At 41.4% G+C, this 57671-nt stretch carries 47 protein-coding genes and 1 tRNA gene (2 of these 48 only partly in view); 26 read left to right on the forward strand and 22 right to left on the reverse strand.

Going from position 1 to position 57671, the window contains the following annotated elements; all coding sequences use genetic code 11:
• Together ACFSR6_RS08195 and ACFSR6_RS08200 are read right to left on the reverse strand one after the other, a co-directional pair.
• On the reverse strand, positions 1–998 hold the start of the coding sequence (locus ACFSR6_RS08195; RefSeq protein WP_379077449.1) for a multicopper oxidase domain-containing protein. It extends 1288 nt beyond the left edge of the window; 998 of the gene's 2286 nt are visible here — the first part of the coding sequence; the start codon lies at positions 996–998; its stop codon lies beyond the left edge, outside the window.
• Between the two features lie 14 nt (positions 999–1012).
• A complete protein-coding gene (locus ACFSR6_RS08200) occupies positions 1013–1489 on the reverse strand; it encodes a DUF3347 domain-containing protein (protein WP_379077451.1) in 477 nt (158 codons plus the stop codon).
• Positions 1490–2246: 757 nt separating this feature from the next.
• On the opposite strand from ACFSR6_RS08200, the gene nth reads away from it, so the two are divergent.
• Together nth and recA are read left to right on the forward strand one after the other, a co-directional pair.
• Positions 2247–2912 carry an endonuclease III gene (nth, locus tag ACFSR6_RS08205; RefSeq protein ID WP_343524017.1) on the forward strand — a complete coding sequence of 222 codons (666 nt, stop codon included), beginning with the start codon at positions 2247–2249 and terminating at the stop codon, positions 2910–2912.
• Positions 2913–3047: 135 nt separating this feature from the next.
• Positions 3048–4061, forward strand: coding sequence for a recombinase RecA (gene recA, locus ACFSR6_RS08210; protein WP_183761591.1), 1014 nt, complete (start codon positions 3048–3050; stop codon positions 4059–4061).
• A 179-nt stretch (positions 4062–4240) separates the two neighbouring features.
• On the opposite strand, the gene ACFSR6_RS08215 is transcribed toward recA, so the two are convergent.
• The 3 genes from ACFSR6_RS08215 to tsaD all read right to left on the reverse strand — a co-directional run bounded on the left by ACFSR6_RS08215 (position 4241) and on the right by tsaD (position 8336).
• A complete protein-coding gene (locus ACFSR6_RS08215; protein WP_379077455.1) occupies positions 4241–6595 on the reverse strand; it encodes a TonB-dependent receptor in 2355 nt (784 codons plus the stop codon).
• Positions 6596–6668: 73 nt separating this feature from the next.
• A complete protein-coding gene (locus ACFSR6_RS08220; RefSeq protein ID WP_183761585.1) occupies positions 6669–6866 on the reverse strand; it encodes a hypothetical protein in 198 nt (65 codons plus the stop codon).
• A 468-nt stretch (positions 6867–7334) separates the two neighbouring features.
• Complete coding sequence (gene tsaD / locus ACFSR6_RS08225) at positions 7335–8336, reverse strand: tRNA (adenosine(37)-N6)-threonylcarbamoyltransferase complex transferase subunit TsaD (protein ID WP_379077458.1); 1002 nt, start codon at positions 8334–8336, stop codon at positions 7335–7337.
• Positions 8337–8488: 152 nt separating this feature from the next.
• Between tsaD and ACFSR6_RS08230 the strand changes: the two genes are divergently transcribed.
• Both ACFSR6_RS08230 and ACFSR6_RS08235 read left to right on the forward strand, forming a co-directional pair.
• Positions 8489–12841 (forward strand): translocation/assembly module TamB domain-containing protein, encoded by a 4353-nt coding sequence (locus ACFSR6_RS08230; protein WP_379077461.1) that lies wholly within the window; start codon positions 8489–8491, stop codon positions 12839–12841.
• Positions 12842–13193: 352 nt separating this feature from the next.
• Positions 13194–13412 carry a hypothetical protein gene (locus tag ACFSR6_RS08235; protein WP_379077464.1) on the forward strand — a complete coding sequence of 73 codons (219 nt, stop codon included), beginning with the start codon at positions 13194–13196 and terminating at the stop codon, positions 13410–13412.
• On the opposite strand, the gene ACFSR6_RS08240 is transcribed toward ACFSR6_RS08235, so the two are convergent.
• The 3 genes from ACFSR6_RS08240 to ACFSR6_RS08250 all read right to left on the reverse strand — a co-directional run bounded on the left by ACFSR6_RS08240 (position 13409) and on the right by ACFSR6_RS08250 (position 16597).
• A complete protein-coding gene (locus tag ACFSR6_RS08240) occupies positions 13409–14620 on the reverse strand; it encodes a bifunctional 3,4-dihydroxy-2-butanone-4-phosphate synthase/GTP cyclohydrolase II (protein WP_379077467.1) in 1212 nt (403 codons plus the stop codon). The genes ACFSR6_RS08235 and ACFSR6_RS08240 overlap by 4 nt on opposite strands.
• Before the next feature lie 141 nt (positions 14621–14761).
• Positions 14762–16186, reverse strand: coding sequence for an LptF/LptG family permease (locus ACFSR6_RS08245; RefSeq protein ID WP_379077470.1), 1425 nt, complete (start codon positions 16184–16186; stop codon positions 14762–14764).
• Between the two features lie 30 nt (positions 16187–16216).
• Positions 16217–16597, reverse strand: coding sequence for an START-like domain-containing protein (locus ACFSR6_RS08250; protein ID WP_183761572.1), 381 nt, complete (start codon positions 16595–16597; stop codon positions 16217–16219).
• Positions 16598–17604: 1007 nt separating this feature from the next.
• Here ACFSR6_RS08250 and ACFSR6_RS08255 point away from each other — a divergent pair.
• Together ACFSR6_RS08255 and ACFSR6_RS08260 are read left to right on the forward strand one after the other, a co-directional pair.
• A tRNA-Met gene (locus tag ACFSR6_RS08255) sits at positions 17605–17678 on the forward strand.
• Between the two features lie 125 nt (positions 17679–17803).
• Complete coding sequence (locus ACFSR6_RS08260) at positions 17804–19141, forward strand: hypothetical protein (RefSeq protein WP_379077473.1); 1338 nt, start codon at positions 17804–17806, stop codon at positions 19139–19141.
• Positions 19142–19686: 545 nt separating this feature from the next.
• Here the strand turns inward: ACFSR6_RS08260 and ACFSR6_RS08265 are convergent.
• Both ACFSR6_RS08265 and ACFSR6_RS08270 read right to left on the reverse strand, forming a co-directional pair.
• Positions 19687–20490 (reverse strand): helix-turn-helix domain-containing protein, encoded by an 804-nt coding sequence (locus ACFSR6_RS08265; protein ID WP_379077476.1) that lies wholly within the window; start codon positions 20488–20490, stop codon positions 19687–19689.
• The gene (locus tag ACFSR6_RS08270; protein ID WP_379077478.1) at positions 20490–21461 is read right to left on the reverse strand and encodes an aldo/keto reductase; all 972 of its coding nucleotides are present in this window, start codon (positions 21459–21461) and stop codon (positions 20490–20492) included. The genes ACFSR6_RS08265 and ACFSR6_RS08270 overlap by 1 nt, the downstream gene beginning before the upstream one ends.
• 430 nt (positions 21462–21891) lie before the next feature.
• On the opposite strand from ACFSR6_RS08270, the gene ACFSR6_RS08275 reads away from it, so the two are divergent.
• The 8 genes from ACFSR6_RS08275 (at position 21892) to ACFSR6_RS08310 (ending at position 29823) form a co-directional block, all read left to right on the forward strand.
• Positions 21892–22455, forward strand: a complete 564-nt coding sequence (locus ACFSR6_RS08275; protein WP_379077481.1) for a Crp/Fnr family transcriptional regulator — start codon at positions 21892–21894, stop codon at positions 22453–22455.
• A 106-nt stretch (positions 22456–22561) separates the two neighbouring features.
• The gene (locus tag ACFSR6_RS08280; RefSeq protein ID WP_379077484.1) at positions 22562–23242 is read left to right on the forward strand and encodes a type 1 glutamine amidotransferase domain-containing protein; all 681 of its coding nucleotides are present in this window, start codon (positions 22562–22564) and stop codon (positions 23240–23242) included.
• Between the two features lie 3 nt (positions 23243–23245).
• A complete protein-coding gene (locus ACFSR6_RS08285) occupies positions 23246–23545 on the forward strand; it encodes a putative quinol monooxygenase (RefSeq protein ID WP_379077487.1) in 300 nt (99 codons plus the stop codon).
• 339 nt (positions 23546–23884) lie between these two features.
• Positions 23885–24553, forward strand: a complete 669-nt coding sequence (locus ACFSR6_RS08290) for an HhH-GPD family protein (RefSeq protein WP_379077490.1) — start codon at positions 23885–23887, stop codon at positions 24551–24553.
• A 25-nt stretch (positions 24554–24578) separates the two neighbouring features.
• The gene (locus ACFSR6_RS08295) at positions 24579–25805 is read left to right on the forward strand and encodes a DNA cytosine methyltransferase (RefSeq protein WP_379077493.1); all 1227 of its coding nucleotides are present in this window, start codon (positions 24579–24581) and stop codon (positions 25803–25805) included.
• Positions 25805–28438: an ATP-binding protein gene (locus ACFSR6_RS08300; protein ID WP_379077496.1), complete on the forward strand. Its 2634-nt coding sequence runs from the start codon at positions 25805–25807 to the stop codon at positions 28436–28438. The genes ACFSR6_RS08295 and ACFSR6_RS08300 overlap by 1 nt, the downstream gene beginning before the upstream one ends.
• Positions 28439–29164 (forward strand): hypothetical protein, encoded by a 726-nt coding sequence (locus ACFSR6_RS08305; RefSeq protein WP_379077498.1) that lies wholly within the window; start codon positions 28439–28441, stop codon positions 29162–29164.
• Entirely contained in the window at positions 29164–29823 is a 660-nt protein-coding gene (locus ACFSR6_RS08310; protein ID WP_379077501.1) for a hypothetical protein, read from the forward strand. The genes ACFSR6_RS08305 and ACFSR6_RS08310 overlap by 1 nt, the downstream gene beginning before the upstream one ends.
• Positions 29824–30007: 184 nt before the next feature.
• On the opposite strand, the gene ACFSR6_RS08315 is transcribed toward ACFSR6_RS08310, so the two are convergent.
• Genes ACFSR6_RS08315 through ACFSR6_RS08335 form a run of 5 tightly spaced genes read right to left on the reverse strand, consistent with a single transcriptional unit; the run spans position 30008 to position 37086 of the window.
• Entirely contained in the window at positions 30008–31585 is a 1578-nt protein-coding gene (locus ACFSR6_RS08315) for a malate:quinone oxidoreductase (protein WP_379077504.1), read from the reverse strand.
• A 31-nt stretch (positions 31586–31616) separates the two neighbouring features.
• Positions 31617–32843 carry a cation:dicarboxylate symporter family transporter gene (locus ACFSR6_RS08320; protein ID WP_379077507.1) on the reverse strand — a complete coding sequence of 409 codons (1227 nt, stop codon included), beginning with the start codon at positions 32841–32843 and terminating at the stop codon, positions 31617–31619.
• Between the two features lie 8 nt (positions 32844–32851).
• Positions 32852–34444, reverse strand: a complete 1593-nt coding sequence (gene pckA, locus ACFSR6_RS08325) for a phosphoenolpyruvate carboxykinase (ATP) (protein WP_379077509.1) — start codon at positions 34442–34444, stop codon at positions 32852–32854.
• 11 nt (positions 34445–34455) lie between these two features.
• Positions 34456–35760, reverse strand: a complete 1305-nt coding sequence (locus tag ACFSR6_RS08330; protein ID WP_183761494.1) for a cation:dicarboxylate symporter family transporter — start codon at positions 35758–35760, stop codon at positions 34456–34458.
• A gap of 12 nt (positions 35761–35772) precedes the next feature.
• Positions 35773–37086, reverse strand: coding sequence for a hypothetical protein (locus ACFSR6_RS08335; protein ID WP_379077512.1), 1314 nt, complete (start codon positions 37084–37086; stop codon positions 35773–35775).
• A gap of 268 nt (positions 37087–37354) precedes the next feature.
• Between ACFSR6_RS08335 and ACFSR6_RS08340 the strand changes: the two genes are divergently transcribed.
• Positions 37355–38377 (forward strand): sensor histidine kinase, encoded by a 1023-nt coding sequence (locus tag ACFSR6_RS08340; protein WP_379077514.1) that lies wholly within the window; start codon positions 37355–37357, stop codon positions 38375–38377.
• Positions 38374–39051, forward strand: coding sequence for a LytR/AlgR family response regulator transcription factor (locus ACFSR6_RS08345; protein WP_379077516.1), 678 nt, complete (start codon positions 38374–38376; stop codon positions 39049–39051). Before ACFSR6_RS08340 ends, ACFSR6_RS08345 begins: the two co-directional genes overlap by 4 nt.
• A gap of 67 nt (positions 39052–39118) precedes the next feature.
• On the opposite strand, the gene ACFSR6_RS08350 is transcribed toward ACFSR6_RS08345, so the two are convergent.
• Positions 39119–40417 carry an erythromycin esterase family protein gene (locus ACFSR6_RS08350; RefSeq protein WP_379077519.1) on the reverse strand — a complete coding sequence of 433 codons (1299 nt, stop codon included), beginning with the start codon at positions 40415–40417 and terminating at the stop codon, positions 39119–39121.
• 171 nt (positions 40418–40588) lie between these two features.
• On the opposite strand from ACFSR6_RS08350, the gene ACFSR6_RS08355 reads away from it, so the two are divergent.
• Positions 40589–41644, forward strand: a complete 1056-nt coding sequence (locus ACFSR6_RS08355) for a sensor histidine kinase (RefSeq protein ID WP_379077522.1) — start codon at positions 40589–40591, stop codon at positions 41642–41644.
• A complete protein-coding gene (locus tag ACFSR6_RS08360; RefSeq protein ID WP_379077525.1) occupies positions 41641–42318 on the forward strand; it encodes a LytR/AlgR family response regulator transcription factor in 678 nt (225 codons plus the stop codon). The genes ACFSR6_RS08355 and ACFSR6_RS08360 overlap by 4 nt, the downstream gene beginning before the upstream one ends.
• 105 nt (positions 42319–42423) lie before the next feature.
• Here ACFSR6_RS08360 and ACFSR6_RS08365 read toward each other — a convergent pair whose 3' ends face one another.
• The 6 genes from ACFSR6_RS08365 to ACFSR6_RS08390 form a co-directional block, all read right to left on the reverse strand.
• Entirely contained in the window at positions 42424–43509 is a 1086-nt protein-coding gene (locus ACFSR6_RS08365) for an alpha/beta hydrolase (RefSeq protein ID WP_379077528.1), read from the reverse strand.
• Positions 43509–45509: a TlpA family protein disulfide reductase gene (locus ACFSR6_RS08370; RefSeq protein ID WP_379077530.1), complete on the reverse strand. Its 2001-nt coding sequence runs from the start codon at positions 45507–45509 to the stop codon at positions 43509–43511. Before ACFSR6_RS08370 ends, ACFSR6_RS08365 begins: the two co-directional genes overlap by 1 nt.
• Before the next feature lie 64 nt (positions 45510–45573).
• On the reverse strand, positions 45574–46971 hold the full coding sequence (locus ACFSR6_RS08375; RefSeq protein ID WP_379077533.1) for a RagB/SusD family nutrient uptake outer membrane protein: 1398 nt from the start codon (positions 46969–46971) through the stop codon (positions 45574–45576).
• A 10-nt stretch (positions 46972–46981) separates the two neighbouring features.
• Entirely contained in the window at positions 46982–50569 is a 3588-nt protein-coding gene (locus ACFSR6_RS08380) for a SusC/RagA family TonB-linked outer membrane protein (RefSeq protein WP_379077536.1), read from the reverse strand.
• A gap of 37 nt (positions 50570–50606) precedes the next feature.
• The gene (locus ACFSR6_RS08385) at positions 50607–51626 is read right to left on the reverse strand and encodes a FecR family protein (RefSeq protein WP_379077539.1); all 1020 of its coding nucleotides are present in this window, start codon (positions 51624–51626) and stop codon (positions 50607–50609) included.
• An 84-nt stretch (positions 51627–51710) separates the two neighbouring features.
• A complete protein-coding gene (locus ACFSR6_RS08390) occupies positions 51711–52304 on the reverse strand; it encodes an RNA polymerase sigma factor (protein WP_379077542.1) in 594 nt (197 codons plus the stop codon).
• A 238-nt stretch (positions 52305–52542) separates the two neighbouring features.
• On the opposite strand from ACFSR6_RS08390, the gene ACFSR6_RS08395 reads away from it, so the two are divergent.
• From ACFSR6_RS08395 to ACFSR6_RS08430, 8 genes are all read left to right on the forward strand, one after another.
• Positions 52543–53325 carry an SDR family oxidoreductase gene (locus ACFSR6_RS08395; RefSeq protein WP_379077545.1) on the forward strand — a complete coding sequence of 261 codons (783 nt, stop codon included), beginning with the start codon at positions 52543–52545 and terminating at the stop codon, positions 53323–53325.
• Positions 53326–53335: 10 nt separating this feature from the next.
• Positions 53336–53776, forward strand: a complete 441-nt coding sequence (locus tag ACFSR6_RS08400; protein ID WP_379077548.1) for a DUF2147 domain-containing protein — start codon at positions 53336–53338, stop codon at positions 53774–53776.
• A gap of 11 nt (positions 53777–53787) precedes the next feature.
• Positions 53788–53985 carry a hypothetical protein gene (locus tag ACFSR6_RS08405; protein ID WP_379077551.1) on the forward strand — a complete coding sequence of 66 codons (198 nt, stop codon included), beginning with the start codon at positions 53788–53790 and terminating at the stop codon, positions 53983–53985.
• Positions 53986–53988: 3 nt separating this feature from the next.
• Positions 53989–54345, forward strand: coding sequence for a hypothetical protein (locus ACFSR6_RS08410; protein ID WP_379077553.1), 357 nt, complete (start codon positions 53989–53991; stop codon positions 54343–54345).
• A gap of 8 nt (positions 54346–54353) precedes the next feature.
• Positions 54354–55262, forward strand: a complete 909-nt coding sequence (locus ACFSR6_RS08415; protein ID WP_379077556.1) for a helix-turn-helix domain-containing protein — start codon at positions 54354–54356, stop codon at positions 55260–55262.
• Positions 55263–55403: 141 nt separating this feature from the next.
• Complete coding sequence (locus ACFSR6_RS08420) at positions 55404–56258, forward strand: AraC family transcriptional regulator (protein ID WP_379077558.1); 855 nt, start codon at positions 55404–55406, stop codon at positions 56256–56258.
• Between the two features lie 60 nt (positions 56259–56318).
• Positions 56319–57149, forward strand: coding sequence for an NAD-dependent epimerase/dehydratase family protein (locus ACFSR6_RS08425; protein WP_379077561.1), 831 nt, complete (start codon positions 56319–56321; stop codon positions 57147–57149).
• A gap of 143 nt (positions 57150–57292) precedes the next feature.
• Positions 57293–57671, forward strand: the 5' portion of a protein-coding gene (locus ACFSR6_RS08430; RefSeq protein WP_379077564.1) for a Crp/Fnr family transcriptional regulator. The gene runs 191 nt beyond the window's last position; only the first 379 of its 570 coding nucleotides appear in the window; it begins with the start codon at positions 57293–57295; the stop codon falls past the right edge of the window.

Consider the following 57671-nt stretch of genomic DNA (forward strand, 5'->3'; position numbering starts at 1 on the left):
GGTGTTACCAAAAATTCGTAACTTTTATTTTCAGGCACGGTTACCACTACATCATAGGTTTCGGAAGCGGCAATAATAAGCCTGTCTACTTCTACGGGCACTACATCGTTACCATCGTTGGCCACTACCGTTATTTTCCCACCGGCATAAGTGAGCCAGAAATAGGTAGAAGCCCCACCGTTAGCAATGCGCAACCGTACCTTATCGCCTGCCTTAAGGGTATTTGGTACCTGGTATTGGTTCTTTCCGTTTACCAAAAATGCTTCGTAATACACATCACTTACATCCATGGCGTTCATCCGCTTCAGTTCGTTGGTGAGCTTGGTTTTAAAATGTCCGCTTTTTATGGCTTCAGCATAACTTTGCGTGGTACCCTTTTTTATCGCGAACCAATCATTGGCATTGTGCAATCGCCTGTCAACTTCATGGGGCATCATATTGGTCCATTCACTTAAAACTACCGGAACCGTAGGTATGGCAGGCTCCTTTCTTTTATTTAAGATCATGGCACCGTACATCCCAATCTGCTCCTGCAGGCCTGAATGGCTGTGGTACCAATGGGTACCGTTCTGTATAATTGGAAAACGGTAAACATGGGTTGTATTGGGTTCGATGGGCATCTGGGTTAAATAGGGAACTCCATCATACCGGTTAGGCAAAAACAGCCCGTGCCAATGCAACGAGGTCGACTCTTTTAGCTTATTGTGCACATGTATTTCTGCAGTATCGCCCTCAGTAAAGGTCAACGTTGGCATAGGTATCTGCCCGTTAACTGCAATGGCTCGTTTAGGTTTACCGCCAAAGGTTACCGTGGTATCTGCAACATACAAATCATAACGCACTACCCTTGGCAGCTTGTTATTATCAAACGTTTCCGGGTTGTTTGCCTGTGGAGATACTTTTTTTGGGGCAGCGGCTTTTACCTCCTGATGCTGATGTTGAGCAGAAGCAGAACCACTGAGTAAAATACCAAGACAACAAACTAAAATAAATTTCATTTTTGGTTTGTGCTTTATTTAAGTACCTCGGTTACCTTGCCACAAGTTAACATTTTATTCCCATAATACGGGTTTTTTATCCCCTCGCTATCGCTTAACCAATAGCTTTTTTTCATCGGACAATACGCGTAATACACCGGTTTATCATTCAGTTTTACCGCTTTTACCAAAGCATAAAAATCCGTCGATAAAGAAGTAAAATGATCTCTTTGATGTTCGATGTCTTTACTCTCCGCAATATGCTCGGCATCAAATAATATTTTATCACGCAGTGCTTTCGAAGCATTGGTTTTCCCGTTGGCTTTTATTGCATTAATAAATGCGGTAGCTTTGGTGCCAGCCACACTTGCGTTGCTGCTAACTAAGGCATCTTTAACTTCATAATAAGCCTGTAGCGGGCTAACTGCTGCTGCTTTTTCCTGGGCTGATAAACCACCAGCCATCATTAGTACAATAACCTGGATTGTACATAATTTAAATAAGATTTTCATTTTGTGTTTAAATTTTAAACAAAGCTAGCGGTATGGCCCTTCCGGATGTTACACGTTTACCGAAAATGTTTACATAATTATGTGTTTCATGATCGGGTCAAAGGCTGGACATTAAGCCATTAGCAGTTAAATGGATTAAAACAATTATAAAGGTATTTCTATACTAGCAGTTACTTACCATATCTTTTTTTGTTTTTGGAAACGGACGTCCAGTAATTCTTCGGGAGCAGCAGTCCCGTTATCCGCTTTATCCCGATAGAAACCTGTGAAACAAGCAAGCACACCAAAGTATAACATAAACACATGCTTAAATCGGGATACACGCTCCTACCGGGTTTATTTAACAAAGGTTACTGCAAAAACGGCGAAACTCTTTAGTAATATCCCACGCTCATCCAATATCTATCTGGTCGGCTTTAGAAACAAGGGATTATGCCGCCTGCAAACCCTAAAAATGAAATACTGTATTACCCACCTAGCCCTGGTTGCAGCGTTATCTTGCAGCAACGAGGTATCCCGAACTTTCGGGAAAGCGTAAAAGCGGAAAACAGGAAAAAACCTTAATCTTAGCACCAAATTGCGCTCCCAATCCTGAACTGATTAATGTCTTTACCTTACCCGTCAAATCTGGCCATGGCTAAAAGGTCCCTATATAATTCATAGCGACAAATTACAGTTTATCTTCTGGTTCTTCCGTTCTACATGCTCTTCTTCCAATTTGGCAGTTACATTTTCCATCTTTAACCTATATTTGCATATGCTTAAAAAAGAACGCTACAAACTTTTTGTAGAACATTTTTCGGCCAAGCAACCTGATGCAGAAACCGAGTTACATTATAATAACCCTTATCAGCTTTTAGTGGCAGTGATCCTCTCTGCCCAGTGTACCGACAAAAGGGTAAACATGGTAACTCCCGCCCTTTTTCAGCGCTTTCCCAATGCTAAAGCGCTGGCAGAAGCTACTCCCGATATTGTTTTCGATTATATCAAAAGCATCAGTTATCCCAACAATAAGGCAAAGCACCTGGTGGGCATGGCCAATATCCTACTTAACGAATTTAATAATGTGGTACCTTCGGGGATTGACGATTTACAGAAAATGCCTGGTGTTGGACGCAAAACAGCCAATGTAATTGCCTCTGTAATTTACAATGCTCCGGCTATGGCGGTTGATACCCATGTTTTCCGCGTGGCCAACCGTTTGGGTTTAACCAATGGCAAAACTCCCCTGGCAGTTGAAAAGGATTTGGTTAAAAACCTTCCCGAACACGACATCCACATTGCACACCACTGGCTTATTCTGCACGGGCGTTACGTTTGTGTAGCCCGTAACCCGAAATGCGATGTTTGTGAAATTACCTACATGTGCAGGTATTTCGAACGTTTAACCGCCCAAAACGAAAGAGACAAGCTAAAAGCTTAAAAAAATATTTTCATTTTACTATTGACATTAGCTAAAAAACATTTAACTTAGCTAAATATATTAGTATTTTAAATATCAACATTTAAGTATATTAGCCGATAATCGATTATATTTACGAAATCAATAAAAAAAGAAATGAGCACTGCAAATCCAGATAAATTAAAAGCCCTGCAACTTACTTTAGATAAACTAGAAAAATCTTATGGTAAAGGCACCATCATGAAACTTGGCGATACTGCCGTTGAGCCTATAGATTTTATTTCTACCGGATCAATCAGTTTGGATATTGCTTTAGGCATTGGCGGTATTCCAAAAGGGCGTATCATCGAAATTTATGGTCCGGAATCTTCCGGTAAAACAACTTTGGCAACACACATTATTGCCGAAGCACAGAAAAAAGGCGGCATTGCAGCATTTATAGATGCAGAGCATGCTTTCGATCAGTTTTATGCAAAGAAACTGGGTGTAGATACCGACAACCTTTTAATCTCCCAGCCAGATAATGGCGAGCAGGCTTTGGAAATTGCTGATAACCTGATCCGCTCTGGCGCGATAGACGTAATCGTAATTGACTCTGTTGCGGCTTTGGTTCCTAAGAGTGAAATTGAAGGCGAAATGGGCGACAGTAAAATGGGTTTACATGCCCGTTTAATGAGTCAGGCATTACGTAAATTAACCGGTACCATTTCAAAAACCGGATGTTGCTGTATTTTCATTAACCAGTTGCGCGATAAAATAGGGGTAATGTTTGGTAACCCGGAAACCACTACCGGTGGTAATGCCCTTAAATTTTATGCTTCAGTACGTTTAGATATCCGCCGTATTTCACAGATTAAAGACTCAGACGAAGTTTCCGGTAACCGCGTTAAAGTAAAAATTGTTAAAAATAAAGTGGCCCCTCCTTTCCGTATCGCAGAATTTGATGTGATGTTTGGCGAAGGTATTTCTAAAAACGGAGAGATTATCGACCTGGGTGTTGATTTTGGCATCATCAAAAAAGCGGGTTCGTGGTTCTCTTACGGAGATACCAAACTTGGTCAGGGCAGAGATGCTGTAAAACAATTGTTGAGCGATAATCCTGAACTTGCCGAAGAACTGGAAATTAAAATTAAAACCGAAGTAACAGGCGAGCATCTGGCAGAAAAATAAACCGGATCAACTAAATCTGAAGATAAATAAGAGGCTGTATCATAACTATAAAACTGTCATCCTGAGCTTGTCGAAAGACCTTATCTAAATACTTTAAAGCCGTTTCGACAGGCTCAACGTGACAGACTATAGGTGAAATTACAAATATGGTACAGCATCTTTCTATTTTAAAACCTTCGCTAATAACTAACCGAAATACCAAAGTTTACCGAAGTACCTCTTCCTTTCGAATAAAAACCTGGCTGCATAAACCATTGCGCCCTTGCCGGAAAGTAATCCTGGTTAAAAATATTGTCGATACCTAAAGTAAGCCTGGTATTCTTTTTAACCTGGTAAATCCCGGCGAAGCTGAATAAATGATAAGCTTTTACTGCACCTTCGTTTCCATTATATACACCATTGGCGTTTTTCAGGAAGCGGTCGCGTGAATTGATGCCCGTATAATTCAGGGTTAAATCCAATACTTTTAACGGGCTATAGGTAACCGATGCCGTAACCTTCGGGGCCGAAATGCGGCGTCCGTTAAGGTAAAGATCTACCGCGTCGTTAAATTTACCGTTTTTATCAATATCACGTTTTCCTTCTGTATAGCTATAACTGGCCGATAAACTTAAAACATCTATCAAACGGTAATCTGCAGCAACTTCAAAACCATAAATTTTTTCCGGATTTCTGGCCGTATTAAACAAACCGGTAGCAGGATCATAAACCACTTCGATTCCCAGTTTTGAGGTACTGATATAAGCAGAAGCAGATAAGGTTAACCCCGCAATCCTGCTTTCGAATCCTGCCTCATAATTATTAACTTTTACGGCATCTGTATTAATCTTGTCGATACTGTTTACTTTTGCATCACGTAAGGCAAGGCCAATATCCATCACTGAAAAGCCTTGAGAGAAACTCACAAAAGGACTAAAAATACTAAACTGATTATACCTTAGGCCGGCATTAAAAAGATAGGTACTGTATTTTAAATTTCCTCCGGTTACATCAAAAGACGGGGTAATGGTCGTATTGTTTGCTCCGGTAGTTCTTAAGGTACGGTAATCATCAACCGCTATATTTACATTCTCGTAACGCAAACCGGTTTTAAATACAAGCTTGCTTAAAATATTAAAATCTGCCTGTGCAAAAGGTGCCGTATTGGTCATATCCATTGTTGGTACCCATACCCTGCCATCAACCAGCGGCTGCGAAGTTTTATCTTTCATAAAATCTGCACCATAGGCCAGGCTTATTTTCAAAAAATCGCGGTTCAGGATTGGTGTTTCAAAAAATAAACGTGCTCCCTTTTTATCATTTTTGGCAAGCGACTGGCCATCACCTCCATCAAAACGCCCTAACGATACATAGAATACATCTTTACGGGTTTCGTAATAAACATCTGCATTTAAACTCGACCGGAGAAAAGTACTATCTATTTTATACGACAGATTTAAATTGTGATTATAATCAACCCCGGTCGGAATGCCGAGTGGTTTTCCCAATACCCCTGTTGCTTTTTGTCCCGTTGCCACATTACCGTTTACCAAAGTAAAATTACTGTTCTGCAAACTGCTGTAAGTATTATAAGTAAGCTGTATCCGCTGATTTTTGGCAGGTACATAACCTAATTTGGCAAATGCATTGTACGTATCTGTTTCGCCTAAGCTATAGTTAGGGCCAACAACATCGCCCTTTGCATCTTTATATTCTCCGGTCTGCTCGTACATTCCGCTCACTACATAATCAAACTGCCCCAGCTTCCCATAAAACATCTGGTTAATTCTTCCTCCTTCGGAGTTTTTAACCTTCACCAGCGATCCGTTTAAATTGATCTGGGTTTTACCGGCGAATTTTGCAGCAGTATCTGGAACCATGGTGATGTAATTTACCAATCCGCCGGCAGCCCCATTGCCATAAATAGCAGTTGCCCCTTTTACCACTTCAATGCGTTCGAGTACCGAGGGATCAATTGATCTCAGGTCTACCTCCGCATTTCTTAAGGGCGAAGATTGTGAAACCCCATCTATCATCACCAGCATCGGGCGGCCGCGCAAGTTCTGTCCAACATTATTACCGGTTTGGGCGGTTGGTGCAAAACCGGGAACCTGATTGGCCAAAACGGTGCTTAAATCGGGCGTAATGGCCATTTCTCTCTCCAGCTTTTTCTTATTTACAATACTTACCGAAGTGGTAATATTTTTAATGTCTTCAGCTTTTCTTGAAGTAGAGATCACCACCTCATCGAGGGTATTGGTAACAGCTTCCAATGTGATATTGATGGTTGTATCGTTTTTTACCGATGGGATATGCTGTGTAAATGTTTTGTAGCCCACCGCGTTTACACTGATGTTAAAAGACACACCGCTCTTGATGTACAAAGAATAATAACCTTTGCTGTCCGCCTGGACTTTCTGGCCAAACATGGATATGCTGGTGTAGGGGATTTCGCTTCTTTGGTCTTTAACATGCCCTTCTATCTTAACATTTTGTGCGTGCACGATAAGAAAATTACAGGCAAGGGCAGTAATAATCAGTATAAGTTTTTTCATCTATCTTAAATTTTGGCAAAGATAGAAAAACAAACACTAAATAGAATAAGTCTAAATAAAAAATAAAAACAGCCTAATTCTGGCTAAAAACAGCATCGAAGTCTTTGGTAACGTATACAATCACCAGGAGAGCAGCAATAACCAGGGCCCCTAAAATGATTACACCCCAACTTCCTTTAAGCTTGTCTTTATCTTTTCTGATTAACCAGTAAATGATAGCGATAAGCGGTACCGCACAAACAATCCAAAATATTAATGATGCTCCAGTCATATATATAAGTTCAATTTAAAATAATTCTCATTGCCAGTTTTCAATTGGCTGTTTACAGTTTTTTACCGCCGAAGTGCAAAAAACAAAGATCCCGAAATAAATTCAGGATGACGCTCACTAAGTGGTAACAGGCTAACAAGTTCAGGCCATTAATCATAAATTATCGACCAATGAACCAATCACCAGTGAACTAATGACCAATGAACTAATCACCAATTAACTAATGAACCAATCACCAATTAGCCAATGGCTAATGTACTAATCACCAATTAACCAATGAACCAATCACCAGTGAACTAATCACCAATTAGCCAATGACCAATGAACCAATGCCTAATGAACCAATGACCAATGAACTAATCACCAACTAACTAATGAACCAATGACCAATGTACCAATCACCAATTAACCAATGACCAATGAACTAATGACTAGTGAACTAATGACCAATGAACCAACATAACCTCCCTAAAATTCCATCCGCGCCATTGGCGAAACATCCTGTCCTACAAAATCTTTTTTCAAAAACTTATGGTATCCCGCAATGGCAATCATCCCTGCATTATCGGTACAATACTGAAAAGCCGGGATATAAATGTTCCAGCCCAGTTCATCTGCAGCCTGTTGTAATCCATTTCTTAAACCTGAGTTTGCAGAAACACCACCGGCAATCGCAATTTCTTTAATTCCGTATTGTTTGGCAGCTTTCTTCAATTTGTTCATCAAAATCTGCACAATACTATATTGAACCGATGCACAGATATCATCTAAATTTTCGGCTATAAAATCAGGATTTTCTTTTTCCTGCTTCCTGATAAAATACAGGATAGAAGTTTTAAAACCACTAAAACTAAAATTCAGATCGGCAATTTGAGGTTCAGCAAATTTAAAGGCCAAAGGATTTCCATGCTGTGCATGTTTATCAACAAGTGGTCCGCCGGGATAAGGCAATGCCAGTAATTTAGCGGTTTTATCAAAAGCTTCGCCTGCTGCATCATCCAATGTTTCGCCAACAATCTCCATGTCAAAATAATCTTTCACCAGCACGATCTGTGTATGGCCACCCGAAACGGTAAGGCACAAAAACGGGAAACTGGGTTTAGGATCATCAATAAAATGCGCCAAAATATGCGCATGCATATGATTTACAGAAATTAGAGGTACATTTAAAGCTAATGCGAAAGATTTTGCAAACGAAACGCCGACCAGCAAAGAGCCTAAAAGACCAGGGCCACGTGTAAAAGCTACGGCATTAATGTCCTGTTTTGTAACTTTGGCATTAATTAAAGCTTGCTGTACGGCAGGTACAATATTTTGTTGGTGTACCCTCGAAGCTAATTCAGGTATAACACCACCATAATTTTGATGAATTGTTTGGTTTGCAATAACATTGGCAGTAATTTTGCCGTTGTTACAAATAGCAACGGATGTGTCATCGCAAGAAGATTCGATAGCAAGTATAACAGACAAATTATTAATATTTAAGCTGCAAAATTATTAAAAAACTATTTAAAATACTCCTTTGGGTAATCGCATCAATCATCCTGCTGTTTGCGCTTCTTATTTTTTCGTTGCAGTTTAAGCCTGTTCAAACTTATTTTGCGCAGAAAGCTGCTACATATTTGTCTAAAGAGCTTAAAACTACCATATCAATTAAGAGTCTCTACATAAAGCCTTTTAAATCTATTGTACTCGAAGACTTATTGGTTTTAGATTTACAAAAAGACACTTTACTGAGCACGCCACAGTTTATGGTCGATATTAATCATTTATCCATTGATAAAAAGATTATCGATATCAGTACCGTTCAAATTAACAATGGCCAATTTTTCCTAAAGGATTTCAAAGATAAGTCTTCTAACCTCGATTTCATCATCAACTATTTCGATTCAGGTAAACCTAAAGTAAAGAAAAAGAAAAGCAAGCCTTTTGATGTGGGAATTGGCCGTATAATTTTAAACCGGTTCGCTTTCCGGTATATCAACTATGCCGCAAAAGATACCAGCCAGGGTAAAACGGTAAACTTTGAGAACGTAGGCATTAAGGAGTTAAGCGGTATTTTTGAAGGACTCGACACCAAAAATCATTTGGTTAAAACCAATATCAAAAACCTGACTTTTAGAGAGCATAGCGGGTTTTACCTGAAAAACTTAACGGCCCAAACCACTATAGACAGTAATGCCATAGAGCTCAAAAACCTCTTGCTCGAAACCAATCAGAGCCGTTTAACCGATTACTACCAGATGCGGTTCAACAGCTTTAAAGATTTTAACCATTATGTAGATAATGTGCGAATGAAAGCTATTTTTAAAGATAGCCACATCACCTCAAGGGATATTGCATTTTTTGCCCCTGAAATAAGCACCATGAAACTCGACCTGGATGTTGATGGCCAGATTACGGGTTTGGTTAATAACCTTAAAGCCAAAAAATTATCTTTAAAAACCGGTAAAGCCACACATATTAAAGGCGATTTTATTTTAAAGGGGCTGCCGAAATGGAAAGAAACCTTTATGGACCTGAATATAGAGATGGCAGGAACCAACAAAACCGATCTTGCAGAGGTATTGGCGGGGATTACCAACAGCAAAAAGGAGATGGTTCCTAAAATTGTGAGCAAATTTGGCAACATTAACTTTAACGGGAGCTTTACAGGGTTTCAGAACGATTTTATTGCTTATGGTGAATTTAAAACCAAACTTGGCCGCATCGTTTCGGATGTGAACATGAAAATCGATAAAAAGGATGTCCCATCTTACACCGGAAATGTAAAAACCTACGATTTTAACATCGGAAACCTGATTGACGAAAAGAGCTTGGGCCGCATCAGTTCTTCTTTGTACGTAAAAGGCCGTGGAACAGCACTAAAAGACCTGACCGAAAAAATAAATGGCGATGTAGATTATATAGACTTTAACCATTACCGTTACCACAATGTGAAGATTGACGGAACTTTCGACAAAAAATACTTTGATGGCAAACTGAGCATTAACGACCGTAATGTAAAACTAATTTTCGATGGCGGGGTTAACCTCAACCCGAAACTACCGGTATTCAACTTTAATGCAACCATTTCCAAAGCAAGGCTAAAGGCTTTAAAACTGATGAAAGATTCGCTCATGGTTGATGCCAAGTTTAACACCAACTTTTCGGGCACCAACCTCAACAATATATCCGGCAAATTATTGATCCAGGAAATCAGTTTAAAGAATCCTAAAGGCACTTACAGTGTCGATTCGGTTCAGCTCACCGCCAATGGTACGGGTACCAACAGGGTGCTCGATATCCGTTCGGATATTTTAGACGCCAGCATTAAGGGCGAATACGACCTTAGTTCTATTGTTTCTTACTATAAAGCGATTGCCAAAACCTATATCCCCTCTTTACGGGCTGATATCATCAAATACAAAAACCAGATTTTTGAGTTTAACCTGAAGGTCAAAAAATTCGAGCCGCTTGCACAGCTTTTTGCCCCCGGCTTGGTACTGGAAGAGGGCGCTACGCTAACCGGTAATTTCGATTCGCGCAACAATACGGCAACGTTAAACGGTTTCGTAAAAAAATTAAAATACGACGGTATTATCATCAATAATATCATCCTCGACGAAAACACCACTACGCAGCAACTTCAGCTGATTGTAACCTCCGACAGGGTACAGATCAACGACAGTTTGTTCATTAAAGATGTAAACATTTCCAACATCCTCCGGAACGACAGCCTGGCTTTTAACGTAAAGATGTCGAACGCCGATGAAGATAATCAGCTCGATTTAAACGGTTTGGTAGAGTTTACCAAAAACCAGGATACCACCGCGCGTCTCAGTGTATTGCCATCCATCTTAAAAATAAACAGCGAAGAATGGCGTATACAGGAAAAAGTGCGCATCGTGCTGAATAATGGCAAAACAGAAATCAGCAATTTCGATTTAACAAACGGAAAGCAGCAGGTTATTATTGATGGATTAATTTCGGAAGACCCTAAAGATTTAATCAGCATTGGCTTTAAAGATTTTAACCTGAAAACCCTTAACCCTTTTACCAAAGGCTTTGGTGTTAAACTGGGCGGAAACCTGAATGGTACCACCGATCTGTATGGCATATTAAAAGCACCAAGGGTAACCAACGATTTAAAGATCGATTCGCTTAATTTTAACGACATCTACATCGGGGCCTTAACCGATACCTCATCGTACAACAATGAGAGCAAAAAAATCAACGTATTTACACGGATCATGGCCGACGATTCGGAGACTTTTAAACTCACCGGAAACCTCGATCTTAAAGAGAAAGAAATAGACCTCGGACTGAAAATGAACGAGAGCAAACTGACCATCCTCGAGCCTTTTGTTAAACAGCTGGTATCGAATTTAAAGGGGAACATCTCTGCCGATTTAACGGTAAAAGGAAAATTCGATAAACCGGAAATTAACGGAAGCGTAGCCCTGGATAAGGGGCAGCTGATGGTAAACTACCTTAAAACCACCTATGTGATTACCGATAAGGTAGAAGTGAACAACAGTGTGATCAAGCTTGATGATTTTACGCTGAACGACCTGGAAGGGCATGAAGGAACGGCACGCGGCAGTGTTGATTTAAACGACATCAACTACCCTACACTGGATGTAAAAATCAATGCCAACAGTTTAATGGCCTTAAATACGACCGCGAAAGACAATTCGATCTATTACGGGCGTGCATATGGTACAGGTGTATTTACATTTACCGGCCCAACCAATAAGATGAAGATTGATATTAAGGCAAAAACAGAAAAAGGGACTGTTTTCAACCTGCCTTTAAACAGCTCTGAAACGATATCAGATAAAGATTTTATCAATTTCGTGAGCCGCGATTCGACCGTTGTAGTGAAGAAAAAAACCAATTTCGACGGTATTACACTTACTTTTAAACTGACGATCGATCCGAATACCACCGCCAATATTTACACCACACTGGGTAATTTAAGTGGTAAGGGTAATGCTGACCTGAACCTGAACATTAATAGTTTCGGCGATTTCGAGATGTCTGGCGATTACATTATTGAAACCGGAAGTTTCGACTTTACGGCCCAGGAAGTCATCAACAAAAAATTCGAGATCAGGCAAGGGGGAACCATCCGCTGGACGGGCAACCCTACCGCAGCACAGATTAACTTAAAGGCAGTGTATGCCTTAAGGGCAAGTTTAAACGATCTTTACAAAGCGGCCAACCGCGATGCCAGCAGTAATGCCAACCAAAGGGTAAATACCGAGGTAGAAATGGGTTTAACGGGTTTACTGTTAAAGCCTGATATTAAACTCGATATTAATTTCCCTGCACAACCTTCTATTAAAGAAGAACTGCAAACCTATTTCAGCGATCAGAACAACCTGAACTTACAGGCCTTCAGTTTAATCATCAGGAGAAGTTTTGCACCTGGCAACGGTGGCGAATCTATCGGTAACCAGCTAAGCTCTACTGCAACCAGTACCGCTACCGAATTGGTATTTAACCAGTTCAACAACGTACTCTCTTCATTAAACTTAAACTTCGTAGATCTGAACGTACGTTCGCTAAGCGAAGCCAATGCCTCGTTTAAGTTCTTTAACGACCGTTTAATTATTAATGCCGGTATTGTAGACAGAAATAGTGTAAATGATTTTACCGTTATCGATTTCTCTAAAGACAATGTAGGCAGAGAGGTGGAGGCACTTTTCTTAATTAAAAAAGACGGAAGCTTAACGGTAAAGGCAGCAAATAAGCCACCTACACAACAAAGCATATTCTTAAACAGTGGTATTAGCCCAACGGCCAACGTCACTTCTTTTGGCTTGGTTTATACCCAGCAATTTGATACATTTAAGGAGTTTATTCAGAAAATTTCAGGCGCTTACCGCCGCAACCTGAAAAGAAAACAAAGCCAGACTCCTGTTAAAACGAACAAATCGATCAATAAGGAAGCAATTATCAATCAGAGCAAGGGGAACCAGCGGAGGTAGAATTGGTTCATTAGTTCATTGGTTGATTAGTTCATTAGTTCATTGCCCAGGATTAATTGGTTAACTGTAACTTAAGAGCCAACGATTTCATTACCCAACAAATTGAGGATGGTAAAATGCATTGATGAAGATTCTTTACAGTGTTACCATTGACAGATCCTATAGAAGAATCGTCTTTTCGACTGGAGCATGCCGATTTTTCATCGGTAGCGAAATGGAGAAATCTATAGAGACAGATTTAGCTTCGCTGAGCACTCCGTGGTTCTCGACCGCGTTGCACTCCGCTCGAAATGACGACTCGCGAGAGGGCTGTCAATCATATTGATTTTTATATTATAAATTATCCCTCAGGATGACAAAACAGCTTTCTACACTCCATTACACTCCGGTTGAAAGGACAATGGTGCGGGGGGATGACCTGGTGAAATCAACTCCTGATTCACGGCTTAAGCCTTTAACAACTAAAAAAGCCAATATCGAACCTGCGTTCAATACTGGCTTTCTTCTTTTTATGATCGGGTTATTTAGACGCTGGCTTGGAAAAATGCCGAACGCCAAACGCCTCATCTAGCCCTTCATGATTGAATGGCCCATTTTATCTCTTTTGGTCGCTAAATAACGTTCGTTATGGATGTTACTTGCAATTTCGATCGGAATGTTTTCTACCACCTCCAGGCCATAACCTATTAAACCGGCTCTTTTGGTTGGATTATTACTCATCAGGCGCATTTTAGTAACCCCTTCTGATCGCAGAATCTGCGCACCTACGCCATAATCGCGTTCGTCCCCTTTAAAGCCCAATTTAATATTCGCTTCTACGGTGTCGAAACCGGCATCCTGTAAGTTATACGAACGCAATTTATTAATCAGCCCAATGCCCCTGCCTTCCTGGTTCATGTATACGACGATGCCTTTACCTTCTTTTTCAATCATTTCCAGCGCCTTGTGCAACTGCGGACCGCAATCGCAACGGCATGATCCAAAGATATCGCCCGTTACACAAGAGCTGTGTACACGTACCAAAATCGGTTCATTGAGATTCCATTCACCTTTAGAAATGGCCAGGTGCGTGGCATTGTTATCCAGCTGTGTATAAGCCGTCATTTTAAAATCGCCCCAGGCAGTAGGCAAATCAATCGTAACCTCTTGTTTAATCAGGCTATCCATGGTTAAACGGTAAGCGATTAAATCTTCAATTGATATAATTTTTAGCTGATGCTGTTCGGCAATTTTAAAGAGATCCGGAAGCCTGGCCATTTCGCCATCTTCTTTTAAAATCTCTACCAATAAACCTGCCGGTTTCATTCCGGCCAAACGGGCCAGGTCTACCGCAGCTTCAGTATGGCCAGCGCGCCTGATCACACCACCATCTTTGGCAATTAAAGGGAAAATATGGCCGGGCCTGCCCAACTCTTCGGGGTCAGTTTTAGGATCTACCAAAGCCAGCATGGTTTTAGAACGGTCGCTTGCTGAGATCCCCGTGGTACAGCCATGGCCCACAAGATCTACCGAAACGGTAAAATTGGTTTCGTAAGCTGCTGTATTCTTGCCCACCATCAGGTTTAAGTTTAATTCTTTACAACGCTCTTCTGTTAAGGGCGCACAGATTAAACCACGTCCGTAAGTGGCCATAAAGTTGATGATCTCGGGGGTTGCATTTTCGGCAGCCGTCAGGAAATCACCTTCGTTCTCTCTATTCTCGTCATCTACAACAATAATCACTTTACCAGCTTTTATATCTGCGATGGCTTCTTCTATTGTGTTTAATTTCGTTTGCATTTTATATAGCATTATCGGGTCATGTTTGCGTATGGTGCTGTAAAAGCACTTTATTCTGCAAGCATAAACCACTACAAATGTACAACCTTATCACGCATTATTCAGATCGAAATATCATTTGTAAGTAAAGGAAAAAGGGGCCTATTTTCGCTTCTTTTTAAACACTTTAACGATTAGCTCCTTGTAATAATTTACATCAAACAGAGCCGAATCTACAGTGGCTTTATAGGTTAAAAAGGCCGCCAATGGCGACAAAACAATTACGGCGATCCACATGCCGAATATCGGGTTCAGGTTTCCTTCGCGTGCTGATTTTTCGGCCACGGTGGTAATAATATGGTACACCAGGAAGAAACAGATGGCCACCACCACAGGTAAACCCATCCCCCCTTTCCTGATAATAGCCCCCAGTGGCGCACCGATAAAGAAAAGCAGTATGCAGGAGGCGGCCAATGTAAACTTGCGTTGATATTCTACCGTTGTAAAAATAATTTCGCCCATTAAATCGGTTTGGCGCGGAACCCAGTTGGGTACGTGCTGCATAATATTGGCCACTGTGTTGCTGGCATTATCAAGCGCCTGTTTACGCGATCCGTTTGGAATACTTTTCAGGATTACATCATTAATTTGTTTCGGTACCGCTTTTACTTTGGTATACCCTTTAACGGTATTAAACTGTTTAAAATTACTGGTGAAAGTGGCAATGGTCCTGATATTTAAACTATCGAGCTGCTTATTCAGCGAATCGCGTTTTTTTACTATCCCTTTTAAGTTGAGCATCGGGGTACTGTTCCCAAATGCATTTGGGTCGGTAGTGCTCGGATCGAAAGACGACATATCAAAACGCGGCCAGGTTTCTTTAAAACGGTTCCTGGTAAAAATCTGCCTTGGGTTGTACATCCCATTTTTTGAAGATTGCTCTTCGTACTGGATCCCGTTTTTAAGGTTAAGCTGCAGGAATTTACCATCGGAGGTTTTACTCATTTTACCCTCTTTGGCCAGAATAATTTTTGGAATGCCGTTGTTCTCCCGGTGATCGTAAATCATGATATTGTGCAGGGTACCATCTTCCTCTTTAGAATCTACACGGATGGCATAACCCGGTATATCATTATTAAAAACACCTGGTTTGATTAAAAAGGAGAGTTTTTTGTTCCTGATGTCATACAGCAGCGAGCCAAATTTCAGGTTGGCTTTGGGCAGCATGTAATTGGCAAAAAAGAAAGAGGCAAAGGTAAGCATCAGAATCACCACAAATAAAGGGCGCATGGCTTTCTGTAAAGAAATTCCAGCCGATTTAATGGCCACAAGCTCATAATTTTCGCCAAGTGTACCAAAAGTCATGATGGAAGAAAGTAACACCGATAATGGAAGCGCCATTGATACGTTGGCGGCCGAGGCGTAGTACATCAGCTCCAAAATGGTGTACCACTCGAAACCCTTTCCGATTAAATCATCAATCCATTTAAAGAGGAAAAACATCAACAGAATAAACATCATAACAAAAAATGTTGCTATGAATGGCTTCACAAATGCTTTTATTAACAGAAGATGTATTTTTTTCACCCAGCAAAGGTAAACAATACGGAGATAATATTATGCACCCAATACGCTAATCAGGTAATCGATCTGGTTATCCCAGATCTGTTTTTTCTCCGCCAGAAGTTCATCGGTAGTAAAATCAGTAATCGAGAGGGCAACATCATTGGTTAATTCGTCCTGAACAATTTCCATCTCAAAATAACATTGAGGTTCATCATCCAGCCACTTAAATTTAACCAGTTTATTTTCTTTAACGGCAACCAGCTTTGCTTTTTGCTGCTCATCATCCCAGGTAAACGTGTATATCTGATCGCGGAAATTTACATCGTCCGCAAACCATTGCGATAAGCCGTTTGGCTCACTTATAAAACTGTATAATATTCTTGGTGACGATCTAACTTCGTACTCTAGTGTAAATTTTTTCTTTTCTGCCATGTTAGTACTCTACCAGGATAATTTCCGGACTACTTTTTTAATATTATTTTTCTAAAGAAAGGTAATTTATTCTATATCTGCAACAATATAATTTTTATTGGTTTCGGGAGGTGGTGCATTGGTTCATTTGTCATTAGTTCATTATTCAATGGTCATTCCTCTCGTTAGTCCATGCCAGCAGGCTATCTTGATCACAAACGTGGGGCGGGTAGTTGATTAATCAACTCCTAATTTACCATATAAGGAATTTAGTTCATTTAAGTTCTCGATTGAGCTTATATGAATCTTATATGGTTAGGAAAGGCAGGTAATTGTTGAAATTTAAAAAGCAGGCGTATAGGTCTTTTACCATATAAGAAATTTTAGTCCATTTAAGTTCTCGATTGAACTTATATGGTTAAGAAGGGCAGGTAATTATTGGAATCTGTTCACTACTTTCAGTATAGAACAGAATTTAAACCTATTCCAGTATAAGAGTTTACCATTCTTTACCCCCCTTGTTTACCTTTCTGTACCTTTTGTTTACCCTTTCTGTATACCAGGTTAACCCCATGTTAACCCTTTGCTTACCTATTCTTTACCCTGGCGTTACCTCATTCATTACCTAAAAGGTAAAGATTTGGCGAACATTAGCTACAGCAGAGGTCAACTTGGGGATAACTTGCCCGCACCAACAGGTATAGCGCCCCGATACACCTGGTCTTTCCATAACATGAAATATCTTCGAATACAGCAAAAACAGGCCTGATGACACCATTATAGTAGCCAACAATCGCTTAAGCTCCCTGTAAATACCGCTGTTCCTTTTGTTAAACGCCGGCCAAAAACAGGCTCTGTTAGCGACCAAAACAACCCTTACAGCCTATTCAAAACAATAAAATTTACTGATTAATAGCGCTTTAAAGTATTTTTCACATTTCTTTTTTATAGAATGTATATTTATTCTATATTTGCAGCTCTTAAAAATAACCATAGTTGTATTTACGTTATACAGTAAATATACACCCGGCGGGGTAGCTCAGATGGTTAGAGCGCAGGATTCATAACCCTGAGGTCGGCAGTTCGATCCTGCTCCCCGCTACACTGATTACCAAGCCTTTAGCTAAACTAAGCTAGAGGCTTTTTTCTTTATTGCTGTACTGTTAGTGCAATTGTAACGCTTCCGATCTAGTAAACATGTGAGTTACCCAACGTAATTTTTGGCTAATGGATTTATTTAAAATTTTAAACACAAGGGAACTTGCATCAAGCATTTGGGTTACTATTTCGATAGTATTTTTTCTCATTGTACCGTCGAAGCAAAAAGAACTTGTAACAATAATCAAGGGGATTTTTTCACGCAAGTTTACAACTGTCTATATCCTTGCCGCACTATATTGCGCAATGTCATGTACTATACTATATTTCATTAAAGCATGGGATACCTCACTAGTCAAAGATTCCTTATTCTGGATGTTTTTCGCTGCTCTTCCGATGATGTACAAATCCGCACGGTCAAAAAATATTCGTGAATACTTTGGCAGTACTCTGAAATCACTATTAACAGTTACTGTTGTATTGGAATTTCTAATGGGGCTGCACACGTTCTCCATCTGGCTTGAACTCCTTCTCGTACCAATTTCATTTCTTTTGTTTGTCTTGACTATATTCTCTAAACAAAAACCTGAGTACTCACAAGTTCAATGGCTATTTGAATGGACCACAACCATCATTGGTGTCCTTATCGTCATGTTTGAATTTAGATACGTTACCACTCATATTAATGATTTTTTAAAACTAGCTTACCTCAAGCAGTTTACCTTGCCAATCCTGCTATCCCTACTGTTTATACCATTTCTTTATCTACTAGTTATCTATATCCGTTTTGAGGAAACCTTTGCAATTCTCACCGTTCGTTTCCAGAATAACCCTAATCAGCTATACACCAAAATTCTGATAATACGATTCTTTTTAAATGATCTAGAAGGATTGAAACGATGGAGGCAATACATTTTCAGAACTCACCCACAGACTAAGAAAGCTATCAAAGACAGTATAAAAGAGATAAAAGAGCTTCAACAGATAGAAAAAAATCCTCCAATTATTCCATTAGCTGAAGGTTGGTCCCCCTATTGGGTAAAAAACATTTTAAAGGAAGTTGGTATCCACACAGAATACTACATGCACTATTTTGAAGATGAATGGGGAGTGACCTCAAATAATCTGCACTTAACAGAGGACTTTCTTGCCAATGATATAATTTACAATATTAGTGGCAATAGAAAGGCTGTCACTCAGCTAAAGCTTCGTCTAATGGTTTTTGACCTGAGCAAAAAGGCAAATTCTCATGAACAGTTTCTTTTTTACATAGCTCTCCTCTGGAAAAAAATATTTGACACTGATTTACCAAGATCGATTCTACAAGCTGTTATGGTTGGAAAAAAATTCAGACATCTTGAAAAAGGATGTAAAATAGAAGTTGACTTAGAAGAATACAATACAGCTCTAAATGGATATGAACTCAAATTTAAAATTATACACGCAGCGCACCCTGTATTTGAATAGTGTCTAATTACTACGAGGGCTTTTAAATTTCCTTCCCATTTCTATTTGATATTCAAACGAGAAGCCTTGTTACAGGCAGCATTGTTGTTCCATATCAATTATTGATGGCAGATTAACTGATACATTTTTTCGCTATCTAACTTTATCCTACTATTTCCATTGTGCATGAATTGAAAAACACTTAGGAAATTTTGCAATGACCTAACTATTGCTATTTACCTCACCAGTTTACGTCTATACCACGGTTCGTTTTCAGCCCAAGCTAGACATTTTCTCTTTTCGAAGAAATCAAATAACCTGGCCATATCTTGCAATCAGAAAGAAAACCTTGTGCTATTTACCCAACAATTGATTATCAATCATTTAACCAAACATACCGAGACCTTTTTATTGCTGTATTTTCATAAAATTGTAACGCCTCAGATTTAGTAAACATCCATACTCATGCACTAACAAGAGATTCATTTTATCTCAATTGAATCAGAGACTCCTTTCCATTAAGCAAGCTCAGGAATTAGCATAACCCGATCCTCCGCACAACAATACTAAGCGGTCGGCGCTTTGCCAAACTTTTTTTTGAACGAACTGGAAAAGTGCGAGAGCGATTGAAAACCCAAGTCGAGATAAAAGGTGGAGGGTTTTTGATGCCTGGTTTCAATCAGGTACCTGGCCTCGTTGAGTCGTTTATCCAGCAACCATTGCCGTGGCGGTACGTTAAAAGTTTTTTTAAAGTCGTGTTTAAAGCCTGCCAGGCTACGGCCCGTTAACCGGGCAAATTTTTCGATGGGAACATTAAACTGATAATTGCTGAGCATGAACCTTTCCAGGTCGATCTTATGCGGTTCAAAAAAATCGAACAAAAAACTTCGCAAGCCTGGCTGCGCATTAAGCAGCAGCTTAACGCCTTCTTTTATTTTCAGTATGCCCATTTCCTCGGTCAAGGCCGCAGAAGTCCGGCGGGCATAAGGTACGATAGACTGAAAATATCCCTGCAGGAATTCATCTGTCGGAATCAGGATATTGGGCGGACCGATATACTGATGGTCCGCTTCGATCTTTTCTTCCAAAGCGATCTTACGCAGCAGGTCTTCCTGCAGGGAAATAATGATCGTTTCATAATTACCGCCAGGCAGCGGCGTTTTGGTAATGGTACCCAGCTGGTTTTTACCGATCAGCAACATTTGGCCGGTGTTCATGGCAATAGTATGGCCGGTAGTTTCCAGTTTAAACTGTCCTGAAACCTGCAAAACAAGGGTATGATGATTCCAGAAGCATACCTTCTCCCTGCGCTCGGCAGACAGATATGCATAAAAGATGACACCTGGTAATATTTCTTCTGGGTTGACCATTATCGTTGCAAGTAAGTACCGCCTAAAATAGCGCCGATTGCAAAGGTATCATTTAAAAGTTTAATCTCTTCCGCACTAAAGCTGATGCTCATCGCCGCGATATTCTCCGGCAGTCTGGAACGTTTACTCATGCTCACCAGGGGCATGATCTGCTCACCCTGGGCATTCACCCACGCAATGGCCAGTTGGGTTGGTGTTACGCCCTTATCCTTCGCTAACTGCTTTAACACTTCTACCTTTTCTAAATTCCTGGTGAGGTTATCGCCCTGAAAGCGCGAAAAGTGGCTATGATAATCACCTGCAGGTAGTGGCGCTTTCATTTCACCGGTCAGTAAACCTTCCGCAGTATTGGCAAAGGCAACTACCGAAATACCCAATTCTTTTGCTGCGGGCAACAATTCATTTTCGATCTGACGGTCAGCCAGTGAATAACCGATCTCCAGTGCGCTGATGGGATGAATCGCGTTAGCTTCCCGCAATTGCGCTGCATTGATTTCCGATACGCCAATGTGCTTTACTTTTCCTTCTTTGATCAGGTCGGCTACAGTACCGATGATATCGGCCACCGGTACACTGCCATCCATGCGACAGGGTTGATACAGATCGATGGTTTCTATACCCAAACGCGTCAGCGAATAATTGATAAAATTCTTGATCGCTATGGGCCGCAGGTCTAATCCTAACCAGGCTCCATTATGAAAGATCGCGCCGAATTTTACGCTGATAAACGCATCATCGCGCCTCCCTTCTATCGCTTTACCAACCAGCATTTCGTTATGGCCGGCGCCATAAAAATCGCCGGTGTTCAAAAAGTTGATGCCCTCGTCCAATGCTTGCCGGATTGTGGCGATACTTTCCTTTTCGTCAGGAGTTGGTCCGCCCCAGACTGAAGACATGCGCATGCAGCCCAGCCCCAGCTTGGACACCAGTGGGCCGTTTTGGCCTAAATGTATTTGTTCTATGCTTTTCATAATACAAAGATGCACAAACCGCGATAAGCGAGGTTTCCTGAACGGCTCAAAAAACTTTCCTGCACGGCTCAATTACAAATTAAAATTCAGTGGGGTCAAGCAGTTTTTTATCCTGCCAGATAAAGGTACCCTGCCTTGAGGCAATAAGCCAGTTACCATTAATTCTCTCCTATTCATTTCTAAGACAATCCTATTTCAAAAAGAATCATCAGGTATAGGCATACCTAACTTCAGTCTATCAAGGACTAGTTTTAACTCAACCTGGTCTTCACAGGGTCAGAGACGCTTTCTATTGGCTGATCCTTAGACTCCTGCGGAACTCGGCGGATAGTGGGAAATGCTCCATACCCTAATTGTTTCCCGGTAAAAGCACTGATTTTCGAGTTTTTGTAAAGTGAGCAGGTCTGTTTATATTCGTTCAAAGAAAAACATGGACCCCTTGAGACAACATATCGAAGAGATCGCCCCATTAACCGATGCGGAGTTTGATCAGGTGCAGTCTTTTTTTACCTTAAAAAAGGTGCGGAAGCATCAATACCTGGTTAATGAAGGCGACGAGGTAAAATACGAATACCTGGTCTTGTCTGGTATCTACCGGGTTTTTTATGTTGATGACCAGGGTAAGGAATACATTGTCCAATTTGCTAAAGCAGGCTGGTGGATGTCTGATTACGAAGCCTTTTTTAAACAGGGTAAAGCTTCCATGTTTATCGAGTGCCTGGTTGCGGGCGAAGTGTTTTATGCTACGCTGGATGCCCGCGAACAATTGTCGAAAGAGTTGCACCAGATGGAGCACTTTTTCCGTGTAAAGCTTACCAACGGCTATGTGGCGCAACAACAGCGCATCAAACTGCTGCTTTCCAGTACGCCACAGCAACGCTATGAAGCTTTTGCCAGGTTATATCCCGACCTGTTGCAGCAGGTGCCCAAAAAATTGATTGCAGAATACCTGGGCGTCAGCCGCAAAACCCTTAGCCGCCTTTACGCCGGTTAAAACCGTGTGATCCAAATCACACGATAATAGTGATCTGTTTCCTCACGTCGGCCCTTGTTTTCAGCGCAAATTTGTACTGTAATCATTCACAAAAAATCTTACAGTCATGAAAAAGCACATTTTAATCATCGTATCTAACGCAAACAGCATCGGCCCCAACAACAGGAGGACCGGAACCTTTTTACCTGAAGTAGCGCACCCTTATGCCGTTTTCAGTGAAGCCGGTTATCAAATCGATTTTGCCAGCCTTACCGGCGATACCCCTTACCTGGATGCATTGAACCTGGCTGATGATCCCGATAATCTCAAATTTCTGACAGGAAAGGGCTGGGCGGATATGCAAAAAGCGGTAAAGCTCGAAACCGCAGACCTGAAAAGCTATGATGCCATTTTTGTACCCGGTGGCTTAGCACCGATGGTAGATATGCCCGAAGCGCCATTATTGAAAAAAGTGATCGCCGAAACTTACGAGCGGGGCGCAGTTGTTGGTGCCGTATGTCACGGGCCGGTTTCGCTGCTTAACGTCAAACTGAGCGATGGCTCTTACCTCATCAATGGCAAAAACATCGCCTCATTTACTACGGCCGAAGAAGACAATTACGCCAGGCCCGATGTTCCGTTTGACCTGCAAACGGCATTGACCCAACAAGGTGCCATCTTCCATGCCGCCGCCCCATGGTCTGCCAACAGCATTGCTGACGGCCGCCTGGTTACCGGCCAGAACCCGGCATCAGCCAAAGGCGTTGGCGAAAAAATGATCGCTATATTAAAAACCCTAACCGCTTAATCCATGAACACAAGCAACATACACGTATTTGCCAAATGGCAGGTTAAAGAAGGGCAGACCGAAAAGGTACTGGCCCTTCTTAAAACCGCAGCAGAAGAAAGCCGTAAAGAAAAAGGTAACCTGTTTTACCGGGTACATCAAAGTATTGCGGAGCCAGATACAATCATCTTGTTTGAAGGCTATACGGACGAAGCAGCGTTGAACGAACACCGCAGCTCGACGCACTTTCAGGGAATCGTTATCGGTCAGATCGTTCCCCTGCTGGAAAAACGGGAAGTGATCCTGACCACACCACTCGACTAAAACTCGCGCGATCAGGAATAGTGGGTATTGAGTATACCAAAGGTTTTAAGGACGGTTTGCGCTTGCTGAATAGCTTGTAGATCCTCAAAAATTTCGACATTTTGGAGCTTCGCGCCACAAGGATTATCAAGCCTTTAGCCGAATAAGCTAGAGGCTTTTTTATTGCTGTATTGTTAATGAAATTGTAACGCTTCTGATCTGGCAAACATGTACAGGCGATATGCGTGCGCCAGCGAGGGGACATGAAAGCTATTTATAAATTGGTAACTGTAAATTCAAAATAGAGCATAAATCACTTCAGCATTAAACCAATAACCCTGGCTATACGTTTAATACGGTATGGCAGCTAACATCGAAATCGAGCGTATTAAATACTTTCAAGGCAAATTATTGGCATGGTGGAAAGATCATGGCCGCCATTTTCCTTGGCGGGAAGAATTTTTAAGCGATTACGAGTTAATTATCGCGGAAATCTTACTCCAAAGAACCAAAGCCGAAACAATCGCTAATTACTATAAAATTTTCTTAGAGTCTTATCCCAGCTGGCAAAGCCTAGCTGCCGCGCGAGAAAGCGATTTGGCCTTCTTATTAAAGCCTATAGGTTTGTATAATCAAAGGGCAAAAAGGATTTCTGCTTTGGCGAAATCAATGAAACAACGAGGCTTTATTATTCCCCATGATAGGACCTTACTAGACGAAATACCATTTATGGGTCAATACATCGCTAACGCTGTAGAATTACTTATATATAATCAAGCAAAACCTTTGCTAGATGTGAATATGGCACGTGTACTTGAGAGGTATTTTGGACCGAGGCAGAAAGCTGATATCCGTTATGATCCTTACCTCCAATCCTTAGCCCATGAAATTCTTGTAGACGTGAACGCGAAAGAAATTAACTGGGCAATCCTTGATTTTGCAGCTTTGATATGCCAGTCAAGAACCCCAAAGTGCTTAACATGTTCATTATCAATAAATTGTAAATACTATAAAAATAATAAAAATTGATTAATTTTAACTGTTAAGTCTTAATATGTTTTCAACGTCTCAAAATACAAATTACTACATTGATTTATTCGCAGGTTGCGGAGGGCTATCACTTGGCTTGCATAATGCCGGGTGGAAAGGGTTATTTGCTATTGAAAAAAACAGGGAGGCTTTCAATACGCTAAAACACAATCTTATCGACTATAAAAATCATTTCGATTGGCCTTTTTGGCTAGAGCAAAAAAACCATGAAATAGATAGCATCTTAGGTAGCCATAAAACTGAGTTATTGAATCTCCGTGGCCAGGTTGATCTAGTCGCAGGTGGTCCCCCATGTCAAGGCTTTTCTACGGCTGGTATGCGTAACGAAGACGATGTTAGAAATGGCTTAATAAGATCATATTTGAAGTTTATCATGTATGTCAAGCCTAAGATGATCTTGTTCGAAAATGTCAAAGGCTTTACCTTGAAATTCGAGAAAAATAAATCTAAGGGTAAAGTTTATTCTGAGTATGTTTTAAAAATTCTTAATAGGTTAGGTTACGAAGTTGAAGGTAAGATGTTGGACTTTTCGAAGTTTGGTGTACCGCAAAAGCGAACTAGATTTATTTTAATCGGGATTCGTAAAGACGTTGCTGAAGATTTGAAGATTAAAGCAAAGCAATTTTATCAACTATTAAGAAGGAACAAACTTGCTTTTTTTAAAGAAAGAAACTTGCCACAAAATCCTACACTTGGTCATGCAATCTCTGACCTATTGAAATCGAATGGCTTAATTCAGACACCCGACAGAAAAGGATTTAAAAGTGGGCTATATAAAAAGCCGCAAAGTCGTTACCAAGAATATTTAAGAATCGGGAATAACAACCAAATACCACACAGCCACAGCTTCGCTAGGCACAGTGCAAGAATAGAACAAAGGCTCGCATATTTCTTAGCAAATCATGCGCCTAATAAAAAAATTAGCCAAGCCACTAAAGACCAATTAAATATAAGTAAGCATTCTATTTTTCCATTAGGAAAGAATTTTCCAACTCCAACATTGACTACCCTACCGGACGATTATATCCATTATCAGGAGCCGAGGATATTAACAGTAAGAGAGTACGCTCGTATACAGTCATTTCCAGACTGGTACGAATTTACTGGAAAATATACAACTGGGGGGAAATTACGAAAGATGGAGGTGCCACGATATACGCAAATTGGCAATGCGATACCTCCTCTTTTTGGAGAGCAAAGCGGTGTCGCTTTAAAGAGACTATTATCATAATGCCGGGCACAAAAGAAGAATTATCGTTTTCGATTAAAACAGGTTTAAAAAATATCATTGGTAAGGACCTAATTACCGATGAATATATTGCTGTGTTCGAACTTGTGAAAAATTCCTACGATGCGCAAGCACAAAACGTGACAATTGTTTTTGAAGATAATAGGATCATTATCGCGGATGATGGTAAAGGCATGTCGAAAAATGACTTAGAACACAAATGGTTTGCAGTCGCGTATTCGGCTAAGAAAGACGGTACCGAGGATGATGAAGAGGAAATTGAAAACGAAGACGACAAGTGGAATGAAAATGATGAAAGCCGAGAATCATATCGTGATAAAATAAAAGTAAAACGCTTTTATGCTGGTGCAAAAGGTATTGGGCGATTTTCATGTGACCGACTCGGGAAAAACCTTATTCTAAAAACAAGGGCCAGAGATGCTAATATTATCAGCCAAGTAGATATTAACTGGCTGAAGTTTGAGAAAGATGCCAAATTAGATTTTAATAAGGTAAAAGTTCCCTATGAAAGTTACCCTGCTGCGGGAAGTGGTGTAAACTTCCCCAATAATGCTCAAAACGGGACAATTCTAGAAATTTCAGGCTTATCCTTTCCTTGGGAACGTGAAAAGATCAAAAGCTTAAAACACTCCCTTGAAAAATTAATAAACCCGTTTTCTGAAACTAACGTATTCACAATAACTATAGCTTGTGAAAAATACCGAGAAATCGACGAGTCGGGTTTCGACGAAAAAAAGAAGCCAATATTAGATCGAGATAAAATCAATGGACCCGTTAAAAATTCTATCCTCGATATATTAAACTTAAAAACAACGCAGATAGATATCGATTTTAAAGATATAACGATTGAAACTAAATTGATCGACCGTGGGACGCAGGTATATCGTATTAAAGAGCCAAATCACTACGCCCCTTTACTTAATAATTTAAAGATAAACCTTTATTTTCTCAATAGGACAGCTAAAGTAAATTTTACCAGGCTTATGGGTATTGAGCCCATTAATTATGGGTCTGTTTTTCTTTTTAAGAATGGCTTTAGGGTACAGCCATATGGTAATACTGGTGACGACAGTTGGGGTTTGGATTTTAGAGCGCAACAAGGCTACAATCGTTTCCTTAGTTCTCGCGAGCTTTTTGGAAGGGTAGATATAATAACAGAAGAATTTGAGCAGTTTAAGGAGGTTTCAAGTCGGGATGGTGGTCTAGTAGAAACTTTTGGCTCTGCACAATTATTGGAAGCATTTAAAGAAATTGGGCTTAAGAGACTGGAGCGATACGTGGTGGGCGTTCTTTGGGGTGAAGCTTTTATCCGTAAAAAATACTTCAACACCGACAGTGAAGGGAAAAAACTTCGTGATAATTTATTGGCTACTGATAAAGATTCAGAAGATTATTCTAAAGCTAAGGCTAATCTTGGAAGCAAGATCGACTTTATACAGTTAATGAAAAGTCTTGCAGACAACAAGGAAATTGAAATTGTTGAATATGACAAAAATCTTGTTGATTTAGTCAATGATAACTTAGAAGAGGTGCAACCTAAATTTATCAAAGATTTAGAAAAAATAGCCGAATCTACAGGTGACGACGATCTAAAGGAGAAAATATTCTTAACCGAACAAAATTATAGAAATCTATTAGCTGAAAAGGAGGCTGCCGAGAAAAGAGCTCAGGAAGAAGAGACAAAAAGAAAAGCGGCAGAAGAAACTGCTCGGAGGGAAGAAGAAAGACGGCGAAGAGCTGAAGAAAAGGCTCGGCGTGAAGAAGAAAAACGCCGCGAGGCCGAATTGGCAACCGAGCGTAAGGAAAAAGAGCGCTATAAAGCACAAGTTGAAAGGCTCTTGGCTGAACAAAAGGCTAAAGAAGAAAAAGAAAAACGAGAACGCGAGGAAGAGAAAAATAAGGATTTAAATGAAAAACTGTCCCTTGAAAAACAGAAAAATACGTACTTAAGTGCTACCAGAAAAACCTTAAGTGGTGAAGATGCTGAACAACTCGTACATTCTATCGATCTTTACGTTGGTAACGCATCAACACATTTTGAAGCATTGTTTAACCGCATAGATTCGTTTGATTTAAAAACCAAAGAAGATCTTTATTTTATAAAAAGCAACCTCGACAGGGCCCTAAAGGTTTCACAGATTATTATTAAATCAAACTTTGATTATAAAAGTGCAAAACACAAAGTTGACTTATCAAAATACATTGAAGAATATGTTAAAGATTCTGCTTTATCTAGGAAAGATAAATTGTCGGTTGAGATTAGCAATTCAGCATCCCATAACGCCCTTATTAGCACTATTGATATTGATATAATTATTGATAACCTCGTTTCTAATTCGGTTAAAGCGGGAGCGACCAAGATTAGTATTGACTTGTCAAAAAATGATGATAAACTAGTGATGGATTATTATGATAACGGGAGAGGTTTGCCAGACATATTCTTAAGAAACCAAGATGAGATTTATAACCTTGGCACAAGAGAATCTCAAGAAAAGGGATCAGGTATTGGCATGTATGATATATATACACGTATTACAGCTCTAAAAGGATCGATCTCCATTCTTGGCAATAACTTAAAATTAAAAGGTGCCGGTTTCCAGTTAACATTTAAGTAAATGAATAATAAAGTCAAAGCATGTTTTTTAGTGTTCGATGATGACACTAACCAAGAGACCATCATAAAAACCAAGATCGTTGAAAAGTTAAAAGAATACGATATAACATATTGGTTGATTGATCCATCTGAATTTGTAGATTTAGACAATAATACTTTTAAAAACCAAGAGTTCCGCGATCACGTGTTCGAAAAGACAAAAGGTCACGGTATAAATGTTATTGCTTCGGATTGCAACTTGGTCAAGATAGACAATTTTAAAGTACAAGGTATTGATGTTGTATCAGCACTTTTATCTGAAACTAGGAAAACGTATAATGCACCATTTATTCTTTATTCTGGAAAAATTGAAGAATCATCCAAGCACATTTTAGAAAAAATCCAAAGCCAAGTAGCAGAAACGATGGAGGCAGGCCATTATGACATTAATTCCATTGATATTCTTAAACATCTAATGAAAGCTCGCATCGTTTTCAGCGGTAGAACGGAAGACTCTTATAGTGATGCAATTATTAAAGTAATCAAGTCTGAAATTGATGTTAAAGATATATTATTAAGTTCATTCCAGAAGTTTGGGAAAACCACACTTAATACGGGGAATTCAATCTACGATGGAAAAACGTTGGAGCACATTATTGAATTAATTGAAGCAAGTGATGTAAATACTCAAAGGTTTGTACAAGAATTTACTGAATTAGCCATTGCTCACTATACTAAGATCAATTAATGAATGAACCTTATTCTCATATAATTTGTATCCATCCAGAAGATAAAACAACCTCTTTTTTATCGATAATAGGCGCTCAGTTAGAGAAGTATTATCATACTATTCCAGCAGATCAAGACAGTCATAATAAACTAATCGATAGCATCGCAGCCTACCATGGAAATGCATTAATCGTGTTTTTAGGGCATGGATCACATAATTGTCTTTTTGGTAGTTGTGATTCCCCAACAGGTGGGAAAGCTGTCTTTTTGAATCTTGATTTTACGAGGAAACTCTTTATTGGACATGATGTTTTGTTAGTATCTTGTAACTCCGCGGATTTTCTTAACAAACAAAACTCGTTTAGAAATGCAATAGGTTTTGGCAATATTATAAGTTCCGAGGACGAAGCAAGCCATGAAGCAGAGTATATTACAGGAGTTTACCGAGATTTAGATGCGGATGCAATTACTATTTTCAACGATTGCTTTTCCAGTAGTGTAGCAGAAGCAATAAAATTGTTGGCCTCTGGCGCTATAAGCTTTAAAGAGTTATACACGTACCTGATTTACTTTTTAAATAAAAAAATAAATAAAGTCTTGTTAGATAAAGGTCTTGAAAAGAGACTCGCAATATCAGAACTTTTATTTGAAACCAGATCGGAAATGAAGTTTTTTTAAAACCTTCTGCCGAATCTTTTTTGGCTATAGTCAAATAATTAATTGAGTTCTTCTTCTAATGATAGTGTCTTTTTAATAAAATTAATTGTAATAACTCATTATCAATTCCTAGATGTGACTCCCATAGCCACCGCACGCGTGTCCCATGTTAAATTCCCTAATCAAGACCTAACTAAATCGGCCTCTACTTGCCTGTTTCCCACGTATGATCAAGCACAAAAAAATTCAATCCTAAAGTTTTGCTGTTAGAAGACCTTACCTGGTTGGCCAACGCCACATCCTGCGAAAGCATTTTACCGTAGGATGGGATCATTTTGCGCAATCCCAGTTGCCAGGCATTGGAGGCAACCTTTTTCGGGAAACATTGTTTGAGCAAGGTAAGCATAATGTCGACAGATGTTGACGCCCCGGGCGAGGCACCTAAAAGGGCTGCAAGACTGCCATCCTGTGCGCTTACTACCTCTGTACCGAACTGAAGAACGCCTCCATGAGTTTTATCTTTTTTGATAATCTGTACCCTTTGCCCTGCGGTTTCGAGTTTCCAGTCTTTGGCTTCAGCTTCAGGAAAATATTCTTTTAGCGCCTTTAAACGGTCTTCATCTGACTGGGTAACCTGGCTTATCAGGTATTTGGTTAAGGGTATATTATCCATCCCGGTCGACAGCATAGGCCACATGTTTTTCAGGGTTATAGACCGGGTAAGGTCAAGGTAAGAACCCTGTTTTAAAAATTTGGAAGAAAACCCGGCGTAGGGACCGAAAAGCAGTGCCTTTTTTCCATTTATGATCCTGGTATCCAAATGCGGAACCGACATAGGTGGCGCCCCTACCCCTGCTTTTCCATATACCTTGGAGATATGCTTTTCTACGATTTTCTGATTGTTACAAACCAACCACTCTCCGCTCACCGGAAACCCGCCAAAACCCTTTCCTTCGGGTATTTTAGATTTCTGCAACAGCCTTAAGGCCCCGCCCCCGGCGCCAATAAAAACGAATTTTGCGCTGATGTACTTATCTTTGCCAGTCTTGAGATCGGTAACCGTTACCAACCAGGTGCCATCGGGATTTCTTTTAAGATTCTTCACCTCATGATTCAACGCTACCTTAACCCCTTTTTCTTTTTTTAAGGAGGAGATCAGGCCGCGGGTTAAACTGCCAAAATTAACGTCTGTACCGATTGACATATAGGTTGCAGCAACTTTTTGTTTACGGCTTCTGCCTTTCATTACCAAAGGCATCCATTTGGCTAGCGTATCGTAGTTTTCTGAATACTTCATCCCTTTAAAAAGCAATTGTTTACTTAAAACGTCGTAGCGTTTTTTCAGGTAAAGTACATTTTTATCGCCCCACACAAAACTGATATGTGGCACATTGTTTATAAATGAGCTTGGTGCCGGCAGCTTGCCCTCACTAACCATATAGGCCCAGAACTGTTTAGAAACCTCGAACTGCTCGTTAATGGAAATTGCTTTTTTAAATTCAATTTGCCCGTTTGGCAATTCAGGGGTATAATTGAGCTCGCAGAATGCCGAATGGCCGGTTCCGGCATTATTCCACGCATCAGAACTTTCAGCAGCAACAAGGTCTAATCTTTCATAAATGTTTATGTTTAATTTTGGATCCAGTGTTTTGATCATTGAGCCAAGTGTTGCACTCATTATTCCTGCCCCAACCAGCACCACATCGGTTTGCTCCTGCGCTTCTTTATTTCTGCAACCCATTACAGTTACCGAAATAAGCAATATGAATAGTATATTTTTCATGCTAAAATTAATCTTAATACGTTAAATGTTTTTATTTTTTGGTGTTAGAAATAACGAGCGCCGCCACACCATGCCCAATGGTGTTGGTAATTGCCCTGGCTTCACTCATAAACCGGTCGATGCTAAGTAATACAGCAAGTCCTTCAACCGGAATGAGATGAATACTGTTTACCGTGGTTACCAAGGCCAGAAAGCCCGTGCCAGGAATACCGGTTGCACCTTTCGAGGTAAGCAGGATGATCATTACTATATTTAAAAGTTCGGCCCATGAGAAGTTTATATTGTATAATTGGGCTAAAAAAATGACAGACATACCCAGGTAAACGCAAGTACCATTAAGGTTTAATGAGTTTCCTGTAACGGTTACTACCCTTACCACATCGCGCTTCAAACCTATAATTTCCAGGCGGTCCATTAATAAGGGAATTACCGAGCTGGAGGAAGAGGTACCCAATGCATATAACAGCTCGTTTTTGATCGTGGCAATAAACTTAACGATGTTCACCCTGAGTACCAGCAAAATTGACCCCAGAACTAAAAAAACAAAGAGAAACATAGCGATGTACGTTCCTGCGAGCATCTTCCCGATGGGTAGCAGGCTATCCATTCCGTACCGGCCTACCGTATAGGCTATACCGCTAAAGGCAACGAATGGTGCAAACACAAAAATATACCGCAGCAATTTCATGACAAACTTCCTGAGCAAATCGAAAAAATCAGTTGCTTTTCTTTTAAGTCCGGACTGGTTAATGATTAAGCCCAGAATAACCGCTGTAAGCAGCAATATTAACATGCTGTTCTGAAGTACAACATTTACCCATTGGGGATATTGACTGGTAATTAACTGCCCTGGTAAAATCTCAGAAAGCAGCGCTTTATTAATCTTTCCTGGCTGGATTAACAGGGCAATACCAATACCGAAAAGGATAGCTCCTGTGCTGATCAAAACAAAATAAATGAGGGCTTTTATGATAATTTGCCCAATTGATTTCAGGTTGTCGAGACCGCCGAATAGTGTTACAACGGTTAGAAAGATTACCGGGGCTACAAAAGGCTCAATAGCAGAGACGAAAACACTACCTATCCATTGCATTTTAGCAGCAGTAGTTGGATAAAAAATGCCACAGAAAACCCCAGCTACAATCGCAAGAACAATTTGTAAGCTCAAATATTGATTGAGTTTATCTACAACCAGGTCTATTTTACCGATCAACTTCAAAATGAAGGTATTAATTTTCTTATCTATGAATATAATCAATCTGCCTGTTAATCTAACAATACAGGGGCAGCATTCTTAATAATCTCACTTGCATGGGCGATGTATTTTGAGAAATGTTGTTCAAAAAGCACAGCCAGTTCGGCTGCTTTGCGGTCATATTGCTGAACATCCTCCCATAAATCCCGCGGATTCAGGATTTCTGCTGGCACGCCCTCACAATGCTGCGGTACCGAAACCTTAAATACCGGGTGGATCAAAAATGTAACATCGTCTAATTTACCGTTCATGGCTGCGGTAATAAGTGCCCGTGTATATTTTAGACTGATCCGGTTTCCTATTCCATAAGGGCCACCAATCCATCCGGTATTGACCAGCCACACCTTAATTCCGGGGTTTGCATCCAATTTTTCGCCTAACAGCTCGGCGTATTTTAAAGGATGAAGGGGCAAAAATACCCTTCCGAAACATGCAGAAAAGGTTGACTGCGGTTCTGACACCCCCATTTCTGTACCTGCTACCTTTGCAGTGTAACCAGAAATAAAGTGATACATGGCCTGCCCCTTGTCGAGCTTACTTATTGGCGGGAGTATTCCAAAGGCATCACAGGTGAGAAAGAATATATTTTTTGGTATACCTCCTGATGAAGGTTCTTTAGCATTTTTGATAAACTGAATGGGATAGGCTACTCTTGTATTTTCTGTTTTGGAAATATCCGAAAAATCTACGCGTCCATTAACATCTATAACTACGTTCTCCAGTAATGCACCGGGTTTGATGGCTCCGAAAATTTCAGGCTCTTTCTGAGGGTCGAGATTTACCGCTTTCGCGTAACACCCTCCTTCAAAATTAAACACACCGTCATCAGACCAGCCGTGTTCATCATCACCTATTAATGAACGGTTGGGATCTGCACTCAGGGTTGTTTTCCCTGTGCCTGAAAGGCCAAAAAACAGCGCCACTTTACCATCCTTACCTTCATTGGCCGAACAGTGCATGCTTAACACATTACGCTGTAACGGCAAAACATAGTTTAATACACTAAAAATCCCTTTCTTCATTTCGCCGGTATAGGCCGTTCCGCCAATTAAAATGGTCTTGCGACTGAAATTAACTACCGTAAAATTCTTTTGGAGGGTCCCATCGGTCTGTGGGTCGGCAGAGAAACCTGGGGCCTGCAAAATAAGCCATTCCGCATCGGGACTGAGCACATGGTGTGCATCGGACCTAAGAAAAAGGTTATGGCAAAATAGATTTGCCCATGGTGTTTCATTAACCACACGGATGGTTAATCCAAACCTTGCATCTGCGCAGGCATGAACATCTCTCACCCAAACTTCACGTTCAGCAAGGTAGCTTCTCATTTTTTTATACAAAATATCGAAATGAGCCTTCGAGATCGGCCGGTTTACCTCCCCCCAGTCAATGGTATCGCTGGTCGTTTCATCGATTACGGTAAATTTATCTTTTGGTGATCGGCCGGTAAAACTTCCGGTATCCACACACAGCGCTCCCGTATGATTCAAAATCCCCTGGCCCCTTTCTAATGTCTGCCTGACGAGTTGCTCGGCTTCTAATTGGTAATGAACATACTTACCATAAAGCCTGAATCCTAATTCATGAAATGTTTCTGCTGTATTCATTTGATCTGATTTTAGTATACCAATTCTTTTTTTATGACACTATTTTTCTGATTTACATCTGATCGCACATCACTTTCTTTTTGCGGATGAAACTCCCGCTCGCTTTGCGCAACTACGATTGTAGCCACCCCATTACCAATGATGTTTGTTAATGCACGTGCCTCACTCATAAATTTATCTACCCCTAAAAGAAAGGCCAGTCCTTCTATCGGAATCTTATGGATAGCTGCAAGTGTTGAGGCTAAAACAATAAAGCCACTACCTGTTACCCCAGCTGCACCTTTGGAAGTGACCATCAGGATCCCGATGATACTTAACATCTCCCATATCGATAGGTGGACCCCGTAAAGCTGGGCAAGGAATATGATGGACATAGAAAGGTAGATTGAAGTACCATCCAGATTAAAAGAATAGCCCGTTGGAATAACCAACCCAACAACAGACTTGCTGCAGCCCATCTTTTCGAGTTTCTGCATAATCGAAGGCAATGCCGATTCGGAAGAAGATGTGCCCAATACCAGCAATAACTCTTCCTTAATGTATTTGATAAATTTCCAGATACTCATTTTGTAGTATCTCATAATACCACCCAGAACTATAAATATGAACAGCCCCATGGTTAGATAAACCGTTCCCATGAGCTTAGCCAGGGGGATGAGGGTATGAAGTCCGAATTTGCCAATGGTATAAGCCATCCCACCGAAGGCACCAAGCGGTGCGAGATACATGACATATTTTAAGCCCAAAAAGACTTTTTTGGATAAATACTCTAAGCCAACAACTGCTTTTTTCCGGTGCTTGGAATAGTTAAGAACGATTCCGACAATTATGGCAACCAGTAATACCTGGATGGTGAGGTTATTCATAAAGAAATGTACCCAGTCAAAACCTTTTTCCGGTGATGAGGTATACTTCGAGGCATTTTGAATCTGCAAATTGGCTTTATCGATGTTACCCGGTTTAAAAAGAACAGCCATGCCAATGCCTATGGCGAGTGAAAAAGTGGAAACCACTTCGAAATAAATGAGGGATTTGATGCCTATTCTGCCTACTTTTTTCAGGTCGCCCATACCACTTATACCCAAAACAATGGTCAGAAATATAATCGGGGCGATAAAGAGTTTAATAATATCGATAAAGGTTTTACCGATAATTTCCATTTTAACAGCAATTGCGGGGGCAATACTGCCCAACAGAACGCCAGCAATAATGGCAATGAGCACCCAAAAAGTAAGGTTGGTTGCAATTCGCATCCAAATGCGACGGGTCGCCTGGGTTTGCTGATCTAATGTTTGAGGTAATTTTTCGATTAACATGGCTCTTTTTTATTAGTCTATATTGATATGGTACATTAAAACGAACATCATTTTCCGGTCAGATACTTTTAGCCCGCCACCCTGATCGGTATATATGGGCCTGCTTTGAGCATTAAAAACAAGTTTTGATGCATGGTCTTTTAATAATAAAGTAAGTCCTAAATCGTAACTGATCATAGGGTCGGCGAGACGTTCAAACCTGGAATATTGAATACCGAAAGCGGGCATCAGCCTCAGGCTTTTCTTTTGCTGATTGAAATAAGGGAGGGTGACACCAGATTGCAGGTAAAAACTGTGCCCGGTGCCTACAACCGGATAACTATTGCCAGCCCCGTTGAAAGCCACCTGTTTACTATCCGTTCCGTTTGCAATATTGTTTATTCCCAGGTTTCTGATGTAGCCCGGTCCATAATCATGAAGAAATGCTGCTGAATAAAAATTAAACGATGTTCCCCTGCTCAGGTTAACCGGGGTATCGAAGAATATGTCTGCGCAGAACAGTTTCATATCATTTAGCAGGGTATCTCCGGATTTCAGGCTCCAGAGCAGGTCTTTCTGATATTCCATCCCTACGCCAAGGCTCAATACCTTTTTTTTACCTAAATAGCTTCCCGGCGATGTAGGCGTACTGTTTTCCTTTTCAAAAAACTGCCACTTGAAATACGATGAAAAGTTGGGCTTAACCTCCAGGTTATTAAAGGTAGAAATGTCTGGCAAAGGCTTTCCGGTTTGAGGCACGTAAGTTTTAGCGACGATAAACCGGTAGTCTAACTTTCCCAGCTGGCCTTTAAAAAAAACATTCAGGTTCCTGAGGGTGAGATCTGTTCTGTTTACATTACCCAGCATGATAAAAGGTACATCATACAATAAAGTAGCCGTTGGGCCGGAAGCAAAGCGGGTAAGCCCTTTCCAGTTAGACCTGCCTGCCCCTAAAGTAAATTTGTTGCTCAGTTTATATTCGCCATAGGCATCAAGTAATTCAAAAGCACTTTCTTGATCAGAAAGATAGGTCAGGTTGGTTGTTCCTCCCTGAAAAACCATGGTGAGCCGATCCGTTGGCGCGATCACCATTTTCATGCGAAGCCTTCTTAAAGAAATATCAGCGGTTGATTTTACGGCACTTTCATTTACCTTACTGCCAGGATTCAGCTCGGTATATCTTGCCCAAATCTGCGCATAACCTGAAAATGCGATAAAATGTGTTTTATCATCGTTCAAGTAATACTTTAGTGGCTTATTGGCTTTTTTTTCCTGGGCATTTACGGTTAACCAGCTCCCCACAAAAAGGAAAATGACTATTGAGCACCTGATAAATGATAGGCTCATGCCGTCGTTTATAAAAAAAATAGGGATATTAGCCTTCATTTAATCTCAACTAGGCGGATGTTAATCCGTTGTCTATATTTGGTTAATTCCGGTACAAATAATTGTAACGGGTTAATAAATATGCACCTATCTTAAGCTTAAGAAGATTTATATCAATAAACTACACGAATTATTAACAAACAACAACTCAAGCCCCTTATAAATGAATCTGCTGGTTAATCTGATACTCCTGATATTGGTGCTTAGGCTCTCTTTTGATAAAAAGGTGATGCATTTCTTAGTCAATGGCCGTTGGCCCGGATTGATTATCATTCAGCACATTGTCTTCTGGCTGGTATTCTTATCGGTAAGCGGTTACATTTATCTGAACTTTTGGGACTTAAAAGAGGCGGCACTGCGGTTGTTATTTATGCTTTGCATTAACATCCCTGTTTATTTATTATGCTTTAGCGTTTTGGTACCAGCGTATTACCAGACGAAGCGCTATGGGGAATATGTACGCTACATTGCGGCTATTTTTGTAATTTCGAGTTTGGTGAGGATACTCATTGAGCCTCAACTTTTCGGGGCGGAGATTAATGGTAGTTATCTCTTTATGATCTACCTGATGCAGATCATCATCATTTTAGTTCCCTCCATTCAGGGCATTTCAAAATACAAACTAATTGCGGAGCGTGAACTTGCAGAACTCAGCCTGAGAAAAAAAGAAGCAGATCTCGAACTGCTAAAATCGAAAATAAATCCTCACTTTTTGTTTAATACCCTGAATAATATCTATTCGCACAGTTATGCTACAGATGGAAGCTCGGCCAATTTAATTAAGCAGTTAAGCCTATTGATGCAGTATACGACTTACGAAATTTCTAAAAACACCATACCGGTAGAGCGGGAATTGCAAATGATTATCGCCTTAAATAGCCTCTATCAATTAAAACATGGCTCCGAATTAGATATCGTTCTATCTTTCCCGGATGATAATCTATTTGAAATTGTTGAAATCCCACCAACTATTTATCTCACGCTGTTTGAAAATGCCATTAAATATGCAGCTATCGGATCCGACAAGACGGCCAGAATTAAAGCATCCGTGAGTATTTCTGACGTTCAGCTGGAATTTTACATTGAAAATTCAATCTCCAATAAAATCATCGACAGCGATGATACCACCTATCGTGGTGTAGGCATGAAAGTGCTTGAAAATATTCTCGAAAACCATTATCAAAGTAATTATAAATTTGAAAGCAGTAATGATGGTAGTGTATACAAAGCAATTTTAAACATCTATTTATGAAACCGATAAAGGCCATTTATGTTGATGATGAGGCTCCTGCGCTGGAACTCATCAAAAAATATTGTTTGGACATGCCCGAAATTGAACTCATGGATACCTTTTTAGATCCCAGAGAAGCCCTGGATGGCCTATTATTGGAATCTGTAGAACTATTGATCCTCGATATTGAGATGCCTGGCTTATCCGGAACAGACTTCCTGGCATTGGTTCCAAAAGGTAAACTCTGTATCTTCATCACTGCAGATCCGACCTATGCCGCCAAAGCTTTCGATATGGACGTTATCGACTACCTGGTTAAACCTGTTTTTCCTGACCGGTTCAAAAAAGCAGTTCAAAAAGCTATTGACTATTTGAAATTTTCGGCATCTGAAGCAGAACAATCCTACCTGACATTTAAATCTGACTACAAATTGAATAGGGTTTTATTGGATGATATACAGTGGATCGAAGGATTTCGTGAATACATTAAAATCGTAACCAGGTTTAAGCAGTATCTTGTATTACAACGGCTTTCAGATTTCATGAACAAAAACGGCGAACTGGGATTTGTCCGCATTCACAAATCGTATATTGTAAGAAAAAAAGATATTGTCTCCATAGGCGCCCAAAGTGTTCAGGTAAAAGGCGGCAAGCAATTACCCATTGGAAGAACCTATAAAGATTTGTTAAAATAAACTACTTAAAAACGCCTGGTTAGGGGTTCAGTTTTTTTGTTTTGGAAGCACACATTACCTGCCCAAATCAAAGCGGCGTTGGTGCATGGCTTTCTTTAATGAAAAGAAAAGCATCATATAATGCTGCCAAATTCACTTTATCGTACAAACTCACACTGCTTTTGGTACCATAGCCTACAAATCGCTGCGGTTTGACCAGGTTGTTGGGATTAAAGGCTTTAGTGAAGAAATAGACATTTTTTCTGGTCAATGTACCCAGTAATTCCTCCCATGAACCTTTGATCGGCTCTTCTAGTTGATAGGGCAACATCACAGTAGTGTTTACAGCCCGCGCATCGGTTGTTGCCCCAAATTCACCGATCGCCGTCCCTGTACCCAGAACGAAATAATTGTTGGGAAATAGTTTTAGCAGGTATTTTCCCGTTCCGCCAACAGAATTATCATATATCTCTTTTTTCCCAAGGTGGGCATCGTGTGCCCAGATAATCACTTTATCTTCCTTTCCTTTTATCATCAAAGCGGTATTGTGGGCCATGATGCTATCTCTCGGTACATATTGGGATTTTGGCTTAAACGGCTCAAATCCCTGTTTAAGATTGCTAATCGCCAACAGCAGATCAGACCGGAGGCTTGTTTCCATTCCTGTATTTTTAACTTGCTGTTCCAGGGAATCGGCGGTGAAATAGGCCTGGCCGCAATATTGGTTCAGTAACTTCCAATCTACCTTAAAATCTTTTTGGTTCATGCCAAACCAGGCCGCATCCTGGAGATTGGCAGCAGCACTCAAGCGCTCAACTGCTTTCGGGAAACTGTTCATACCTGCTTTTTTAAGCAAAAGCGTGATCATATCAACATCAGGCTTTTGAACCGGGAAGTCTATACCGTTTACCGAAACCTTTTTTTTGTGGCTTTGGTTATATACCCTGATCCAATCCAGCAGTTCCTTTGTTTCTTTGTTCTGCCAGATTCCGATCATATATTTTTTCATCAACGCAGTAACATCAGTTACCTGGTTTAACTGCTGGTTCATTAACCACATCTCGGCAACATCATTCTCGAAAGCAACATGATTAAATCCTTTTTCCTCGATCAATATCCTGCTGATATAATACCGGAGTTTATAAAACTCTGCCGTTCCGTGCGTCCCTTCTCCCAGGCCTACAATCTGCTTCTCCCCCATTTCGGCAATTAAGGGTTTAACGGAGGCTTTAAATTTTTCATAGCTTTCAAGCGAGACGTTCTTCAGCGATTTTTTTTGGACAACAGTTAATTTCGCCACCGTATCTTTTTGCTGGGCGAAAACGGCCTGGCTGTTGGACAGAAAAATGATGACCAGGCAAATGCTTATTAAGGTAATGTGTTTCATGATGTATTATTTTATGAAGCAAAAGAACAAGCATTTACCGGTGGCATGAAAAAAATCCGACCACAGGCTTTGCCTGCACGATCAATCAACCTGGGTGCCTGTTCGTCGTGCAAAACCGGAGGTTAGTCGGGCGGGAAAAACTATTTCAACTATTTTAGCGATTTTTGAAAGGTGAACAAAAGAACAGCCTTCAACTTCTCCACCATATTCGAAATCCTGATCTGGGTATTTTATGTTGTATTATATAAATATTCGTACCTGATCGAAAATTCGGGATTACAGCGAATTCCAGGTAACGATTTCCCATATCCCATGATCTGCCTGTTTGGAATTTGCAGTACATTACCCATTATTCCCTATTACCGGTGGGCCATTCCAAAACTGCTGCACCTGAAAAAATATATTGCCCTTATACTGATCACGGTAGTATACTTCATCTTTATGACGCCCTACATTAACATGTTCCTGGCCTGGATTTTCAGGCAGTTTACCTACGGCAGTCCGGTGTACGCCTATTTCGACCACCAGCACAGGGGCTTCTTTTCAGACTGGAACCTGATCATGACCGATTCGATAGCCTTTTTAAGCATCGCTTTCTCGAGGTTCTCCTACCAGAATGAAGTAATGCGGCACAAGGTAGAAACCGACCATTTGAAGCTCCAGTTAGACCTGTTAAAGGCGCAGCTCCAACCTCATTTTCTGTTCAATACGCTGAACAGTTTATACGGCATGAGCCTGGCACAATCTAAAGATACCTCCAGGTTTATTTTATTGCTGTCGCAAATGATGCAGTATATTTTGTATGATGGTAACCAGGAAGAGGTACCGCTAAGCGAAGAAGTTAATTTCTTAAAGGGATATTTCGAGATTGAGCAGAAAAAATTTCCGGAGGCTTCAATCCGGTTTAACATCCCCGAAACCATACCGGATGTGAAAGTGCCACCGCTATTATTTTTGCCTTTGGTAGAAAATGCGTTTAAGCATGGCAGGCACAAGCTGGAGAATAAGGCTGGCGTTACGGCCGGATTGTTGTTGGATCAACAGGGTTTGTTCTTCAAAATAGAAAATGAGATGTTGCCACCCCAGCCCTTAAAAAGCAACCGGGGCGGTATAGGATTAGTGAATATCAGAAAAAGACTGGAACTCTATTACCCGGGCAAACATAACCTCCGGGTACAGGAATTAAACGGTATGTATACAGCAGACCTCAGCATAACCTTGAAATGAAGTGTGTAATTTTAGACGATGAGCCATTTGCGCATGATGTGCTGAAACATTATATCGCACAAACCCCCGGCATGACGCTGGTAGCACAGTTCAGAAACTCAGTTGAAGCATTTGAATATTTGGGAAACCATCAGATTGATTTGCTTTTTCTGGACATCGAAATGCCGCTCATTAACGGCGTGAGCTTTCTGAAAGCGTTAAAAGATAAACCCAATACCATTTTTACAACTGCTTTTAAAGATTACGCTTTTGAAGGTTTTGAGCTGGGTGTGGCCGATTATCTTTTGAAGCCTTTTTCGTACGAGAGATTTATGAAGGCTATTGACAGGCTCTCGCCAAGGATTGAACCAGGCAATACCTTTGAAGACCAGCTGGTGATCAGGACAAAAGATGGCTACCTCACGATCAGACAGCAAGACATTAAATTAATTGAGGGCAACAAAGACTATATAAAAATCATCACCACTACCGGAACGCATTTGCTCTATCATACACTGAAGGGAATTTTGGGCAAATTGAACCAGAAATATTTCATCCAGTCGCACCGCTCCTACCTGGTTAATAAATTAGTTGTTGCCCGCATTGTACAGGATAGCCTGGTCCTCAACGACCAGCAATTTATTCCCATCGGACAAGCCTATAAAAAGCAATTATTGGAGAAGTTAGGCATTTAGGTTTGGTAATCATCAATTCATGGAGAAAACACAATAAGAAGCCAGGACATCCATCCTGGCCTTCATCATTAACTAACTATACTTCTATTTAAATCATTTGTGCAATTACCTGATCGTTTTATAAATCCAGTCTTTAATTAAGGTAAGTGCCGCTATTGAAACACCTGCCTGGATTTTCGAAATTTCTTTATTATCACAACTTTCGCAAGGCAATAGTAAATGGTTCAGCCCCTGAATTTTCACTGTGGTTACCTTCGTGTTTCCTCCCTCCGATGCAAACTTTTTCCAATTGGCCAGGTTATCATCTGCAGCTACCATTAAATCTTTATCGCCATTAATGGCGAGGATAGGAACTTTGACCTGACGAATGGTTTTTTCGGCATCGTAGCGTATAAAATAGCGGTACCAGGCCCCTTTCGAGTTTTGCACATAACTATAAATCGGAAAACGGAAATGGTCAAACGGGATATTCAGGGTTTTGAAATAGGCATCATCCTTAACTTTCCATTGCTGGTAAGCCTCGTTAAGCTTCATTTCCAGGCTATCGGAATTTGCATAACGATAAGCGGTTTTAAACATAATGGCATTAATTTCATTTGAGCGTTTCTTATCGTAATCAGGCAATGCCGATGCCGCAACAAGATCTGCGTTCTGTTTAAGCTGGGCATCCAATCCGCTCATGGCTAAACCGGCAATACTCACTAAAAATTTAACAGCTTTACTTTCAGCGGCTGCAATGGAGATGGCTGCTCCACCCTCGCTGTGCCCCATTAAACCGATTTTATCAGGATCGATATCTTTTCTCGATTTGAGGTAGGCCACTGCGGCAAGTGCATCTGTAGCAAAATCGCCCGTGGTGGCCGTTTCATAAACTCCAGTGGTGGTGCCTACGCCCCTGTCGTCGGTACGCAACATGGCAATGCCATGTGCTGCAAGATAGTTGGCCATCTGCTCGAAAATCCGGTGTCCGGCCATGGTACCGTTGCGGTCTTGCTTGCCCGTGCCCGATACCATCACCAAAGTTGGGAAGGATTTTTTGCCAACCGGTTTGCTCAGGGTACCGCCAAACACAATTTTTCCATCGGCGCTTTTAAAGCGAACACTATCTGACGTGACCTTAAAAACCCTTTCTCCCTGTGCACTGCAAGCAAAGGTCGAAAAGAGCAGAAAAATAAAAGCGAAATACCTCATTATTTGCCTGTTTTTGTCATATCCACCATAGCAGAAATCTCGTCTGCCAGTTCGGTAGCGCTGCCTTTAAAACCAACCGTAATGAAACGGGCATTTCCATTGGAATCTACAATTATTTTTTGCGGGATCCCCGAGAGGTTAAATGCCTTGCAAACGCGTTCGAATACTTCGCCGGTAGCTTTGGCATCTTTTGCTTTATTATCAAACAACACATTAAAATTGTAATGATTATCTTTAATATACCGGGCCACCTCTGCTTTATAATTTGCCGAACGTTCTTCGGTATCTACAAAGTAGAAAACAACATTTGGATCGCTTGCATATTTGTCGACAGCCAATTTCATTCCCGGAAAGGATGCTTTACAGGGCACACACCAGGTTGCCCAGAAATCGAAAACCACGGTTTTTCCTTTTAGGTCGCCCAACTTCACGGTTGCGCCGTTCAGATCTTCCATAGCAAAATCGACCATCGGCTTGCTGAACATTTCTTTTTTGATTTTTTCAGCCATTTTCTCGCCCCCGGCGCTATTTCTCAAACCGTTTAAATATTGGTCGTAACCCTTCTCACTGCCGGTTCTTTTGATGTACATATCCTTAAGCATCGATAGCATTTCAGCACTGCTCTGGTTTTCAAAAACGCTTTTTTCTAAAAGGGTTCTGAGCGCCGGCTTGTTGCCAAGATGGGTTAATATGCTGGCCAATTCTGCGTTCAGGGTAGCACTGGTGTACCCAAGCAATAATTTAGATTGGTTGGCATAAGCCAATGCCTGTTGGTAACGGCCCGCTGTATTTAATAAATGAGCGTGAATCGGCAAAATGCGTTTAGCGATAGATCCGTTTACGAATTTAACCCACTCTTCCGGAGAAAAATAAGCGTATTCATCCGGGCGGTTATCCCTGAGCATTTCGATTCTTTTTATTATTTTTTCAGAAACCGGAAGCAGTGCTTTTTCCGTTACTTCTTTCCTGCTGAAGGGAATTTCTACAATTTTATAATAAAGCGTTGGCAACATGCTAAAAGGCATTTTCCCGATGTATTTATCCAGCTCGGCATAATTCTTATCGGCATAAGCGCCCAAAACAATGATGTTCTGATAAATCGTCGGATAATCTATCCTGTTTTCGCGGGCAAATTCTTCATTGCCCCCTTGTTCCGGAAAATCGATCAAAAACTGCCTGTTAGCCTTTAAGAGCAGGCTCACATCCGATCCTACCGGCATCGCCTTAAAAGCATGCAAACGGGCCAGGCTACCCTTTGGGAAACGTTGTAGCATGACCTGATCAACTGAATCGGCAGCAGCCTTATCTTGCATGATCCGGAGGAGTATTCTTCTGGCGTTTAGTAAATCTGTCTCACTGGCATCGACTCTTCTAAGATAATTGAGCACCCTTTGTAATCGTGGCCCTGCATCATTTTTATAGGTTGCCTTTGTGGCCAGTGCATAAGGATAAACAAGGACTGATTTTGCCGATTGGTTAAAGCTTATCTCCTGATTTAACCAGTGGTAAGTTGCCGAATCACTGATGCCCTCAAATTTAATATAACCCGGAATATCCATTCCATATTTCGGGGAACGTGCCAACCCCCATCCGGCATAGGCACCCTTTGCCATTGCACCTGCGCGGTCTTTATCCAGGAACATGGTAAAATAACCGGCTTCCTTGTTATTATCTACCAGTGTATCGGCCTTAAATTTCACCGCAATTATTCCGCAATCGGCCGGCACCTTGTACGGCGCCTTCCAAACCTTACCAGTGGCGCTTAAGTTCAGGTCTGATGCATACCACTTGTAGTTCCGGTAAGCATAAACCACTGCCCTTACATTTTTCCGGTTGTTCAGTATAGTGCCTGCCGCATCGTAAACGATTTCAATCTCCTGGCCCGGATTAGCCCTTTCCGGAACAATGCGGAAGCTGCTCGGCGTTTGGGCAAATGCCGCAGCTACCCATAGCGAGAGCGTAATTAAGAACAGGGCTGATTTTTGAACTCTTTTTTTCATTGGGATCGGTTTAGCTGCCGGGCATCGTACCCGGCAGCATTTATTTGTGCTGTTATTGTTTTATTCAGGGATTTTTTTCCAGTTCAGGATTCAGATTGGTCAGGAATTCTGCGATCGGAAATACATACCTTTCGCTGTTTGGCGCAAGGGTATAGGTGGTACCGTTCACCGTACGCGTATAGGTACGCTGAAATGCTGTTTCGCTTTTTAACCTGCGCATATCCCACCAGCGCAGCATGCGCCCAATAAATTCCCTTCTCCGCTCCTCAATTACCTTAACCAATGCATCTGCCGGCGAAGAAGCCGTTAATGCTACGTAATCTGCCGGCTTGAACCGTTTGATTCTTAAGTTGTTTACCCATAACATGGCATTTGCTGCGTCGTTGTTCCTGGCAAAATATTCGGCTTTAATCAGCATCATTTCGGGTACGTTAGGTCCCACGTTACGTGTTTCGCCGATCCTTGCCTCGCGATAGCTGTATCGGCCGGTAAGTGTTGATGATATTGTTGATGCCGGAACAGTTAACAGCTGATAGCGTTGATCTGTTGTGCCAAGAAGGGAAAGAATTTCGTCACTCAAACGGTATGCTGTTGGCGAAAAGCTAAGCGCATTTCCTGCTGCAAGTTTCGATAGCAGAATCTCGGGGTCGGTAATGCGGCGCGGGTAATTTGCGCTGCTGACGCTGCTTAGTGCCCCCAAATCGTTAAGTGTGCTTCTTAACGCCAGTGCCATATCGGCATATTTATTTGCGTTTGCGTAATCGTTCATGTAAAGATAACAGCGGGCAAGCTCTCCATAGGCGCTTGCTTTTGATGGCAGGGTATTGTAGGCCTGTGAATTGGGTAAAGCGGGGATGGCGCTCGTCAGGTCTTCAATGATCTGGTTGTAAACCACCTGCAGCGATGCGCGGTTTAAACTTTGACTCATTGTTTGTTTTAAAATAAGTGGTACCCCGAGGTCTGTAGCTGCCGAACCTGCCTGGTAGGGTTTGGCATAGGTATTTACCAGCGCCAGGTACGCATCTGCCCTGTGCACTTTTGCCTCTGCGATCATCTCTGCTTTCTCGGCATCGGTTCCGTTTGCTGCCGGCAACTCCTGGATAATGGTATTGCAATAAAGAATGTTGCTGTATAACCTGTTCCAGTTATCGTCCTGCTCATAATTAGTACCTATTGGGAATATGACCGGTTTCCAGGTGTAACTATTGATGTAATAGCCATAGTTTAGCCCCCCTGTTAAGCCATTGATCTGGGCGGCATCAACGATATTGAGTTCATCAGATGCAAAATCGCCCAGGTTGGTGTTTTGCTCGAAGTTGGCAGGTGTATTAAGCAGGTATCTGTAATTGATAGCCTGGTTGGGTACCAAATTGCCCTGCGTTTTAATATCGACATATTTTTCGCATCCTGTTGAGAACAGCGCCACAACACCGATAAAAAATAATTTATATGACTGTTTCATATCAAAAAGATCAGAAATTAACATTAAGTGAGAAATTGTAAGAAGTGGTTGCCGGCAGCCCCAGTGTTGTTGAATTGAGCCCCGCCGTAAAATCAGGGTCGATACCCTCTTTATTTGCCTTCCATAATAAACCTAAGTTCCTAACAGAAAAACCAAAATTTGCAGCTTTTACGGCTTTGGTAAAACGTTGCGTCGGAATTTTATAAGTGAGCGAAAGCTCTCTCAACCTGATGTAATCGCCTTTTAATACATTGATATCAGACTGCTGATAACGGGTAAGGCTTACTGTTGCGAAGGTTCCGGCCACACCCGGAACGTTGGTAAGCTGCTCATCACCCGGTTTTTGCCAGCGCCTGGCTACATCCTCGCTCAAATCATAGCTTGTACCCGTTCTGGAAGAAGGGTAGGCACTGATGGTCGGCCTTAAAAATACACTTCCAAACTGGTAGGTGGCAATGGCCATAAGGGTGAAATCCTTGAATCTCACGCTCTGCGTATAACTGCCAAAATGCGGAGCTGTAGTCCTTCCTGCGTTGATCAGGGCATCAATGGAATTCAAATTCGCATTTGGGGCAACCTTGTTTCCATTCTGGTCGTACACCAGGGTCATGCCATTGGCGTCAAGCCCGGCATTTTTGTACACCAGCAGCTTATCTGTTGCATAACCCGAAATGTAACCGCTAAAGGCAGGACTTGCGAAAAAAGAAGAAGTGGGTATAAAACGGGTATCCTCTACCTTATTTACGTTATAAGCATAAGTTAATCTGCCGTTGATGTCCCAGTCTTTGTTCGTATAAAATATCCCGGCCAATGAAAGGTCTACTCCTTTTCCATTCAGCTCGCTGGTGTTACGGGTTAAACTGGTAACGCCATAAGTTCCGCTTATCGGGAAGTTATAAAAAAGGTCGGTACTGTGTTTGCGGTAAACCTCTACCGAGCCGGTAATTCTGTTTTTCAGGAATCCGAAATCCAAACCAAGGTTACTTACATAGGTTTTTTCCCAACGTAATTCGGGATTTGCCGGTGCAATAATACTTGCTGTGGGTAAGCCGGTTTGTGCATCAACACTTCCCAGTGCAATGTAGGTAAACGGGTATAATGATTTTGAAATATTACCATTAACCCCGTAGGTTGCCCTTATAGCCAGGTTCGAAATCCACGGAGCATTAGCCATAAACGATTCTTTATAAACATCCCACTTACCGCCTAATGAATAAAGCGGCGTAGCGCGGAAAGAACGGTCAAGGCCGAAGTTATTGTAATCATCATAACGCACACTGGCAGAAACCGTATATTTCGATCTGTAAGTGTAGGCCGCATTGCTGTAATATGACAGGTATCTTCTTGTTTTATCCAGCTGGCTTGGCGAGCCGCCCAATCCTTGGGTGTAACCATATAGGGTTGCGTAAGGTGTAGAAAAGTTTACCGAACGCGAAATACCGGTTCCCATGTTGTAGCCATACATGGTGCTTAAACCTGCCCCATCCTGCGTTTGCCTGATCTCGGCTCCTGCAATGGCATTGATTTGATGATCCTTTCCAAGAGTGGTATCATAATTTAACTGTCCCCTTAAGGTGTAATTATTGGTCGTATTGGTTCCGACATTTAAGATGCCGCTTCCGGCCGACAGACCAATACTGTTTACTGCTTTGCCCGATACCGGGATTGCGGTAAAAGTATTTACAAGGTCGCGGTAGTAATAAGTATTATCGTTGTAGAAATTACGGCTTGTTGAATTTGAGATTTCGGTATTGAAAAAAGCGTTGGCCGATAAGCCTTTAACAATCGGAACATTTAAATTAATGTTTGCACTGTAATTGTTATCCTTTTGGATATTGTCAGCATTCTCAATTTCATCAAGGGCATTGTATCCCCAGTTCAGAAAACCAGCTGGATAAAGCGCATTGCTTAACCATCCGCTGTAGAATTTTTTTGAATAGGAAACCCTGTTACCATTATCGTCGAGAATCTGATTGTAGGGCATAAAGGTTGCCAGAGAAGGGTTATAAAGGCTATTCAATCCGATACCGTTGGATTTGTAATTGAAAAACGAACCTTTTAAATTGGTTGATAGCGTAGCGATTTTGAACAGTTTGAACGTATTGTTAAGGGTTAATGTTAAACGACTTCCGCTAGTGCCCACGGCATAAGGATCTTCTTTGGTATACGATGCCGAATAGAAATAGGTTGAGTAGTTATTTCCGCCACCAATAGAGAAATTATAGGCCTGGGAAGTGGCGGGTCTTAACAGGTAATCCTCAATCTGCCCCCGGCTATCCCTGGCCGAAAGTTGTGCAATCTCGCTATCATAAGCAGCTTTCGTAATGGTACCGGCCTTGAGTTTAAATGCTAAATCAGTTACGGTGGCTACGTTTGTACTTAGGGCAGTGGTATTATTGGGTGCTATAATGATATTTTTAGCCACCAGTTCTTCTTCGTATGCAATGGTTTGGGCACTGGTCATGGTTCGTAAATAGCCCAGGTCAGGGTGGTTGGAAACCGATGCATTGACCGAGAAATTAATGGTAGGTGCCTGGCCGGCTTTACCGGCCTTGGTTGTAATAACCATTACTCCATTCGCAGCCCTGGTTCCCCAAATGGAAGCTGCAGCAGCATCTTTCAAAAAGGTAACATTCTCTACATCATTAGGATTGATGGTTGAAATATCGTATTCGGTGATCGCCCCATCCACTACAATCAGTGGAAAGGATTCTCCCTGCAGCGTACTTCTTCCCCTAACAAAAAAATTATAGTCGCTTGCACCTTTTGATCTTGTTCCGCTGCTTACCGAATTTTGTTTATTGCCGTAAACAAAACTGTTATCGCCCGAATTAATATTGATTTTTACACCCGGAACCTGCGATTCCAATCTGTACAGCAAGTTTGGCACCGGTACCTTTTCAATCTGTTCTTTGGTTACCAGTTCGGCCGACCCGGTACTTCTTTCTTTTGAGAGTTTCTGCAAACCTGTAGAAATTACATTGACCTCATTAAGCTGATTGGCACCCGAAAGTTTCATTGCGATAACGATATTACTCTGCGAGGCGACAACCGGATAGGTATAATTTTCGTAACCGACATAAGAAACACCGATAACCTGGGCGTTTTGCGGAACCGGCATACTGAAACGGCCATTTGCATCCGTCATGGTTACGCTATTCGAGGCATTACTTTTCAGTGTTGCTCCCGGTAGCGGGTTACCTGTTTCATCCACTACTTTTCCGGATAAGAAAAATCCATCTGACGGTGCAGCATTTGTTGGATTATTGCCTGTTACCGGTGCAAAATAGCTTTTATCGCGGGAAACGATGGTATAATTACCTTCACTCACATATAGAAATAAGAGATTATTGGGATACAATACACGTTTCAGTACCTCATCAAGATTTTTTGCCTTTAGGTTTTCTACATCCGTTGTTTTGCCCTGAACAATTTCGTGCTCATAGGCAAACTTAGCATTGTATTTTTTTGAGATCGAATTTAGTGCTGCTTCTACTGAAATGGTTTTCCCCGATTGTGCCATTGCCGGCGCAACAAAAATCACAGACATAAACAACAGATAAATCCAGCCGAGTAATCGGGTAAATCTTTTTTTCATTTTTGTTTGGTTGTTAGTTGATATATTAATAAAACAGTTAATTCCTGTTTTTCAGATAGATTGTTTTTCCTTCCTTTTTGACATCTACATCCAGGATATTTTTGAGCGTAAAGAGCAGGCTTTCTTCACTCCTGATCGAGATGGCACCGTCTATTTTCTTTTGCAGGAGCGCAGGGTTATCGACAATGACCGTGTAGCCATACAGATCTTCAAATTCTTGCAGGATATCGCTAACCTTTGTTTGGCTTACGATGAGCTTACCACTCAACCAGGCCGTTTGGGCTTCAGCTGTTTGCGTCTTCTGAACAGTAACTCCCTCCTGATCAAAATCAATCAGTTCTCCGGGATGAAGCATATACTTTCTGCCTGTCTTTTTAGATTGTACCTGAATTTTACCTTTTATAAGTGTGACATTGGTTTTGTGATGACGATCTTTCAGGTTAAACTCTGTACCCAAAACCTGCACCGCCACACCATTGGTAACCGCTACAAACAGTTCGCCCCGTTTGATCTGGGCTGGTGTTAAATTGAGGTGTTTAACTTTAAAATAAGCCTCGCCATCCAGGTTAACTTCCCTTCTTGCCTTCCAGTTAAAGGCCCGGGCATAACTTAAGGTAGAGTTTTTGTTCATCCTCACTTCAGAACCATCCGGTAAATACACCAGGAGATCTTCAGCGTAATCTGCCCTGACTACAACAGTAGAAAGGAAGTACCAGGAAAGACAGGCTGCCAACAGGATGATGCTTGCAGCACCCGAAAGCCAGATTGTTCTTATCCGTTTATTCTTTCTTTTTCGCTCGAACTGATTAATGGAAGCATTGATATCTGCTAAAAGATTTTCGCGAAAAGATGGAGAAACACCAATTTCGCTATCGCTTAAAATAAGCTTGAGCTGGATAACCGCACTTCGGTATGCCTGAATATTTTCAGGCGATTTTTCCGTCCAGTTACTCCAAAAGATTACATCATCAGGATAACTATATTTTACGAAACGTAAAAAGTCATCATCAGCTAAAAAATCTTCCGTTTGAAATAAATGGTAAAGTTTGCTGGTCATATTGATCATCCCCTCTTAGGTCTTTCAATATGAAGACAAGAAAAAAAATGAAATTACCCCACGGAATTTTATTTTTTTAAAAAATTAATTCTTTAAGCTTAACAGGATGGCTAAAAGCATCATTTTATCAATATTCAAAACTTCGCGAAGGGCCTCCAAAGCCCGGGCACTAAGTTTGTAAGTGCCTTTTATGCTCAAATCCATTATCGTGGAGATCTCGGCATAGTCTAATTCTTCAAAATACCGCAGGTAAATGATCTCTTTTTGCCTCGGAGTGAGTTTATTCATGGCCTGAGAAAGCTGCCTGACCTGCTCGGTCTGTTCCTCTTTCTGGATAAACGCCGATTCAACCGAAAATTTTAAATCAAAAACCTCGTTGGTTTCCAGGTCTACTTTTTGAAACCTTCCTTCAACGTTTTTAAAATTGATCATGTTATTTCTTAGGGCAGAGATCAGGTAACCCCTCAGGTTGTTTACCGGCGGGAGTTTTTTATGGTTCACCCATAAATGCACAAAAAGGTTTTGAATGCAGTCGCGAACAGCGTCTTCATCCTGTAACATGCGCATACCATACTGATAAAGGGAAGAAAAATAGCTCGAATAAATACTATTCAAGGCAATTCTGTTACCCTTTACCAGGTTGCCCCAAAGGTCTATATCATTTAAATCGTTTGCCACTTAGAGAAGAATATTCAAATAACCAAAAAAAATAGCTCAAAACAGAATTTGAAGCGGGAATATGCTATTTTATTTCATATCGCCCAGGCAGGAAACAATTAATATGTACCGATCTCAGGCATATGCTATTACCTGTTAACGAAGTGGTTATCTTCCTTTTGACTACAACCTTGCGACTTTTGGATACATCGGCCTGCCTGCATTGGCCGAACTTTGTATCAACAATAGTAAGTAATATATGGATTTAAAGAATAGCACCATCCTGATTACAGGAGGGACCAGCGGTATAGGTTTGGAACTTGTTAAACAACTTACCGAACAAGGAGCAACAATCATCGTTACAGGCCGTAAACCAGACGCCTTACATGATACCAAAAGGCGTTTTCCAAATATACACCTCTTTCAAAGCGATGTAAGTAACCCGCAGGATATTGAGCGCCTGTATAAAGAGGCGACCCAACAATTCCCTGATCTGAATATCATCGTTAACAACGCAGGTGAAATGCGGTTGCTCGATGTTCAGGACGCCAGCAAGGACCTGGAAAACATCACACGTGAGATTGATATCAATCTTACCGGAACGATCAGGATGGTGCATCAGTTTTTGCCCCACCTGCTTAAAAAGCCTGCGGCGGCAATTGTGAATGTTTCCTCTGCCATTGCTTTTATGCCTTACTCTACCGCTCCGGTTTACAGCGCTTCAAAAGCAGGTGTTCATGCCTATACCCAGGCCTTGCGTTTGCAGTTGAACAAAACCCATGTCAGGGTATTCGAGCTGGTCCCCCCGGGCGTAAATACCAATCTCCAGAATAATTGGGTACTGCCACCTAATCCGGGCCAAATGATGGATGTGGATAAACTGGTCAGTATAGCCATTAAAGGATTACTGAACGACACCCCCGAGATCAAGCCTTTCCTGGTTAAGGTGATCAGATTTTTAAGCCGGGTGATGCCTAAGCAATTGATGAAGCTAGGCCACAGGGAATTTGAAAAATTTAAACAACTCAATAAAAAACAATAAACAATCCGTTATGAAAAAATCAATATTAGCAATGTTTGCGCTGCTGCTATCACTGGCCGCTTTCGCGCAGAAACTCCCTGCAGATGAAATTACAGGGACCTGGAAATGTGATGATTATAAGATCGAAGTATTCAAGGCAGGCAAAACCTATTCGGCCAGGCTCCTATGGTCGAAGGTGATGTTCGAAGCAGATGGCAAAACGGCAAAGAAGGATGTTAAAAATCCAGATGAAAAACTCCGGAGCAGGTCAGTACAAGGCCTTACACATATCACCGGTCTTGTTTACAGGGATGGCGAATATGTTGATGGCAAATTGTATAGCGTAGAAGATGGAAATACCTATAGTTTAAAAGGTAAATTGAAAGGGCCTGATGATCTTGAAACCCGCGGCTACAAGGGTGTACCCCTAATAGGAAAATCATTCAAATGGAAAAGAATAGAAAAATTGTAAAAACAACGCTCATGAAAGATCATAAAGACCGGTTGTCGAGGTTTTGGTTCATCGTTTCCAACACCCTTCCCCCTATAGGGTTCTTCCTTTATTTCAGACACCGGAAGACCTATCCAAATAAGGCCAAAAGAGCCTTAATAAGTGCAATAACCGGCGTGCCGGTAACCGTGCTCGGAGCTTATATCATGAACACTTTTATCCTCAATTAAACCATGATTAAAAACATAGCTTCTATACTGTTGCTCTTTATTTCGGTAACGCTCAGCTTCAGACATGCCTGGGATACCCTGCATTACAAAAACAATCCTGAATCTGTTAAGGCGATGGAAAATTTAGGGATCAGCGAAATATTCATTCCATTGCTGACGGTAGCAGCCCTGGCAACCGGTGTGCTTTTGCTCATCCCCAAGACCTTTTTTTTGGGCAATATGCTGAATGCGATCCTGATCGTGATGATGATGGGGCTGGCGGTGCGGGCGGGAAATTACCGAATGGCGTTGATAGAAATTCCATTTTTAATCATGCCATTAGTGATGATATGGCTAAAATATCCGTTTAAATTCAAGTAACTTGCAACATGGCAAACAGCAAACCCTACCGGATCAGTTCCATAACAGAGATACACCGTTTGATGGGGCTCCCTAAACCCCACCACCCGTTGATCAGCATTGTTGACCTGAAAGGCCTGAGAAATGACACAGGTATAGATGCGGTCGTCTTCGACTTGTATGTGATATCAATGAAAAGAGGATGCGACGGTTTACATTACGGGCAACAGAAATACGATTTTGACGAAGGACTGATGGCCTTTATGTCACCCGGCCAGATTTTGCGTGGCGAAGAGAACGGTGTACCGCCTGACCTGGATGGCTGGATGCTTTTTGTACATCCTGACTTTCTCTGGAACACCTCGCTTGCTGCCAGGATCAAACGGTATGAGTACTTTAGTTATGCTACCAGCGAAGCACTTTTCCTCTCTGACAAGGAAGAACTGGTGATTAATGACCTGGTTAAAAATATTAAAGCCGAATATTATTCGAATATGGATAAGTTTAGCCAGGACATTATTATCTCCCACCTGGAGGCTTTGCTGAATTACGCCGAACGTTTTTACCAGCGCCAGTTCATTACCCGGAAGATCACTAACCACCAGGTATTAAACCAGGTGGAACAAATTTTAACCGGCTATTTAAACAACGAAGCCCTGCTTTCCAAAGGGCTGCCGACCGTGCAGTATTTTGCCGATGCTTTAAACCTATCTTCTAAATATTTAAGTAGCCTGCTGAAACAACTAACGGGCCAAACGATGCAGCAGATCATCCATGAGAAACTGATCGAGAAGGCCAAAGAAAAATTATCTACAACGAGCATGTCGGTAAGTGAGATCGCCTATCAGCTTGGCTTCGAACATCCGCAGTCTTTCAATAAATTATTTAAAAGCAAAACCAAGCAAAGCCCCTTGGATTTCCGGCAGTCGTTCAACTGAAATGTTTGTTTTAGCAACAGGTGTAACGGGTTTTTAGCCAGGCAAATTATTCTGCCAATAGTTTGGGGTAGCAAAAACCTTGCTTAAAATAAATCATCGCAACTAATTGGTAACTTTGCTTCATAATGATCGTTAGAAATTATGGCCATTAAAACTTTTCCCGAAAACCTGAGCCAGAACAAAGGACTTCCTATACGTATGGTTACGCCGGAGTTTGGCCGTATATCAGCGGAGTCGGCAGCGCAATACGGTTCTGCCCAGCGGCTGCCATACTATTTCTTTCTTTTCGTATGGCAAGGAAGCAGCTCAGAGGTTATTGATGGGGAAACGATGGAGGGAGGTGAAAATGAGCTCCTTTTTGCCTTGCCTCACCAGGTCAGGCAACTGGCTTCAGGCGGTCATGGCGCAGACTATTATAAATTAGGATTTGACAATGAGTGCCTCGCTCGGTTACCGAAAAAGTTCCCCTTTTTGCTTAATCCCCTGAACCGGCAAAAAATCAGCTTTCTACCTGATGCTGCACTCAGGCTTTGGAATACGTTTAAGATTTTAAAAGAACTGTTACACACTGTCGACAGTAATCCGGAGCTGATCCTGGCTTACCTGAACAGCCTGCTTACAGAAATAAATACTGCTTATTTTGTATTGCATAAAAAGCCTGTGGCAGGAAGGCTTGATAAATTTTTAGGGTTCAAACTATTTGTAGAGGATAACCTTACCGATCAACCTGCCATAACGGAAATTGCAGAAAAGCTGGCCTTAAGCACCGATGGTTTGTATAGGATTGTAAAACAACATTCCGGTGTTTCACCTAAGGAATTCATCACCGACCGTTTAATCATAGAGGCACGGCGCCGGATGTATAATGAACCCAATACCTCTGTAAAGGAACTGGCATTTGAGCTCGGCTTTAATGACCCGGGGTATTTTTCGCGTTTGTTCAAAAAAGTAACCGGGAAAACGATAGCTGCCTTTTATCAGGATTTGTCCCTGTAAAAGCGGCTTTTGTCCGAACCTATCTATTACATTAGCACCACCTTTGTCTAAAAATAATTAATGATGAACAGACAATTTGGTAAAATATTGGTAACCGGTGCAACCGGCTTAGTAGGTTCAAGGCTTTTGCCCCGCCTTGTTGAAGCAGGATATGATTGTTCTGCACTGGTACGTGGAAAAGAAGTTCCGGCCGGGGTAACTCCTATAGAGGGCGACTTGTTCGATCAGCCGACACTGCAAGCAGCCGTAAAAGATGCAGTAGCCATCATTCACCTGGCCGCCGTATTCCGATCACCGGATACAGACCTGATCTGGAAAAGTAACCTGGAGGGTACGCGCAACCTCATTAACGCCGTAAAGCGTAATGCTGCAGATGCCCGCTTCATATTGGCAAGTACCAGTAATGTTTATGACGCAGACAACCCGCACCCCGGCCGTGAGGACGATGCGCTTAGCCCGCAGCATGCCTATCCGGCCAGTAAAGTGGCTGCAGAAAAGGAATTAAGCGAAAGCGGATTGAATGGGTCGGTTCTCCGCTTCCCGTTTGTTTACGGGGATGGCGACGGCCACCTGGAAGAATTGCCTAAACACGTAGTTGCCGCTAAATTTCATCCGGCCATGCGGATGAGTACCATCCACCATCGTGATATATATACCGCTGTCGTGATGGCTTTGCAAGGGACCATGGATGGTCGGGTAGTTAATATCGCAGATGAGGCACCAACAACACTTTACGAATTATTGCAACTTGTTGGCAAACCGATGGCCTCATCTGCAGCCCCGCTGGTTAACCCCTGGCACCTGCATGTCGATGCATCGCTGGCCCGTAGTTTAGGCTTCCGGGCTTCGGTGAGAACAGTTCACCAGGCGGTGCAGAAAAAGCTGCTCTAACCGCTTATGCAATTTTTAACATTTCACCCGCACCTACAGAAAGTTCCTGAATAGCTCAGGGCTTTTGGGTGCTTGTGTCTGGCTCAGCTCATTTTTTACCATTTGGTAAATAACTGCTTTGCGATGCTTGTTATCTTTACCTAATGGAAGCGCTAATAAATCTTATCCTGCAATTTGGTGACCTGAACAAACAACAAATCGACTTTTTGCTGAGCAAGGTTCAAATCCTCGAATTCAAAAAAGATGATTACCTGTCTGAAGCGGGTAAGGTGCCCCGCTATGTGGCCTTCGTGCTGGAAGGCGTATTCCGTTTCTGTTATTATAACAACAAAGGTGAGGAGGTGACCAATTATTTTGTAGACGAACATAATTTTGTGGTCGACAACGAAAGATTTGAATCGCAGATCGCCGCCGCAGAATATGTACAGGCCGTTACCGACTGCAAAGTGCTTGCTTTTACTAAAAAAGACTGGGACGAGTTATCCGGCACCATTGTAGGCTGGGAAATGATGAAGGCCAACA

It is taken from the genome of Pedobacter vanadiisoli, from assembly GCF_042684385.1.
GTDB lineage: Bacteria > Bacteroidota > Bacteroidia > Sphingobacteriales > Sphingobacteriaceae > Pedobacter > Pedobacter vanadiisoli.

What these genes read in the sequence shown, in the direction of transcription:
- ACFSR6_RS08270 (WP_379077478.1), bottom strand. Translation starts at nt 21,461, where the DNA reads ATGAAAAGCATAGAACAAATACATTTAGGCCAAAACGGCCCACTGGTG.
- ACFSR6_RS08300 (WP_379077496.1), top strand. Translation starts at nt 25,805, where the DNA reads ATGCCGGGCACAAAAGAAGAATTATCGTTTTCGATTAAAACAGGTTTA.
- ACFSR6_RS08410 (WP_379077553.1), top strand. Translation starts at nt 53,989, where the DNA reads ATGATTAAAAACATAGCTTCTATACTGTTGCTCTTTATTTCGGTAACG.
- ACFSR6_RS08340 (WP_379077514.1), top strand. Translation starts at nt 37,355, where the DNA reads ATGCATTTCTTAGTCAATGGCCGTTGGCCCGGATTGATTATCATTCAG.
- ACFSR6_RS08275 (WP_379077481.1), top strand. Translation starts at nt 21,892, where the DNA reads ATGGACCCCTTGAGACAACATATCGAAGAGATCGCCCCATTAACCGAT.
- ACFSR6_RS08200 (WP_379077451.1), bottom strand. Translation starts at nt 1,489, where the DNA reads ATGAAAATCTTATTTAAATTATGTACAATCCAGGTTATTGTACTAATG.
- ACFSR6_RS08420 (WP_379077558.1), top strand. Translation starts at nt 55,404, where the DNA reads ATGGCCATTAAAACTTTTCCCGAAAACCTGAGCCAGAACAAAGGACTT.
- ACFSR6_RS08315 (WP_379077504.1), bottom strand. Translation starts at nt 31,585, where the DNA reads ATGAAAAATATACTATTCATATTGCTTATTTCGGTAACTGTAATGGGT.
- ACFSR6_RS08215 (WP_379077455.1), bottom strand. Translation starts at nt 6,595, where the DNA reads ATGAAAAAACTTATACTGATTATTACTGCCCTTGCCTGTAATTTTCTT.
- ACFSR6_RS08335 (WP_379077512.1), bottom strand. Translation starts at nt 37,086, where the DNA reads ATGAGCCTATCATTTATCAGGTGCTCAATAGTCATTTTCCTTTTTGTG.
- ACFSR6_RS08360 (WP_379077525.1), top strand. Translation starts at nt 41,641, where the DNA reads ATGAAGTGTGTAATTTTAGACGATGAGCCATTTGCGCATGATGTGCTG.
- ACFSR6_RS08365 (WP_379077528.1), bottom strand. Translation starts at nt 43,509, where the DNA reads ATGAGGTATTTCGCTTTTATTTTTCTGCTCTTTTCGACCTTTGCTTGC.
- ACFSR6_RS08380 (WP_379077536.1), bottom strand. Translation starts at nt 50,569, where the DNA reads ATGAAAAAAAGATTTACCCGATTACTCGGCTGGATTTATCTGTTGTTT.
- ACFSR6_RS08350 (WP_379077519.1), bottom strand. Translation starts at nt 40,417, where the DNA reads ATGAAACACATTACCTTAATAAGCATTTGCCTGGTCATCATTTTTCTG.
- pckA (WP_379077509.1), bottom strand. Translation starts at nt 34,444, where the DNA reads ATGAATACAGCAGAAACATTTCATGAATTAGGATTCAGGCTTTATGGT.
- ACFSR6_RS08240 (WP_379077467.1), bottom strand. Translation starts at nt 14,620, where the DNA reads ATGCAAACGAAATTAAACACAATAGAAGAAGCCATCGCAGATATAAAA.
- nth (WP_343524017.1), top strand. Translation starts at nt 2,247, where the DNA reads ATGCTTAAAAAAGAACGCTACAAACTTTTTGTAGAACATTTTTCGGCC.
- ACFSR6_RS08265 (WP_379077476.1), bottom strand. Translation starts at nt 20,490, where the DNA reads ATGGTCAACCCAGAAGAAATATTACCAGGTGTCATCTTTTATGCATAT.
- ACFSR6_RS08375 (WP_379077533.1), bottom strand. Translation starts at nt 46,971, where the DNA reads ATGAAACAGTCATATAAATTATTTTTTATCGGTGTTGTGGCGCTGTTC.
- ACFSR6_RS08280 (WP_379077484.1), top strand. Translation starts at nt 22,562, where the DNA reads ATGAAAAAGCACATTTTAATCATCGTATCTAACGCAAACAGCATCGGC.
- recA (WP_183761591.1), top strand. Translation starts at nt 3,048, where the DNA reads ATGAGCACTGCAAATCCAGATAAATTAAAAGCCCTGCAACTTACTTTA.
- ACFSR6_RS08250 (WP_183761572.1), bottom strand. Translation starts at nt 16,597, where the DNA reads ATGGCAGAAAAGAAAAAATTTACACTAGAGTACGAAGTTAGATCGTCA.
- ACFSR6_RS08395 (WP_379077545.1), top strand. Translation starts at nt 52,543, where the DNA reads ATGGATTTAAAGAATAGCACCATCCTGATTACAGGAGGGACCAGCGGT.
- ACFSR6_RS08285 (WP_379077487.1), top strand. Translation starts at nt 23,246, where the DNA reads ATGAACACAAGCAACATACACGTATTTGCCAAATGGCAGGTTAAAGAA.
- ACFSR6_RS08260 (WP_379077473.1), top strand. Translation starts at nt 17,804, where the DNA reads ATGGATTTATTTAAAATTTTAAACACAAGGGAACTTGCATCAAGCATT.
- ACFSR6_RS08220 (WP_183761585.1), bottom strand. Translation starts at nt 6,866, where the DNA reads ATGACTGGAGCATCATTAATATTTTGGATTGTTTGTGCGGTACCGCTT.
- ACFSR6_RS08290 (WP_379077490.1), top strand. Translation starts at nt 23,885, where the DNA reads ATGGCAGCTAACATCGAAATCGAGCGTATTAAATACTTTCAAGGCAAA.
- ACFSR6_RS08305 (WP_379077498.1), top strand. Translation starts at nt 28,439, where the DNA reads ATGAATAATAAAGTCAAAGCATGTTTTTTAGTGTTCGATGATGACACT.
- ACFSR6_RS08295 (WP_379077493.1), top strand. Translation starts at nt 24,579, where the DNA reads ATGTTTTCAACGTCTCAAAATACAAATTACTACATTGATTTATTCGCA.
- ACFSR6_RS08345 (WP_379077516.1), top strand. Translation starts at nt 38,374, where the DNA reads ATGAAACCGATAAAGGCCATTTATGTTGATGATGAGGCTCCTGCGCTG.
- ACFSR6_RS08370 (WP_379077530.1), bottom strand. Translation starts at nt 45,509, where the DNA reads ATGAAAAAAAGAGTTCAAAAATCAGCCCTGTTCTTAATTACGCTCTCG.
- ACFSR6_RS08415 (WP_379077556.1), top strand. Translation starts at nt 54,354, where the DNA reads ATGGCAAACAGCAAACCCTACCGGATCAGTTCCATAACAGAGATACAC.
- ACFSR6_RS08405 (WP_379077551.1), top strand. Translation starts at nt 53,788, where the DNA reads ATGAAAGATCATAAAGACCGGTTGTCGAGGTTTTGGTTCATCGTTTCC.
- ACFSR6_RS08330 (WP_183761494.1), bottom strand. Translation starts at nt 35,760, where the DNA reads ATGTTAATCGAAAAATTACCTCAAACATTAGATCAGCAAACCCAGGCG.
- ACFSR6_RS08400 (WP_379077548.1), top strand. Translation starts at nt 53,336, where the DNA reads ATGAAAAAATCAATATTAGCAATGTTTGCGCTGCTGCTATCACTGGCC.
- ACFSR6_RS08425 (WP_379077561.1), top strand. Translation starts at nt 56,319, where the DNA reads ATGATGAACAGACAATTTGGTAAAATATTGGTAACCGGTGCAACCGGC.
- ACFSR6_RS08235 (WP_379077464.1), top strand. Translation starts at nt 13,194, where the DNA reads ATGACAAAACAGCTTTCTACACTCCATTACACTCCGGTTGAAAGGACA.
- ACFSR6_RS08385 (WP_379077539.1), bottom strand. Translation starts at nt 51,626, where the DNA reads ATGACCAGCAAACTTTACCATTTATTTCAAACGGAAGATTTTTTAGCT.
- ACFSR6_RS08310 (WP_379077501.1), top strand. Translation starts at nt 29,164, where the DNA reads ATGAATGAACCTTATTCTCATATAATTTGTATCCATCCAGAAGATAAA.